We start from the raw sequence: 57,671 nt of genomic DNA on the forward strand, positions 1-57,671 counted from the left end.
TCTCGAATTCTTCCGCCAGCTCCTCGAGGGCCATCAGGTCCTGGACCTGACGGCCCAGGGTGATCTCCTGCTCGTGGCTGAGCAACGGCACCCGGCCGATGTCGCGCAGGTAGGAACGGACCAGATCTCCCTCGAGCGACGGGAGTTGGCGGGACGCCGGGGGGCGGGGGGCGGGACCGGCGGATGCGACGTTGGGCGCGGACGCTAGGGCGATGACCACAGCGATGCCTTGAAGTTGTGTAAAGCCTAACCTAAAGAACTGTGAAGGCTCTCTCAGGAAAGGTGGCGTCCCTGCCTGTTCTCCCCCGGGCCTGCCGGCTTCAACACTTCAGCCCAGCCTCTCCAGCAGCCAGGAAGCGGTGTGGAGGTAGATGAACACCCCGGCCACGTCGGTGGCGGTGGCGATGAACGGCGCCGACATCAGGGCCGGATCGAGACCGATGCGGTCAAACAGCAGCGGCAACGCCGCCCCGGCGGTGGCCGCCAAGGTGGTGATCGCCACCAGGCTGATCCCGGCCGCCCCAGCCACCACCCAACTGCCCGAAACGTGGGCCGACCAGGGCACCACCACCAGCACCATCAGCAACCCCAGCAGGGCTCCGGCCACCGCCTCACGCCAGATCGCCTTGCCCAGGCCCAGGCTCTGGATCCGCTGGGTGCTCAGGCCGCGGATCACCACGGTGGAACTCTGGGCGCCCACATTGCCGCCGGTGCCGATCAGCAGCGGAATGAAGGCCGCCAGCACCACCACCTTCTGCAACACATCCTGTTGGGAGGCGATCACCGCGGAGGTGCCCGTGTTGGCGACGAGCAAGACCAGCAGCCACACCACCCGCCGACGGGCCACGGTGAACAGGTTGCTCTGGAAGTAGTCGTCCTCATCGCCCGCCTGCACGGCACCGGCGGCGTAGAGGTCACGGGTGGCCTCCTGCTGGATCACATCGATGACGTCATCCACAGTGACGATCCCCACCAGCCGCTGCTCCCGGTCCACCACCGGCACGGCCAGAAAGTCGTAACGCTGGATCACCCGCGCCACCTCCTCCTGGTTGGTGTCGGTGGCAATGCTCACCACCTCCCGGGTCATCACATCGCCGACCCGGTCCTCGGGGTCAGCCACCACAAGATCCCTGAGCGAAAGGATGCCGGTGAGATGGCGTGAGGCGTCGGTGATGTAGAGGCTGTAGATCGTTTCGGTGTCGCGGGCACGGCGACGCACGATCGCCAGGGCTTGGGCGGCGCTGTGGAACTCCTTGAGGTCGATGAATTCGGTCGTCATCAGGCGGCCGGCAGTCTCCGCCTCGTAGCCCAGCAACTCAGCGGTGACCCGCCGTTCGGCAGGACTCAGCTCCGCCAGCAGCCGGCGCACCACCTTGGCGGGCAGTTCATCGAACAGGCGCACCCGGTCATCGGGTGACATCTCCTCCACCAGCTCCAGCACCTCACCGGAGCGCAGGCGCTCCAGGAGGGTCTGCTGCACCGCGGGCTCCAGATACTCGTAGACCTCAATCGCCTGATCCTTGGGCAGGAGACGGAAGGCCAGGGCCTGCATCGTGCGAGGCAGGGTGCCGATCGCCTCGGCCACATCCACCGGCTGCACAGGCTGCAACAGCAGCTTGACGCCGTCGTACTGGCCGGCCTCCAGCAGCCGTTGCAGCTGCTGGGCCACCAGTTCCGCCACATCGGCGCCGCCGGAACTGCGGCCTGAGCTGACGCCGGTTGCCTCGCTCATCGGCCAGAGGGTCAAGGCGGAGCAAGTTTATGGGGGAGGCCCGCCCTCAGGGCTGCAGCGCCGCGGCTAGCTTGCCGGGTACCCGCGAAGAGCCCATGGCGATCAATGTTTCGGATGTGGTGGTGAAGGCTGCCGATGGCAGCGAGCAGCGCCTTGGTGAGCGCGCCGGCAAGGTGCTGCTGATCGTCAACGTAGCCAGCCGCTGCGGCTTCACCAAGCAGTACGCCGGCCTGCAGAAACTCCAGGACACCTACGGCCCCCGGGGCCTGCAAGTGCTCGGCTTCCCCTGCAACGACTTCGGCGCCCAGGAGCCGGGCACCCTGCCGGAGATCCAGCAGTTCTGCTCCACCCGCTTTGGTGCCAGCTTCGAATTGTTCGAGAAGGTGCATGCTAAAGGCGATGCCACCGCCCCCTACGACACCCTCAACCAGGTCGAACCCGCGGGCGAGGTGGCCTGGAATTTCGAGAAGTTCCTGATCGGCAAGGACGGCAGCGTGCTCGGACGTTTCAAGAGCGCCGTGGACCCGGAGTCCGCGGAGCTCAGCGGCGCCATCGAGGCGGCCCTGGCGGCCTGATCCAGCTGCGGCTGGTGGCCTGCCCCAGGCCAGCGGCCAGCAAGCCCAGACCCAGGCTGGCCGCCACCAACAGCACAGCCGAGGGGCCATGGCCCTGCTGCTGCAGCCGCACCACATCCAGCATCCAGGAGCTGAAGGTGGTGAGGGAACCGCAGAAGCCGATTCCCAGCAGCAGCATCACGGCACTGGCTGGCTTCAGGGGCCCCACCAGGATTCCCAGCAGGAACGAACCGACCAGGTTCACCAGCAGATTGGCGCCGGCGCTGCCCCCCAGCACCGGCCCCAGCTGAACAACCGCCTGCCAGCGCAGCAGAGCTCCGGGCACCGCGCCCGCCCCCACCAGGGCCAGTTCCTTGAGATCGAAGCGCAGGGCGGCGTTCATGGCCCCCCCACGAGCAGGCCCAGTTCCAGGGCCAGCAGCCCCGCCAGCACCGACCCCAGCCCCAGGGCCAGCGCTTCGCGACGCTCGCCCCGCTGCAGGGCCTGCAACACCTCAACGATGAAGGTGGAGAAGGTGCTGAGGCTGCCGAGAAATCCCGTGGACAGGAGCAGCAGCAGGCGAGAGCTGCCGGGGCTGCGCTGATCGAGGGCCACCAGCAACCCCAGGGCAAAGCTGGCGCTCACGTTGACGGCGAAGGTGGCCCAGTGCTTGCGCGGGATCAGCGGCTGGAAGTGGTTGACCAGGCGAAAACGCAGCCAGGCCCCTGGGATCGCTCCAACGGCCACCAGCAAGGTGTCCCTCAAGGCAGCACCTGCCTCAACCCACCAGCCAGCCCCGCCGCGGGGTGCCAGGCGCGGAATCCGCCTGCACCTGGAGCCAGCGACGGCCGTTCGGGGCCACCCAGCTGCGCAGCAGCCGCAAAGGTTCGCCGGGCTGCAGGGCCACCAGGGCTGGGGCGTGGCGGCGGGGGGCGGAGCGCAGGGCGACGGAATCAGCCACCAGCAGCGGCTCGGCGGCCAGGCGCCGACGCACCGCCGGCTGACGACGCTCAGCCCCGCCAGCGGGCAGGGCCGCCGGTGCGATCAGGGCGAAACCCAGCACCCAGGCCCAGCGCCAATCCATCAGATGTCGAGTTGGGCGAAGTCCAGCTCGGCGCTGTGGGTCTCGATGAATTCCCGTCGGGGGGCCACCTTGTCGCCCATCAGGATCGTGAAGATTCGATCAGCTTCGGCCGCATCTTCAATTTCAACGCGTTTCATTGTGCGGGTCTCGGGATCCATGGTGGTTTCCCAGAGTTGCTTGGGCATCATTTCGCCAAGACCCTTGAAGCGCTGGATCGTGTAATTGGCTTTCTCGGGAAAAGCATCAAGGGTTTTCTTGAGATCCTGTTCGTTGTAGCAATAGGTGTGATTCTTGCCACGCTCGACCTTGTAGAGGGGCGGGCAGGCGATGTAGATGTAGCCGCCCTCCAACAGCATCCGCTGATAACGGAAAAAGAAGGTGAGAATCAGAGTGCGGATGTGGGCGCCGTCCACGTCCGCATCAGTCATGATCACGATCCGGTGGTAACGCAGGGCGGATTCATTGAAATCCTCGCCCTTGATGCCCAGACCCAGGCCCGTGATCAGAGCCTGAATCTCGGTGTTCTTGTAGATCTTGGCGTCATCGGTTTTCTCGATGTTGAGGATCTTGCCCCGCAGGGGCAGGATCGCCTGGAAGCGACGATCGCGACCCTGCTTGGCGGAGCCGCCGGCCGAGTCCCCTTCCACGATGTAGATTTCGGACTCCCGAGGGTCACGGGAGCTGCAGTCGGCCAGCTTGCCCGGCAGGGTGGAGCTCTCCAGCACCGACTTGCGGCGCACGAGTTCGCGGGCTCGGCGAGCCGCCTCGGCGGCGTTGAACGCCTGAATCGCCTTCTCCAGGATCAGATCGATCACCCCGGGGTTGAACTCCAGGTATTCGCTGAGGGCCTCGCCCACGAGGTTGTCGACGATGCCCCGCACCTCGGTGTTGCCGAGCTTGGTCTTGGTCTGACCTTCGAACTCGGGCTCGGGCACCTTGACCGAGAGCACGGCAGTGAGGCCTTCTCGGATGTTCTCGCCGGCGAGATTGCCTTCGGCCTCCTTGCGCTTGCCTCGCTTGCGGGCAAAGGTGTTGAGCGTGCGCGTGAGCACGGTTTTGAGACCCTCGATGTGGGTGCCACCATCGACGGTGCGGATGTTGTTGGCGAAACCAAGGATGCTGTCGGAGTAGGCATCGACACACCACTGCAGGGCCGCCTCCACCTGAACGCCGTCTTTCTCGGAATTCACATAGATGATGTCGGGATGCAGGGGATCCTTGTCTGTATTCATGTAGGCGACGTATTCCTTGATCCCGCCTTCGTACAGGTAGATCTCCTCATGGGCTTCCCCGCTTGGACTGCGGGCCGCCTCGCGCTCGTCGCGGAAGACGATCTTCACCCCGCCGTTGAGGTAGGCCAACTCCCGCAGCCTCCCGGAGAGAGTGTGGTAATCAAAGGCGATGCCGCCGCTGAAGATCTCGATGTCAGGCTTGAAGCTCACCGTGGTGCCGGTGCGGCCGCTGCTGTCGGGTTCTGAAACGAGGCTGCCGATCGGGACGCCGCGCTCGAAGCGCTGGTGGTGCACCTGCCCTTGGCGCCGGACCTCCACCTCCACCCATTCGCTCAGGGCGTTCACCACCGAAATCCCCACGCCGTGGAGGCCGCCGGAGACTTTGTAACCACCACTGCCGAACTTGCCCCCGGCATGGAGCACCGTCATCACCGTTTCCAGGGCCGACTTGCCGGTGCGGGAGTGCACATCAGTTGGGATGCCACGGCCGTTGTCGGAGACCGTCGCCGAGCCGTCTTCCCCCAGGTGGACAAGGATTTCGCTGCAGTGGCCCGCCAGGGCCTCATCCACGGAGTTGTCCACCACCTCATAAACGAGGTGGTGAAGACCCCGGGGCCCCGTGGTGCCGATGTACATGCCCGGCCGCTTGCGCACCGGCTCCAGGCCTTCCAGCACCTGGATCTGCTCGGCGCCGTAGGCGGCACTGACCTTGTTGGCTTCGCTCATTCCGTTGGATTGCGGCCAGGAAGGCGGTAGGAAGCGGAAAGACGCGACCTGGCAGGCTCAATCTACCACCGCCGCCCCAGAGCCCCGCCCAGGGGCCTCTCCGGCGCCGTTCAACCGGGGGTTCCAACCCCCCTTCTGCCCGCGCCCCTTGTCCGACCCCACGCTGCCCCTGGTGATCGCGCTGCTCGGGCCCACCGCCAGCGGCAAGACCGATCTGGCCATCGCACTGGCCGAACGGCTGGATCTGGCGGTGATCTCAGTGGATTCACGCCAGCTCTACACGGGCATGGACATCGGCACGGCCAAGCCCACCGAGGCCCAACGCCAGCAGGTGCCCCACCATCTCCTCGACCTGCGCCGACCCGATCAACCGATCAATCTCCAGGAATTCCGCGCCGAAGCCGAGGCGGTGATCGCCGCCGAGCACCGGCGCCGCGGAGTGGCGTTTCTGGTGGGCGGCAGCGGCCTCTACCTCAAGGCGATCAACCAGGGGCTCGTCCCCCCCGCGGTGCCGCCCCAGCCCCAGCTGAGGGCCCAGCTGGCGGCCCTGGGCCAGAGCCTCTGCCATCAATTGCTGCGCGCGGCCGATCCCGCCGCTGCCCAGCGCATCGCCCCCGCCGATGCGATCCGCACCCAGCGGGCCCTGGAGGTGATCTACGCCACTGGCCAGTCCCTCACGAGCCAACAGGGCCTGGTGCCGCCCCCCTGGCGGGTGCTGGAGCTCGGCCTGAACCCCGCTGATCTGATGGCGCGCATCGACCGGCGCAGCGCCCTGCTCTACGGGGGGGGCCTCGTGGCGGAAACGGCTGCGCTGCTGGAGTGCTACGGGACCGACTGCCCCCTCCTCGACACGATCGGCTACGGGGAAGCCAGGGCCCTACTGGCCGGGCGATTGGGGGAAGCCGAGGCGACCGCGCTCACCGCCCAACGCACCCGCCAGTTCGCCAAGCGCCAGCGCACCTGGTTTCGCCGCCAACACCAGCCGGTGTGGCTGACGACTCCCGATCTGCTCAACGAAGCGCTCAGAGCGATCGAGACCGTTCTAGGGTAAAACGTTCAAGGAACCCTCCAACCGTCCACTCGCCCTTCTGAATGCCACCTCGTCCCCGTTTTGACCGCCGGGCCCCTGTCCGGGAACTGCCCAACATCAACGACCGCATCAGCTATCCCCAACTGCGGGTGGTCGACGCCGACGGCAGCCAGCTCGGCGTGATCACCAGGGAAGCGGCCCTGGAGGTGGCTAAGGACCGGGAACTGGATCTGGTGCTGGTGAGCGAGAAGGCTGATCCACCGGTCTGCCGGATCATGGACTACGGCAAGTTCAAGTTCGAGCAGGAAAAGAAGGCCAAGGAGGCCAAGAAGAAGTCGCATCAGACCGAAGTCAAGGAGGTCAAGATGCGCTACAAGATCGACTCCCACGACTACCAGGTGCGCATCGGTCAGGCTGTCCGCTTCCTCAAGGACGGTGACAAGGTCAAGTGCACGGTGATCTTCCGGGGCCGTGAGATCCAGCACACGGCCTTGGCCGAGGTGTTGCTGTTCCGCATGGCCAAGGACCTCGAGGAGAACGCCGAGATCCAGCAGGAACCGAAGCGGGAGGGGCGCAACATGATCATGTTCCTCAGCCCCCGCAAAACCCCGCTCACGAAAGAGAAGGACGCCGCTGCCCTGGCCTCCAAAGCGGTGCGCACCCTCTGAGCAAGGCTCTGGCCCTCAGCCCTCGGCCGTGAGTTCGGAGGCGAACAGGTCCAGCATCCGTCGCCAGCCTTCAGTGGCGGCGGTGGGCTCATAGGCCCCTCTGGCGCTGCACATGTAGCCGTGGCCGGCACCAGGAGCGGTGATCAAGCGGTGGCGCTCCCCACTGGGATCCGCCGCTGCCAGGGCCGCCGCGATGGCGGCCCCATCGGCCGGGGGGATCAGGGGATCCTGATCGCCAAGAAAGCACCACAGGCGCCCCGCCACCTGATCAAGCAGCTCAAGGCTGGGGAGTCCACCGCCGGGCCGCCCCGAGGCCACTCCAGCGCCGTAGAAGTCGCAGGTGGCCGCCATACCTGGAAGGGTGGCGATCAGCAGGGCGGCGTGGCCGCCAAAGCAGAAACCCACACAGCCCAGGCCTGGCCAACCCTCAGCCGATCCAGGCGACCCAACCGTCACCAGCTGATTCTGCAGCCATTGAGCGGCGGCGGCCCCGTCGGCCAGCAACTGGGGAGTTGTGGTGAGGTCCTTGTGGCGACGCCCCTCCGCAAGGGAGGCCTCGCTGTAGTCCAGCTCCAAGTCTGGGGCCGTGCGGCCGAACAGGGGCAGAGCCAGGGCTCCATAGCCCTCCGATGCCAGGCGGCCCGCGACGCTGCGCACCCAGGGGTTGACCCCGAACACCTCCGGCAGCACCAAGACGCCGCCGCACAGAGGACCCTCCGCCGGCCGGGCCCACCAGCTGCGCAGGCGGGTGGCGGCCACCTGGGCAGCCTCCGCTACGGGGATCTCGATCCAGGAGCCGGCGACGGGACGGGAGGCGGGGATTTGGCTCATAAAACCGGGGCTGTGGAGAACGGAGGGGGGCGGTGACTGGCTCAACCGGCGCCCCTGGCACACCCTCGTATGCCAAAGGGGGAATTGTCACCAGCCCCAAAGCTCCGTAGGGTGGCCTGCGTCAGCCCTGGCCCACCCGGCGTGCGATTCCACATCCAGCAGGAAAGCGACATCCCGGCGTCAACCCAGCTGTACAACCAGATCTGCTTCGCGATCGCCGCCCGCCACTACCCGCCGGGGCACCGCCTGCCCAGCACGCGCCAGTTAGCGATGCAGACCGGCCTGCACCGCAACACGATCAGCAAGGTCTACCGGCAACTGGAAAACGACGGAGTCGTCGAAGCCATGGCCGGCTCAGGCATCTACGTGCGCGACCAGCAGAAGCCCCGGGAACTCAAGCCCCCCGCCGGGCTGCGCAGCAAGATCCGCCCTGACATCGACAAGGAGGTGCGCCAGTGCGTCGATGGCCTGCTGAACGCAGGCTGCACCCTGCAGCAGGCCCGGGAACTGCTCACACGCGAGATCGACTGGCGCCTGCGCTGCGGCGCCCGGGTGCTGGTGAGCACGCCGCGCGAGGACATCGGCGCCTCGATGCTGATCGCCGAGGAGCTCGCCCCCAACCTCGACGTGCCCGTGGAGGTGGTGCCGATGGAGGAGCTCGAGGCGGTGCTCGAGAGCTCCAACAACGGCACGGTGGTCACCAGCCGTTATTTCCTCCAGCCCGTGGAGGAGCTGGCCAAGCGCCACGGGGTGCGGGCCGTGGCGGTGGATCTCAATGACTTTCGCCAGGAGCTGGATCTGCTCAAGGAGCTGCGCTCGGGCAGCTGTGTGGGCCTGGTGAGCATCAGTCCCGGCATTCTGCGGGCGGCGGAGGTGATCCTGCACAGCATGCGCGGCAACGAGCTGCTGGTGATGACCGCCACGCCGGATGTGAACAGCCGCCTGCTGGCGCTGCTTCGGGCCGCCAGCCACGTGCTCTGCGATCGCCCCAGCCTCTCGCTGGTGGAGCAGACCCTGCGCCAGAACCGCTCCCAGCTGATGCGGCTGCCCCAACTGCACTGCGCCAAAAGCTATCTGGGCACGGCCACGATCGAGCTGCTACGCAAGGAGATCGGGCTCCAGGCCCCGTGAAGGAGCGCTTCCACAACCCTGGGTAGAATTATGATCGCTTCTACCCTCCACTGACGGGGGCGTAACATCAAGGTCTCAAGCTCCATGCCCTGGAGCTGGCCAGCCGCCGGTGCACCAACGTCACGAACACGGTGGGACAGGCCCTGGCGGCGGAACTGGAGCGGAGCAGTGAGCAGGATCCCTCGCGCCACCTGGCCACCCGCCTGGAGGCTGTCTGGCGCATCTGCGCTGACGCCCAGGCCGTGCCAATCAAGGATCCGCGGGGGCTGGGAGGCCCTCAACGCTGACCTCTACGACGAGCATGGGCTGCCGTGGTGATCGACACCTCAGTTCTGCTGGCCGTCCTGTTCCAGCAGCCCGGAGCCCCAGAACTGGAATGGACCCTGGTTGCGGCGGCACCCAAGCTCCTGATCTCAGCCGCCACTCGGCCGGAGGCCACCCTGGTGGCTGAAGGGCATCGCTTTGGCGCCAGCGGCGAGGCCATCGACAGCCTGATCGAGGCCTTGGCCATCGATGTGGTCCCCTTTGGAGACGACCAACTGGTGTGGGCGCTTCGGGGCTGGCGACAGTTCAGGAAGGGGCGACAACCTGCGGGGCTGAACCTGGGGGTCTGCTTCAGCTGCGGCCTGGCGATGGCACGGGACCTACCCCTGCTGTTCAAGGGCCATGATTTTGGCCAGACGGAAGTGAAGACAGCCGCACTGATCCTTTCCCCGGACCCCAGTGAGTCCTGACCCCACCGCAGGCCGCCTGCTGCAGGCCATCCGGGCCGATCTGGCCATTATCAAGGAACGGGATCCGGCCGCCCGCAGCAGGCTCGAAATCTTGCTCTGCTACCCAGGCTTCCATGCCTTGGTGATCCATCGCATCAGCCACCGGCTCTGGCGGATGGGGCTGCCGCTGCTGCCGCGGCTGGTGTCCCAGCTCGGGCGCACGCTCACGGGTGTGGAAATCCACCCCGGAGCTCGCATCGGCTCAGGGGTGTTCATCGACCACGGCATGGGCGTGGTAATCGGCGAAACCGCTGAGATCGGGAACCGCTGTCTGCTGTATCAGGGGGTGACCCTGGGGGGAACAGGAAAGGAACACGGAAAGCGCCACCCGACCCTGGCGGAGAACGTGGTGGTGGGCGCCGGCGCCAAGGTGCTCGGGGCCATCGAAGTGGGGCCCAACACCCGCATTGGTGCTGGCTCGGTGGTGTTGCGTGATGTGCCCGCCAACAGCACGGTGGTGGGGGTACCTGGACGAATCGTGCACCAGTCGGGAGTGCGCATCGACCCCCTGGCCCACTCCGCCCTACCCGACACTGAGGCCCAGGTGATCCGTAACCTGATGGAGCGGATCGATGCGCTTGAAGGTGAGCTGAACGAGCTGCGCAGCAGATCGAGCCTGGGCGAAGATCACCCGAAGGCCGGCAAGGCCCAGAACCTCAGGGATCGGGAAATTATGGAGTTCCTCGGGGATGAAGACTGTCCACCAGGTTGAACAGCTTCGTGGACGGGAATGGACAGAGCGTGTCGGGGGCCCTGCCGACCGGCAGTCTCCAGCTCAAGCCTCCACGGGCCGCGGGTCAAACATGAACATCGAATAGATCACGTTGCGCCGCATCCCGGTCATCATCTCGAGGAACATGTCGTAGCCCTCGTTCTTGTATTCGATCAAGGGGTCCTTCTGGCCATAGCCGCGCAGGCCCACCGATTCACGCAGAGCATCCATCGCCTGCAGGTGCTCCCGCCAAAGGGTGTCAATCTGCTGGAGGATGAAGAAGCGCTCCGCTTCGCGCATCAGCCCCGGCCGCCCCTGCTCAACCTGGGCTTCCTTGAGGTCATAAGCGTTTCGAAGTTGCTCCTGGAGGAAGGCTTTGAGCTCCTCCATCGAGAGCCCAAGGAGCTGCTCAGGTAGCAGATCCTCCAGCAGATAGACGAACTCCTTCACCTTGGCCACCAGCCGCTCAAGATCCCACTCCTCGGGCGGTAGATCGGGGTTCACATAAGCCTCAACGATGTCATCCATGGTGCGCTCGCCGTAGCCGATCACCTGCTTTTTGAGTTCACGTCCTTCCAAAACCCGCCGCCGCTCGGCATAAACGGCCTTGCGCTGATTGTTCATCACCTCGTCGTACTCGAACACCTGCTTACGAATGTCGTAGTAATACGTTTCGACCTTCTTCTGTGCCCCCTCCAAAGAGCGGGTGAGCATGTTCGATTCGATCGGCATGTCTTCTTCCACCCGGAAGGCATTCATCAGCCCCGCGACGCGCTCTCCACCGAAGATGCGCAACAGGTTGTCTTCCAGCGAGAGGAAGAAGCGTGTGCTGCCCGGGTCCCCCTGGCGACCGGCGCGACCCCGGAGCTGGTTGTCAACTCGGCGGGATTCGTGCCGCTCGGTGCCGATCACATGCAAGCCACCAGCGTCGCGCACGGTTGCCTCGTCACGCTTCACCACCGCGTCATACTCAGCCTTGACCACAGCGATCTGCTCGCGCAACTGCTGAATCTGGGGATCGTCAGTGGGGGCCTTCTCGGCCGCCTGGGCAATGCGGTCTTCGAGTTCAAGCACGCCGAGGGAGCGATCTCCCCAGGCCCCCACCAACCCACGGGCCAGAAGGCCCAGGTTTTGCTCGGTCCCCTCGCTGAGGGCGCAGGGGTAGAGGGTGCCAATCGCCCGGGCCTCACTCAGGGGTTTGGTGGTGACGGCCGTTCCGGGTGCAAAACCGGCGGCAGCTTCGCGCGGCAAAGGGATGGGGGGTCTGTGACCCTCCTCAGGCCGCACCAGGCGGGGCAGCAGAACCTCCCGGAGCTTGAGGCGGGCCATGTAGTCGGTGTTGCCCCCCAGGATGATGTCGGTGCCGCGGCCGGCCATGTTGGTGGCAATGGTCACGGCGCCGGCCCGGCCCGCCTGGGCAACGATCTCCGCCTCCCGCTCGACGTTCTCAGGCTTGGCGTTCAGCAGGTTGTGGGGGATCTCCTGCTCCATGAGCAGGGCGGACAGCACCTCGGATTTCTCGACACTGGTGGTGCCCACCAGCACAGGCCGACCGGCCCGGTGGTATTCGGCGGTCTCTGCCGCCACGGCCCGCCATTTGGCTGTCTCGTTCTTGTAGACCTGATCCACCAGATCGGTGCGCGAGCGCACGCGGTTGGTGGGCACCACCGTGACCTCGAGCTTGTAGGTCTTCTCAAACTCCACCTCCTCGGTCTTGGCGGTGCCGGTCATGCCAGCCAGGCGCGGATAGAGCAGGAAGAAGTTCTGATAGGTGATGCTGGCGAGGGTCTGGGTTTCGGGCTGGATCGGCAGGTCCTCCTTCGATTCGATCGCCTGATGCTGACCGTCGCTCCAACGGCGGCCCGGCATCACCCGTCCGGTGAACTCATCAACAATCACAGCGTCCTGATCGCGCACGATATAATTGACATCTCTGACGAACAGTTCTTTGGCCTTCAGCGCATTGGTGATGAAATGCGCCCAAGGGTCGGCGGGGTCGAACAGGTCAGTCACACCCAGGAGCTGCTCGGCCTTGGCATAGCCCTCATCGGTGAGGGTCACGTTGCGCTGCTTCTCATCGACCTCGTAGTCGCCCTCAGGGTCAATGCCGTCCTTGGTCATGCCCTCAGCACGCTCCAGCTGGGCGGCCACCTCCGTGGCCCGGCGGTACTTCTCCTGCGGCCGCTCCACCTGACCAGAAATGATCAGGGGCGTGCGCGCTTCATCGATCAGGATCGAATCGACCTCGTCAATGACGCAGTAGTGAAACTCCCGCTGTACCACCTCGGCGATGTCGTTCGCCATGTTGTCGCGGAGATAGTCGAAGCCAAGCTCGCTGTTGGTGGCGTAGGTGATGTCGCAGGCGTAGTTGCGCCGACGCTCCGCCGGGGCCATGTCCTGCTGGATCAGGCCCACCGAAAGCCCCAGGAAGCGATGCACCTGCCCCATCCACTCGGCATCCCGGCGGGCGAGGTAGTCGTTCACCGTGACCACATGCACCCCCTTGCCGGTGAGGGCGTTGAGGTAAGCGGGGAGGGTGGCCACCAGGGTCTTCCCTTCGCCGGTCTTCATCTCGGCGATCTGGCCCTCGTGCAGCACCATGCCGCCCAGCAGTTGCACGTCAAAGTGGCGCATGCCCAGCACGCGCTTGCCGGCCTCACGCACCACGGCAAAGGCTTCGGGGAGAAGTTCATCGAGCAACTGCCGCTGCCGCACGGGCGTTTCGGCCTTGGCCAGGGCGTCCCGGAAGGAGGCGGTTTTTGAGCGCAGCTCATCGTCCGAGAGTGGAGCGACGTCCTCCTCCAACAGGTTGATGTCGGAAACCAGGGGCTGGAAGCGCTTCAGCTTGCGGGCGTTGGGGTCCCCCAGCAGCAGCTTGAGCATGGAAAGTGGGCCAGCCGGATGGGTCACCCTATCACCGCAGGGGCAGGGGCCGAGGGGCAAAAGCAAGCTGTTGCAGGGGTTCTCAGCCAAGATGCAGCTCCAGATCCAGGAGCCTCCAGCCCCCTGAGCACCGGAGGCGAAGATTCTCCTGTCCGACTGATTGGCCAGCCCCTTGAGCTCGCCCAGCCCCACCGTTGAAGCCCCCAGGGGCGAGGTCTATCGGCTGATCAGCCACGGCCCCCTGGCCCTGCGGCTGCGCTGGCGTCTGGGGGCCCTCCAGGCCTTGCTGGATCAGCACAGCTTCTGGGCGTCCAGCCGCAGCCGGGGCGAACTGGCACGGATGCTGGGCCGTAGCCAGGCCACCGTAAGCGCCTGGCATGGCAGCACGCTGGTGGGTTTCGGACGCGCCACCAGCGACGGGGTGTTCCGCGCCGTGCTGTGGGACGTGGTGGTGGCCAGGGAGCAGCAGGGCGAAGGCCTGGGCCGAGGCATCGTCGAGGCGCTGCTGGACAGCCCAGCAGTGGCCAGGGCCGAGCGCGTCTACCTGATGACCACCAACAGTGCAGGCTTCTACAGCAGGCTTGGGTTCAGCCCCGACCACGGCCAGGAACTGCTGATGAGAGCCCGCGAGGGCCGTTGAAAAAAGCGGATGAAGAGATTCGAACTCTCGACCCTCTCCTTGGCAAGGAGATGCTCTACCACTGAGCTACATCCGCGCAGGACTTGGAAAGCTCCTGTCTGCCGTCCAGCGACGGCCGCTAGAGCATGGACCACGGGGGGGGCCTTCGTCAATTCGCTCCCAACGGATCAAGTCGGAGACCCTGGGAATCCTTGAGACAGCAGGGGCGAGACAGTCCTGGCCCAAGCCCCGGCGGTCGCCTGACCAGGCCTGCCCTCAGCGGGGGTCCCAGGGGACCAGCTTGAGAGGAGGGAGCCTGGCGGGGACCCCGCTCAAGACTCGCCCCCGTGGGAGAAGGACGACCCCTGAAGCCGGATCAGAAGACGTCCCCCGGCCATGGTTGGCGGAAAGAACAAACTAAGCCCGACAGGGAAGCGGCCCGAGCGCCGAGGCCACCTCTCACCCCCCGGGGAGGAGATCGCGAGGCGTCCCGCAGAACGGGCAGGCGTGGATCAAAGCCAAGCCGAATCCGAGCGAACTACGCTCCGTGGAAGCGATCTGGGCCCCATCTGCGAACGCGACGGCTCCGGTGCGCAAGGGTGCGAGGGACGCTAACGACAGCGAGGGTGCTGAGAGCTCCCCCAAAGACGACGTCCCGATATCTGCCTCGGAAGGACGACTCCGGCGGGAGTCTCGCGCGCAGCGGTGATGGAGGCTGCTCGTGTGATCGCAGGCGGGAGCGCTCGAAAAACCGCCACCTCGCGCCTCCGCTGCGGTCGACCAGGCATGCGGAAGTCCATGGCAGAAGTTCAGCCACCCTGGCGCTGCGCGTATTTGACAAGAACGCAGGCATCCAAACTGTTGACGCTCAGGGCCCTGCGGGACGCTGTCAGGCAAGCCATGGCTCAATGCTATCGTTCAAAAACTGTGTGCTACCAACCTGAAGTTTGAGCACGATCAAAAGCAGGCTCAGCCGACTTCTTCGCAGGTTCTCCCGCAAGGCAAGAGAATCTCTCAAGCTTTCGGATTCGCCATCTACAACATCAACGCCTCCTGCCCATGATGTCCGGCCCTATCTAAAACATCCTGATCCAGAATCTTGTCTCCGTGTGGCCACCAACACGATGGAGAAAATTTTCTATGGTCACAAGGGCCGGCAATCCCACAAGTGGCACCACTATCTTGAGGTCTACGATCTGCACCTGAAACGCTTTCGCAACACACCCGTTCGCATCTTGGAGATCGGCGTGCAGACGGGAGGCTCGCTCCAGTTGTGGCGTAAATACTTTGGCCCTACCGCAGTTGTGTTTGGCGTCGACATCGACCCCGCCTGTCAAACCTTTGATGATCAAGATGCCAAAGTCCGCATCGGCTCCCAGGCCGATGCCTCATTTCTTCGCTCCGTTGTAGCAGAGATGGGCGGCCTGGATATTGTTGTAGACGATGGCAGCCACGTAGCCTCTGATCAACAAATCAGCTTTGAAACCCTCTTCCCACAGCTGTCCAACGGAGGCGTCTATGTCTGCGAAGATCTACAAGCATCCTACTGGGACATCTTCCACAATGGAGGCTATAAACGACCAGGCACATTCATTGAGCTAGCCAAACAACTGGTGGATGACATTCATGAATGGTACCATGATACTCCGCCAGAAGTTGTCAACAATGCCGCCTCACTCATCCATGCCATCTGCTTCTACGAAGGCATGGCCGTAATCGAGAAACGCTCTCGTCCACGCAGCTATTACTGTGGCATGCCACCGGTGGTTTCTGCCACGTGAGCTCCGGGATGGCGTCAACGCTGGTTCAGTATCAACAACCATGGCCAGCATCTACCTCATCAAGTCAGCAAATGGCCAATTTACCCGTGAGTTTAAGCGAGTCAACAACCGGTAGCAAGCCGTTGCCAGTGGCACGGTCAACACCCGCCGCAGCAGCAGATACTGACTGCTCAGGGAGCAGCCGAATCTGTCAGTGCGCCTGAGCCATGTTGCGACACCACCCAAGATCACGACGGTGCTCTCCTCGGCGCGCGCTAACGGAATAAGATGCTCCATCCAACCGTTGGAACACCTCTGAGAACGCTAACCGTTATCAGCTACCTGCACCAGCGATGCCATGGATGAACTCAGCAACTACCAAGAAAATGTAACTTCGCAGAATGGCGAAGATGGAATACTACGCGAAATCTTTCGACGCATCGGTGTGCGATCCAAGTTGTGCATAGAGTTTGGTGCATGGGACGGCATTCATCTCAGCAACACCTGGGAGCTATGGCACCAGCAGGGCTGGAGTGCCTTGCTGATCGAAGGGGATCGAGGGCGCCACGAAGCCCTGGCCGCTTCACTGTCAGAGCACCCCAGGGCCAAGGCACTGCTGGCCTACGTCAACGATGCAGGCCCCAACAGCCTTGACAGCTTGCTGGCCCAATCGTGTCTTGCCGAGGCAGGCATTGATCTGCTCTCCATCGACATTGATGGCGATGACTATCACGTTTGGCAATCACTGAAGAACTACAGACCACGGGTGGTTGTGATTGAATACAATCCTTCCATTCCTCCAGAACTCGAACTGGTGCAGAAGAAGGGAGAATACTTCGGCGCTTCGGCAGGCGCCCTGCTGAAACTCGCCCACGAGAAAGAATACCTGTTAGCCGCCTGCACAGCAACCAACTGTCTTTTCATTTGCAAGGAAGACTTCGAGAAACTTCAGATCATAGAGCTTGTCATCCATCAGGCATTTGATCGAAGTCAACTCACCTACGCCATCAACGCATACGACGGGCAAATGTTTCTGACACGGTGCCCGATTTTTTCTCACTCTCTCCCAGAGGCCACGGCTACCCATTGGTGGCGACTCCTCCTCAATAACCTGCTGGGTCGAGAAGAAACCCCGTCATCTCCTGTCCAGGGAATTACTCCAGTCTCAGTAACAGCCAAAGCTCTTACTGCCAAGCATTCACTGCCGAGCCGAATCTCCAGTGCCCTGAAGATGCGTACCGGTAGGTTGATCACATCTTTACCACCGTACCGTGCCTATGAACGCTGTGCGGACCTGGTACGCACGCGAATGGAAGAAGAATCCGATATTCGTCACTGGCGACAGGCCGGAAAGCCACTACCACCTCCCCATGCCTTCAAGCAACGTCTTCTATCCAGCTACTCACGCAAACACAAACTCAGGTCCCTGGTTGAAACAGGAACGTATCTTGGAGACATGGTCCATGCCATGCGTCGGCACTTCCAAACCATCATCTCGGTTGAACTCAGCCCAGAACTCTGCGAAAAATCGAGACTACGTTTTGCAGCTTATCCACATATCACAATACTCCAAGGTGACAGTGGCAAAATTCTTCCGATTATTCTAAGCCAACTGCAGCACCCAACATTATTCTGGCTCGATGGTCATTACTCAGCAGGAATCACAGCTCGTGGCTCGGAAGAAACACCCGTATCCGCAGAGATAGGAGCCATCCTTGATCATGACATCAAGGGTCACGTCATCTTGATTGACGACGCTCGCAATTTTGACGGCACACATGATTATCCAACTTATGAATCACTAAGAAGTTCAATTCTTCTTCGCAAGCCAATGGCAATCATAAGTTGCAAAGAGGATATCATTCGAGTCGTTCTGTAGGCCGCAGCGTGACACTTCCTGCGGTTTCTGTCCTGCTTCCAGTATATAATTGTGAGCGGTATATAGGAGCCGCAATCGAGAGCATTCTCCAGCAGTCTTTCACAGACTTTGAATTCCTGATTGTGGATGACGGATCAATAGACAACACACCGGCCATCCTTGCCACCTACACCGATGATCGAATTCGTCTCTTCCGCCATGCCAATCGGGGGCTTGCAGCTACGCTCAATTTTGGCATCTCGCAATCCAGAGGCCGCTACGTTGCCCGTCAAGACCAAGACGATCTTTCCCTGCCGCATCGCCTTGAACGCCAAGTCGCCCACCTTGATGCACATTCGGAATGTGTACTGCTTGGCTCCTGGGCTCAGATCATCGAGATCGATCAACTCAGCAAACGTTTTCATCGCCACCCCACACACAATGCAGAGCTGAAGTACGGATTGTTGTTCAACAATCCCTTCGTCCACAGCTCGGTCATACTGCGCCGCTCTGCAGTGTTAGCCGCAGGTGGATATAGCACTGACCCACAGAGACAGCCCCCCGAGGATTATGAGCTTTGGTCTCGCTTGGCGCGAAGACATGAAATTGCCAATCTTGGAGAAGTGTTGCTGCACTACCGTGAGGTCCCCGGAAGCATGTCTCGCACAGGCATCTCACCCTTTCTCAGCAATGTGGTCAGCTTTAGTTCCGAAAACATCAGCGCCGCTTCAGGAGTGTCCGCCGACGACCAAGACCTGGTCGCAATTTCGAAACTAACGCACGGAATCCCTTTAAACCAAAAATACAAACCAAACTTTGAGCGTATGAAATCATTGCTCTTTCAAGCGATCGATTCATTTGCCCTAGGGGAGGAGAGAACTCCGTTAAAGCATGACGCCATCGAACGCATTAACTCGCTCAAAGCGACCTGGTCTCTGAGTAAAGTTGGCCTATGGCCCTTGCTGCGCCACCAGGGTTTCCTGCGCTCAGCCGCGAAGAGACTGTGGACTCTGCGCCCGCGATCGATTCGAATCAAATGAAGACAATCATCATAGGAGGTGCTGGTTTCATCGGCAGAAGTCTGTGTGACGTGCTGATCCAAATGGGTCGCGAGGTCACCGTGGTTGGCAGGCGGTCTGCAGACTCTCTATCAGATCCACCCGGCTGTACCTACATCAGCGCTGACATCGGCAACCGCTCGCAGCTGCGTTCGTTGCTCGAGCCCGGATGTGAGCTGATCGATCTGGCCTACGCCACGGTGCCGAAGACGAGTTACGGCGATCCCATCTTCGATCTGCTCTCCAATCTTCCCGCCAGTGTCGGGCTGTTGCAGGAGGCCATGACAGTGGGCATCAGGCGATTACTTCTGGTCTCGTCGGGTGGCACCGTCTATGGACCATGCAAAAGTCTTCCAATGACCGAGAGCCACCCTACGGCTCCTGTAAGCCCCTACGGCATCACCAAACTCACCATTGATCACTACGCGATGATGTTTCATCACACCATGGACCTGCCTGTGGTGATTGTTCGCCCTGGCAATGCCTACGGACCTCGCCAAAAGGCTGGTACAGGTCAAGGCTTCATTGCAGCAGCCATCGATTCATTGCTCGAGGGAAGAGCAATCGACCTCTACGGGGAAAAGGGTACCTTGCGTGACTACATCCACGTACATGACGTGGCAGTAGGAATGGCTGCCGCCCTCGACTCGGGCCACACTGGTGCCATCTACAACGTCGGCACGGGTGTGGGGAGCTCCAATTTGGATATCATCGATGCCATCCGTCCCCACGCCCTCAACAGCGGCATCTCCGTTGAGATTCGTGAGCTTGCATTTCGCCGCTTTGACGTAGCGGCCAACATTCTGGACAGCAGAAAACTGCAGCAAGATACGGGCTGGCAGCCCCAGGTCTCATTGGACAACGGCATAGCTGAGATGTGGCGATCCGCCTGCCACAATCGAAGGGCAGGCGGCCAGCACTCCTGAGTCCATTCGCAAGCCATGGATCGTCTAACTCGTATCGTCCATCTGCGGGGTGTCAGATCAGTGCATGAGAACGCCAACCGATCAACCGGAGAAGCGGTGGCATCCCCACAAGATCCCAGCTCCCAGCTCAGCGGAGGCACGAGTGAGGTGGATCCGACGGGACACCCAATGCGTTCACCATGGAGAAGCGCTGTGCGCTCTCCGCGGCTCATCCATTACTCCTGTAGGCAATGATGCAGTTAACAACGACCGTTGCTCACCGGGAACATACAGTCTTGTTCGACTGGGGATCCAGCAATGGCTAATCAGGAAGCAACCGCCTCATTGGAAACGACTGCACGATGGAGGCATTTCCAGGATCTGCTCCGCCGGCGATCTCCTGTTGATGTCGATCCGTTTAGCATCCCTGTGAACAGCATGGCTGGATGATGCAGTGCCAGACAATGCCAGTTGACTTCGAGGCAGCTTAACAATGACATCAGCATAGCCATCCAAAACGAAGAACAAACTGCAACTAGCTTAGCTTTTAGTGATTATGATTAGAGGCATGAGCGCACTTCATAGCAATTGTAGTGTAGTCTCTTCGTAGTCCCAAGCCAAGTATCCTTGCGAACATTGCTTTGTACCCGTCAGCGGAATCTGAGTACATCATTGGATCCTCCTGACGATTCAAACGCGGCTGGCAGCCACCCCCGATCGCACCACGTACGTCAGTGGGGGCTTGGATCGTTCCGGCTTGACCTTGGTCTCTTCCACTGCTGCAACGCAAACGTAAGCTGCGCAACCGGCCTCGATCCATGAAGATCCTGCATACGGTCGAGTCCTACCTGCCGTCACGCCATGGCATGTCGGAAGTGGTCAGACAGATCTCAGAACGACTGGTGGCACGCGGTCATCACGTCACCGTTGCCACTCGAAGCGATCCCGCGAGAACCTCCGATGTGATCGATGGCGTCCACGTCCGAGGCTTCAATGTCCACGGAAAAAGCGCTGTGGGGATGTGGGGTGACGTCTCGGGCTACCAGCGATTTCTACTGGGGTCCGATGCTGATGTGATCGTGAACTTTGCCGCACAACAGTGGGCAACCGATCTTGCACTGCCTTTGCTACCCAGACTCAGGGCACGCAAGGTATTCGTGCCAACAGGATTTTCTGCGCTTGGAGATCCAGCCTTTGCCTCCTACTTTTCCTCCATGGGAGAATGGATGCGCAACTACGATGCCTGCATCTTTCTTTCCGACGCCTACCGCGACATTGACTTCGCCCGTCGGGAAGGCGTGGTCAAGCTCGTGGTCATTCCCAATGGCGCGGCGGAGGAAGAATTCAACCGTTCACAAGAATCAAGCCTTCGCAAACGCCTAGGCATTCATGAAGATGAGGCGCTTATTATACATGTTTCAGGATACCTGTCGGTGGCGAAAGGTCAGGCAGAAGCTCTGCAGATCTTCTCAGCATCCAGATTGCGAAACGCCACTTTGCTGCTGATCAGCCCAGACTTTTCAAACTCGCTCCCAAGCCTTTTCACACCTCGTCAACTCATCCGTGCCCTGTACCACTTCTTACGTGGAAGGGGCATGCGAGCACTGGCATTCCCTGCTCAGCTACAGATCATGGGATGCCTCCAGCAACGGCGCAATCAACGGGCCAACCGACGGGTGATCGGCAGAGCACTCACGCGTGAGGACACCGTAAACGCCTTTCTGGCCGCCGACTTACTCCTGTTTCCCTCATGGATCGAGTGTTCGCCGTTGGTTCTCTTTGAAGCTGCCGCCTCACGAACACCGTTTCTGGTCACTGACGTGGGCAATGCGGCGGAGATCGTGCGCTGGACCGGTGGGGGGCGGATCCTGCCAGGCAAGCGCATGCTTGACCGTGAAGGCAGTGTCCATGCAGATGTCAAAGCCGGCGCATGCCTCCTGGACGCAATGTTCGAAGATCCAGCCATGCGTGCCCGAATGGCTGAGAGCGCGCATGCTGCCTGGCAAGCTCATTTCACCTGGTCTCGAATCGCGAACCACTACGAACAACTCTACGAATCCTTGCTGAGGGATGATGGAATCAAGGACCTTTTCTGTGTACCACACCTCAGCCAATGAGCCTACTCACTCTCATCTTCTCCAAAGACCGCGCCCTTCAGCTGGAGGCCACCCTCAATTCGTTTGCGTTGCATGCCCATGAAGCAGCGACTACACCGATCACGGTACTATTTCGCACCTCAAGCCCTGCCTTCAGACAAGGCTATCAACAGCTTGCCAAGGATTATACTGACAAACTCACCATTAACTGGGTTGAAGAAAATATGTTTCGAGACGATGTGCTCGCTCAGCTGCTTGGGCCTCGCCCATCCTCCCGTCGGGAACGATGGCTGCGTCGCCTTAGACTGCATCCTGCACCCCTTCAACACCAGCATCTTCTATTTCTGGTGGATGACAACATCTTTGTCAGGCCCTTTTCCCTCGATGCAATTGTTGACGCTCTGAACAATACGCCAACTTCCCTTGGCTTTTCACTTCGGCTCGGCCGCAACACAACAAATTGCTATTCGCTGCGGTGTACCCAGGCCCTCCCATCGTTTCAGCCAGGATTGCTTGGCCTTCGCTTTTCTTGGTCTGGCCAGACGGGCGACTTCGGATATCCGCTTGAAGTATCCTCCTCCGTATATCGCACGTGGGATCTGGCTCCGTTGCTGAGCCGACTTCCATTTAACAACCCCAATCGACTGGAGCAAGTTCTGGCCACCGCCAGCCCTTTACTGGCAGGGCGGCTTCCGGAACTTCTCTGCTTTGAGCAATCAGTGGCCTTCTGCGCTCCGGTCAACAAGGTGCAGACAGTTTTCGACAATCGCGCTGGTAGTAAGCAGGACAACTCCAGCGAAGCTCTCAATGAACTCTTCCTCAGGGGTACACGTGTGGACGTCGACTCCCTTGCAAACTTCAAGCCAGACGCTGCACATGTGGAACTTGATCTTCCACTTCATACAAGAAGTCTTCCATGAGCGAAAGAATTGCGACCTTGATCTGCATGAGGGGGAACACACCCCCAGCAATGGCCCTACGTGCGATCAGCAGCACAGCATCCAGTCTCACACGCCAGGACGTGATCTATCTGCGGGTCGATGGCGGCACATTGCCTCAGGCCCATGAGTTTCGCGCCGCCGCTGACCCTGTTCCGCTGATGCTGAGGGAGTCGCTTGAACACACTGGCCTTGCCGATGGACTCAATCAGCTGATCGATGAAGTGCTGCAAGATGCCTCGATCACATTGATTGCCCGCATGGATGCAGATGATGAATCGCTGCCCGGCCGCATGGAGGATCAGAGGCACTACCTTCAGGCCCACAACAAAGTGGACATTCTGGGAACTGCCTGTCGCGAGGTAGATGAACATGGCCAATACCTTCAGCTCAAACGCATGCCATCCCATCACAAAAACATCATCGCCGCTCTTCCTCGCAGGAATCCAATCAATCACCCAACCGTCATGATGCGAAGCCGAGTGTTCTCAGGCGGCCTTCGATATCGACTCGACGTACGTAGAACAGAGGATTACCACCTCTGGATCTCAGCGGCTCGAGCTGGATACGAGTTTGCCAACCTTGATCAACCCCTGCTCAATTTTCAAAGAGATTCCTCCTTCTTCCAGCGTCGTAGCGGCTGGAGACAGGCGATTGCAGACTTTCATGTGCGCTGGCGTGCCATCTGGGAGTTGCGTCAGATCACGCCGGCCAACCTTCTATGGGCCATGGCAGCTTTCGTGCTTCGCTTGCTACCTGCCAACATCCAGAGCTTCCTCTACAGACAAATACGATAAGCTAGGCCGTCTTGGAGAGGCGCCTGGCTAATGGCAGGGCCTACTGACCTGTTTCGCCGTTTCACCCCGCACCGACTCTCAGCAGGGTCGCAAAGCCTCCATCAACTTAACATGCGCTTAACAAACCGTTCCAGCCAGCGATCCACCTGCTGGCGCAAACCGAGGCCCAACGAGATCAAAACCCTGTTCAGGCGATTGCGAAGCAGAGAGGTCAGCATCACCCATCGCGTCCCCAGCCGAGCTGGCAATTGCGGAAATAGGAGTGATCCCAGAAGCAAGGAGAACGGCAAGGGCGACCATTCGACCACGAGTTGGTCGGCGTACTCTGGGCGTGCTAGCAATTCATACTTATCAAGCAAATACACACGTTCCCGCAAGCCAATTGATAGATCCTTGCCCACGGCATGGGTGATCTGGTTCTCAGATAAATAAGTGACATTGACCAAACGGTCTGACAAATACAAGACATCACCTCTTCCGATCTGACGGATATAAGCATCAACATCCACGAACCAGATCAAACGGGGATCGAAGTCCTGATAGCAGGATCTACGCATCAACGTTACACTCGGACAACCAATTCGATTCACTGACAACAATTCGTAAGGAAGAAGATCAGTAGTTTTCAGAAGCTTTTTATCGTCACCAAACGGTGCATAAGTAAACCCATACTCCTTGCCATTCTTGAATGCGTCACAACTGCAGAACAAGAAAGACACTGCAGTTTGATCAGCCTCAGAAGCAAAGAGAGAAAGACTCGCAGGGGCTGAGAACCAATCGTCGTGATGCATGATCTTGATCCAAGCTCCATGGGCTAGAGAGACACAGAAATTCCAATTCGCTGGTGAGCCAAGCCGCTGACGGTTGCGAACGTAGCGAAAACCTGGCAGGCCTTCATACGCAGCCACTAAAGCATCCAACTCATCGCTACAGGAATCATCACAAACAATGACCTCATAGTCGTTGAAATGTTGCTCACGAATCGAATGCAACAACCTCTGTAGACTTGCGCGATTCTTGTAGGCAGGGATGCAGATAGAAATGAACGGGCGCATGGCTAGCGGGGTTTCGCCCACCGACGCGCAAAGTATTCGCGCACGAGGTGGGTATTCAGAGCGATCCAGGATTCGCGTCGCACAACCTGAACACCCTCTTGTACCGGCACACAGACTGCAAGAAACTGATAGACAAATGAAAGCGGATCGCGCTTGATCCTTAAAAGTGACAATAGATCAAGATCATAATCCTGAATCTGCTTGTCCATCAGGAACGGACTGCGGCATAGGTAGACCAACTCGTCAACAACAAAGCCAGAAGAAGACAACAATTCGAGTAGATTCTGAAGATTAAAAAAACGCAAGTGAGTGCGCTCAAGGATTCCCCAATCGCTATAGCTCCATGATCCGCTCAGCAGCTCGGCACGAATGGAAGCAAAAGCAACATTAGGAACACTGAGCCAGATCTTACCTCCCTTTGTCAATCTTTCTTTAACCTGACTAAGCACAAGCGCAGGATCTTGCGTGTGCTCGATGACATCAGCAAGCACGATATTATCATAACCATTAGGGTTATCGCCTTGTGCGAATTGATCCAAATTGCCGTGGTGAAAGCATCGATAGTGAGCTGCGGCAAGCCTTGCCGCTATGGGCGAGGGCTCCACGCCATCGATCTCAACCTTCTTGGAACGCGCCGCCAGCAATTGAGCGAGGATGCCATTGCCCGCCCCTACATCGAGAACCGTACTGGCAGGAGCTATACCTGCACTGATCTGACAAAGCGGATTGGCTTGATCATCAAGGATACGACCAATGCCAGCAGGATCCAAAGCATAAGACTCTTCAGGGCGAGAAAACATGCTCACAGGCTGTCAGCACACCTATCACTAAGCTTTTGCCAGTAAACGCCTGTTCCATCGATCGGCATGATTTGGTCTTGAATGTGATGGCGCTCGCGAAAATCATGAACCGCCTTCGCACACGATGAGATGCAATAGTCGTCAACAATTACAAAACCACCAATACTGACCTTGCCATAGAGCGCGTCGAGGGCGACGATGGTTGACTCATACATATCTCCATCCAGACGCAGTACACTGATAGAATCGATCGACAATGTATGCAAGGTGTCCTTAAACCAGCCTTTGACAAACAGCACACGATCATCCAGCAGATCGTAACTGGCAAAGTTAGCGCGGACCTCATCGAGCCCCACTCGTAGAATATCAAGCTTGTAGTGTTCATCACCTGCGTCCTCTGGGTAGTCGACTGGGTTCGGTTTGGGCAAACCCTCAAAAGAGTCGGCCAACCAGACTCGCCGCTCCCCTTGACCATAGACATCGAATATGCCCTTCGCAAAGATACTGGCACCACCACGCCACACCCCCGTTTCAATAAAATCACCTGGAATATTTTCCTCAATAATCTTGCACAAGCAGTGGCGCAAGTTATCCATTCTTTGGACGCCAATCATGGTATGAGCGCTAGAAGGCCAATCAATGCCCCTATCACGCAACTCACTGTCATAATGGCGAACTGAAAACAGTTTTACATCACGACCCAGCAACAACCTGGAGAGCCTGGTTTTCCAGCGAGGCAGGGTTGCCTGCTCAATCACAGGATCCTTGTATATTGTATTCAAAAGCGCCTTCTTTAGGAGCTCAACATAGACTTCTCTCACGCTATTGAGCGGATGATCAGTGTTTTCCATCATACTCAAGTAGCTGCGAGGGTTGAATATTATACCCCACACAGGAAAAGCTCACAGCGCCCCAGCGTGGGTCCACGTCCTGAAAAGACAATCCTGCCTGAACTGGAATGCGAAAAGATGCACATCGCTGCAGAGAATCAATGGTTTCCCCACGGTTAATCAGCGACACGTCGAGAAAATAACGGCCGGGTATCAAAGGCAATCGCTCCAGCAAAAATCCGTAGCTAAAGTTTGCACCCCTGATACGAATCGCCTCGTCCATATCATTGGCGATGTACGTTCCAATGCGCTGTCCATTCTCTTGATTGATCCCGATAGCAAGCGTCAACTGAGCTGACTTATGCCTGAGTATGGGGGGTAACTCACCATGAATCTCAACTTTCACTGAGCCAGCATTCACAGGATTCATCTCCGGCGTCGGATGGGAAGCAGGCAGGAAGCGGCACTCAACCTGCTGAACCGCCATCGGATGGCTGCCACCTCGCTCAAGGAAGTCGAGAGTGGCTGACTTCCGAGAAGAGCAGAGCTCGTAATAGGCATTGGCAGCATCAGCAGGTTTGCCGTCAAAAGCAATCCGACCACGATCCAAAACGATCGCCCGTTCGCACAACGCGACAATAGAATCCATGCTGTGACTGACAAAGATGACCGTTCGCCCCTTGTCACCCAGTCTCTGCATACGGCCGAGGCATCTCTGCTGAAACAAAGCATCGCCTACAGACAGGACTTCATCAATAATCAAAATATCCGGTTCCAAGTGCGCAGCGACAGCAAAAGCCAACCGCACATACATGCCACTCGAATAGCGCTTGACTGGAGTATCGATGAATTGTTCAACCTCCGCAAAGGCTATAATATCATCTAAAATTACATCGATCTGACGTTTGCGCATCCCGAGAAGCGTTCCGTTCAGATAGATGTTTTCTCGACCAGTCAGTTCCGGGTGAAAACCTGTGCCAACCTCAAGCAGGGACCCGACCCTGCCTCTGATCTCAGCCACTCCAGTGGTTGGCTCGATGATTCGAGACAAGATCTTAAGAAATGTACTCTTGCCTGCTCCATTTCTACCAATGATGCCGAGGACTTGACCGCTTGGCACCTCGAAGCTGACATCTCTCAGAGCCCAGAAGGACTCGTGACTCAAGCGCTCCTTGGCGCGACCCAGCCGACGACGGATCAGCCCAGCAGGCCTGCCCGCTGCAGGGGAGCTGGGCTGAGACTCATCCAGCTGCTCAAGATGATCGATACGATAACATTTGCCTAGCGAATTAACTCGCACAGCAACATCACAACTTGAGCCGCTCTGATTGTTCATCTACACGTCAGCCAACGCCGTTGATTGCTCATATAATATCGGCAAAACCACGCTCTATATTCTGAAAAACCGCCATACCCACCGATAGAGACACCACCAAGCCCACGCCCATGCTGACCAGCATTTCCACACTCAAAGTTGTTCCCCCAAGCATGGACCAACGGAAGCCTTCAACCAGACCAACCGTTGGATTAAGTGCATAAAGAAATCTCCACTTCTCGGGGATAAGCTCCGTTGAATAGACCACAGGTGTGAGATAGATCCATGCCTGTAAAACAAACGGGACAGCAAATCCAAAATCTCGGAAGTAAACGTTTAACGAAGCCACCACAAGGGTGACGCCCAAGCCCATGGCAAGTGAGGCCAAAAGAAAGAGTGGCGCCGCCAAGACATGCCAACCGATTCCAACGGAAAACAAGAGCATCATCAACACCAATGCGAAAACGCTGACAAGGCTGTCGAGAACGACCGACCCTACAGAAGCGAGAGGAATGATCAGACGAGGAAAATAAATCTTGGAGAGCAAATTAGCGTTAGCTACAAGACTCCCGCCGGCACGCCCGATGGTATTGCTGAACAATCCCCAGGGGATCAAACCTGTGAAGACCATGAGAACATAGGGCTGGCCGTTGCTTGGCAAACGCCCGAAATTACCAAAAAGAACAGCAAAAATAATGGCCTGAGCCAATGGTTGCAACACCACCCAGGCCAGACCAAGACTTGTCTGCTTATAACGCAACTTGAGCTCGCGCAATGAAAGGAAGTAAAGAAGATCTCGGTACTCAAATAGTTCTTTCCATTCAAAGAATGAGAAGGCTTGTCTGGTTTGAATGCGGGTGATTTTCTTTGGCGAATCGGTTGCGACCATTTAACCCGGCAACCCCGCCATCAAGCTCCCCATCTCCAGGGCCTGCAGCCCATAGCTCCAGCCCAGGTTGCTCTTGATGCCTGCGCGTTCCAAGGCCTGCTGAAGGGTGTCGGTGGTCAGCACACCGAAGATCACGGGGATGCCTGTCTCCCGGGCGGCGGCTGCCACCCCCTTGCTGGCCTCGGCGACCACCACATCGAAATGGGGGGTATCGCCGCGGATCACGGCCCCGAGGGTGATCACCACCTGGTAGCGCCCACTGGCGGCCAGGCGCTGGGCCACCAGAGGGATCTCGAAGCTGCCAGGCACCCAGGCCACATCCAGCTGGCTGCTGCTCGCGGTCACATCAATGCCGTGCCGGCTCAGGCAATCCAGGCAACCACTCAGCAATCGGGTGGTGACGAGGTCATTGAAGCGGGCAACCACGACAGCGATCCGCAGGCCACTGGCCTCGGTGAACCGCCCTTCAAAGATGGCCAAGGGGTCAGATGACGAAGAAGCTCACGCCCCAGTTGAGCAGAACGAGGGCCACCCAAGCTGCTCCGCCCAGCAGGATCAAGCGGTTGGAGCGGCCGCTGTCCTCGTTGCTGGCGTAAAGCACGGGAATGGCCACGATCAGCGCGAAGGACAGCACCACCAGGGCCAGAACGGTGAGGGTGTTGAGGATCTGCATGGGTCCTTCGGGGGCCTTTGCGGGCTGGAAAAGGATTGTCCCACGGCGTTTCGGCTGATTCCGAGGGCGTCAGCCGATCCTTCACAACTTGTCGGGTGGGGCGTCGGGGTGAAGGGCCTGCAGGTGTTCGTCTGACGTTTCTGCATCGATGACCCTTGGGTGGTCGCGCCCCGACGACGGTTTCCCCAGGCTCCAGCTGGTGCTGCCCAAGGCCATGGGGCAGCACACAGCCTGGACCCGGCCAGGTGCTCCAGCTGATCTGCCTGCCCGATCGAATGGAGCTGCCGCCGCTGCCGCCGCCCAGGCCCCGCGCAGCGGCCTCAGGGGACCAACAGCTTTGAGCCAGCTGCTGGTGATGGCCTCCTCTGGCCGGATCAAGTTCAAGTTCTTCACGGAGGCCCCAACGCCGGCCCCTCGCCGAAGCGATCGAGCGACCTGTGCGGCTGTCGTGCCCAGCATCGGCCTGGTTGAGGTCCTCAGGAGGGTCCTGCGCGGGCATGGGGAAAGCCCGGCCCTGAGGGCGATCGCCTTGGGGCAGCGCGCTGAGAAGGTGGGATTGAGTCCCGAGATCGCCCTACGCGAGATCAAGCTGAGCCTGGAGCCCAAGCTGCCCTTGGCGGACTGCCCGATGTTTGCCACCGCACGGGCCTTTGTCGCCCGGTTGATCACTCAGGATTCGGGTCTCCAGGGGCTCGCCGGGGTGCGCTGGTGGCCGAACGCGATGGGCTGTGCCACCTACGATCACCGCCTTGGCAAGGGCGAAACGTGGCGGGGGAAGCCCAGGAACAGCTGTCGCTGCTGGCCTCCGCGGCGGTGCAGGGCAGCCTGTTTAGCCCTGCGGAGGCCTCACCCGAGGCCCCGGACGAGGCAGATCCAGGCAGCACCGAGCTGGACGATGAAGCGCTGATCGCCCAGGCCGCCGCCCGGCCCCGCAGGCGCCAGGCCCGGAGCGAACCAGAGGCCACCGACACGCACCTCGCAGGCAACTCCGGCGATGACGGCGCAGGCCCCAGGCCTGACGACGGAAACGCCGGCGGCTCCGACCTGCCCCGCTGGCACCACCACGGCCTGGTGGACCCCGAGGCGCTCCCGCCGATGCTGCGCCACTACGTGGAGCTCAAGGCCGCCCACCCCGATCGGGTGCTGCTCTACCGCCTCGGGGATTTCTTCGAATTCTTCTTCGAGGACGCCCTGCTGCTTTCCCGCCTGCTGGAGCTCACCCTCACCGGCAAGGAGGCGGGCAAACACCTCGGCCGGGTGCCGATGGCCGGAATCCCCCATCACGCCGTCGAGCGCTACTGCGCTGAGCTGGTGCGCCACGGCCTCAGCATCGCCCTCTGTGATCAGTTGGAGGCGGTGGCGGCCAAGGGCAGCCTGCTGAAGCGCGGCATCACCCGGGTGATCACCCCCGGCACCGTGCTGGAGGAGGGCCTGCTGGCGGCGCGGCGCAACAACTGGCTGGCGGCGGTGGTGCTGGAGGGGCCCCGCTGGGGCCTGGCGGTCACTGATGTGAGCACGGGGGAGTTCCGGGTCACCGAGCGGGAGGGCACCGACCGCCTGCACCAGGAACTGCTGCAGCTGGAGGCGGCCGAACTGCTCTGGCCCGGGGGGGAGACCGCCAGCGAAGACGCAAAGACCGACGCGATCGCCAGGCCCCCCTGGTGCCCCGAGGGCCTGCGGCTCACGCCCCTGCCCACCACCCCCTTCGCCACGGCCGAGGCCCGCCGCACCCTGCTGGAGCGCTTCGCCTTGGCCAGCCTCACTGGACTGGGGCTGGGGGAGACCCCCCTGGGGCTGCGGGCCGCCGGCGGCCTGGTGCGCTACCTCGATGACACCCAACCGGGCAGCTCGATCCCCCTGGAGCTGCCCCGCACCTGGTCCGCCGGCGATGAGCTGGTGCTCGATGCCCAGACCCGCCGCAACCTGGAGCTGACCCGCACCCAGATGGGCGGCGCCTTCCACGGCTCCCTGCTCTGGGTGCTCGATCGCACGCTCACGGCCATGGGCGGCCGGCGGCTGCGGCGCTGGCTGGAGGCCCCCCTGGTGGAGCTGACACGCATCCGCGCCCGCCAGGAGAGCGTCAGAGAACTGGTGGCCCAGCGCTCCCTGCGCCTGGCCCTGCGCCGGCTGCTGCGGCCCATGGGCGACCTGGAGCGCCTGGCGGGCCGGGCGGGGGCCGGCTCCGCCTCCGCCCGCGACCTGGTGGCGTTGGCCGATGGCCTCGAACGACTGCCGCGGCTGGCGGCCCTGCTGCAGGAGGCCTCCAGCGCCCCCCTGCGGGCCCTGAACGAGCCGCGGCCGGAGCTGGCGGCACTGGCCGCCCTGGTGCGCCACACCCTGCTCGATGCCCCCCCGATGGGCCTTACCGAAGGCGGCCTGATCCACGACGGCGTCGATGCCCGCCTCGATGGCCTGCGCAACCGCCTCGATGACCAGGACGCCTGGCTGGAGGCCCAGGAGCGCCAGGAACGGCGCCTGAGCGGCATCGCCAGCCTGCGGCTGCAATTCCACCGCAGCTTCGGCTACTTCCTCGCCGTCAGCCGGGCCAAGGCCCTGGCCGTGCCCGAGCACTGGATCCGCCGCCAGACCCTCGCCAACGAGGAGCGCTTCGTCACCCCCGATCTCAAGGCCCGCGAGGGGGCGATCCTGCAGCTCAAGGCCCGCGCCGCCCAGCGCGAATACGAGCTGTTCGCTGAGCTGCGCCAGCGGGTGGGCGCCCAGGCGGGTCCGATCCGCGCTGCCGCCCGCCGGGTGGCCGCCCTTGATGCCCTAGCCGCCCTGGCCGAGGTGGCCGCCACCGGCGGCTACTGCTGCCCGCAGCTCACGGACGGCCGCACCCTGCAGATCGAGGCCGGGCGCCATCCGGTGGTGGAGCAGCTGCTGGTGGAGGAGCCCTTCACCGCCAACGGCATCCATCTGGGCGAGGCGGGCCAGCCCGATCTGCTGGTGCTCACGGGCCCCAACGCCAGCGGCAAGAGCTGCTACCTGCGCCAGATCGGCCTGCTGCAGCTGCTGGCCCAGGTGGGCAGCTGGATTCCAGCCCGCTCCGCCCGCCTGGGGATCTGCGATCGGATCTTCACCCGCGTCGGCGCCGTCGATGACCTGGCCACGGGCCAGTCCACCTTCATGGTCGAGATGGCCGAGACCGCCAACATCCTTCACCACGCCACCGATCGCTCCCTGGTGCTGCTCGATGAGATCGGCCGGGGCACCGCCACCTTCGATGGCCTCTCGATCGCCTGGGCCGTGGCCGAGCACCTGGCCGAGGGAATCCGGGCGCGCTCGGTGTTCGCCACCCACTACCACGAGCTCAACGAGCTGGCCGCGCTGCTGCCCAACGTGGCCAACGTGCAGGTGCTGGTGGAAGAAACGGGCGAGCGGCTGAAGTTCCTGCACCAGGTGCGGCCCGGAGGCGCCAGCCGCAGCTACGGCATCGAGGCCGCCCGCCTGGCCGGGGTGCCGCCCTCGGTGGTGCTGCGGGCCCGGCAGGTGCTGAGCCGCATCGAAGCCAACAGCCATGTGGCGCTCAGCGCCCCAGCCAGGCTCGCCTGAGCAACGCATTCACCGTGGCCGCCGCCAGGGCCGCCCCCCCCTTGCTGCCCTCGAGCCGGATCTGGGCCAGGGGCGACTCGGCCAGGTGGCGCTTGCTCTCGGCCACCCCCACGAAGCCCACGGGCATGCCCACCACCAGGGCGGGGCGCACGGGTGAATCGGCCGCCGCGGCCAGCTCCAGCAGCCGCTCCAGGGCCGTGGGGGCACTGCCGATCAGCACCACCGCCCGCGGGTACTCCACCAGGGCCAGGGCCAGGCCTGTGGCCGCCCGGGTGCCCCCCTCGGGAGCCTGCGCCGGGGCCCAGTCCAGGGCGCTGCGCACCGGGTTGGCGAAGGTGCGCGCCGCCATCGGCGCCACCGCCGCCGCGGCCATGGCGGTATCGGTGAGGATCACCTCCCCGGCGGCCAGGGCCGAAAGGCCCGCCGCGCAGGCCCCGGGCCCGAAGCGCAGATCTGCGGCGATCGCCAGGTCGCCGCTGGTGTGCACCAGGCGCTCAAGCACCTCCTGCTGCAACGGATCAAGGCCCGTGTCGCCGAGCCAGTCGCGGATGCGCCGCACGCTTTCGGTGAAGATCGGGTGATCCATGGCGCGCCCATGCCGGTCCATCTCTACTGGGGCGACGACGAAGCCGCCCGCACCCGGGCCGTGGAGGCCCTGATCGCCCAGGTGATCGATCCCGCCTGGGCCAGCATCAACCTCTCCCGGCTCGATGGCAACGACCCCGCCCAGGCCGCCCAGGCCCTGGCGGAGGCGCGCACGCCCCCGCTCGGCGGCGGTGATCGGGTGGTGCTCCTGCAGCGCAGCCCCTTCTGCAGCGCCTGCCCCGCCGAGCTGGCCGCCCAGCTGGAGGCCGCCCTGGAGTTGATTCCCGCCAACGGGCACCTGCTGCTGGTGAGCCCCGGCAAGCCCGACGCCCGCCTGCGCACCACCAAGGCCCTCAAGGCCGTGGCCAACGAGAGAAGCTTCCCCCTGCCGGCGGTCTGGGATGGGGCCGGCCAGCTGGAGCTGGTGAAGGGCACCGCCGCCGCCCTGGGCCTCAAACTCACCGCCGGCGCCGCCGAAGCCCTGGCCGAAGCCGTGGGCAGCGACAGCGCCCGGTTGGCCAGCGAGCTGGAAAAACTGGGCCTGTACAAAGGCGACCAGCCGATCGACGCCGACGCTGTGGCCGCCCTGGTGGGGGCCCATGCCACCACCAGCCTGCAGGTGGGGGACGCCCTGCTGGCGGGCCGACTCGGCGACGCCATCGCCCTGCTCGACGCCCTGGTGGAGGCGAACGAGCCCGCCCTGCGCATCGTCGCCGCCCTCTGCAGTCAGATCCGGGGCTGGCTGTGGGTGAGCCTGCTGGAGCGGAGCGGCGAGCAGGACGTGGCCGTGATCGCCAAGGCTGCCGGCATCGGTAACCCCAAGCGCATCTACGTGATGCGCAAGCAGATCCGCGGCCGTCCGCCGGAGCGCTTTCTGACCCTGCTGTCTCAGCTGCTGGAGGTGGAGGCCGCCCTCAAGCGCGGCAGCGAACCCCGCGACGCCTTCCTGGACGGATTTCTGGCGGGCGCCGGCCCCGACGGATAATCACACCTCATTGCCCGCACCCGGAGCCATGGCCCTGCTGGTTCAGAAATTCGGCGGCACCTCCGTGGGCAGTGTCGAGCGCATCCAGGCGGTGGCCCGCCGGGTGGCTGACAGCCGTGAGCAGGGCCATGAACTGGTGATCGTGGTCTCGGCCATGGGCCACACCACCGATGAGCTCACCGCCCTGGCCCGCGCCATCAGCGATGACCCCCCCCAGCGGGAAATGGACATGCTCCTGGCCACGGGCGAACAGGTGTCGATCGCCCTGCTGGCCATGGCCCTGAACGCCCTCGGCGTGCCGGCGGTCTCGATGACGGGCCCCCAGGTGGGCATCGTCACCGAATCGGCCCATGGCCGCGCCCGCATCCTCGAAGTGCGCACCGACCGCCTGCGCCGGCGCCTCGATGAGGGCCAGGTGGTGGTGGTGGCCGGCTTCCAGGGCACCAGCAGCGGCAGCGGCGGCACCGCCGAGATCACCACCCTGGGCCGCGGGGGCTCCGACACCTCGGCCGTGGCCCTGGCAGCGGTGCTGGGGGCCGACGCTTGCGAGATCTACACCGATGTGCCCGGGGTGCTGACCACCGACCCGCGCAAGGTCAGCGATGCCCAGCTGATGGAGACAGTCACCTGCGACGAGATGCTGGAACTGGCCAGCCTCGGTGCCGCTGTGCTGCACCCGCGGGCGGTGGAGATCGCCCGCAACTACGGCGTGCCCCTGGTGGTGCGCTCCAGCTGGAGCGAGGCCCCCGGGACCCTGCTCACCAGTGGTGTGGGTCGTCGGATTGGCCACGAGGGCCTGGAGCTGGGCAAACCGGTGGACGGGGCCCAGCTGGAGGTGGACCAGGCGGTGATCGCCCTCTCCCTGGTGCCCGACGAACCGGGGGTGGCGGCGCGGCTGTTCGAGGCACTCTCGGCCGCGGGGCTCAACGTGGACCTGATCGTGCAGGCGACCCAGGAGGGGGCCACCAACGACATCGCCTTCACCCTCGCCGTGTCCCAGCTGGAGCGGGCCCGGGAGGTCTGCCAGGTGCTGCTGAACGCCACCGGGGCCGCAGATTGCGCCCTCAGCGCCCAAGGGGGCCTCGCCAAGCTGAGCATCTCCGGGGCGGGGATCCTTGGCCGCCCCGGGGTGGCCGCCCGGCTGTTCGACACCCTGGCCCGCAGCGGCATCAACCTGCGCATGATCGCCACCAGCGAGGTGAAGGTGAGCTGCCTGGTGGAGGGAGACCAGGCCACCAAGGCCCTGCGGGCGGCGGCGGCCGCCTTTGAGCTGGCCGATCACCAGCTCCAGCTCAACCCACCGCCCTGCGGCCTGGGGGATCCGGCGGTGCGGGGGGTGGCCCTCGACCGCGACCAGGCCCAGGTGGCCACGCGGCTGCTGCCCGACCGGCCCGGCACCGCGGCGCAGGTCTGCCGGGCCCTGGCCGATGCCGGCATCAGCCTCGATGCGATCGTGCAGTCGGAGCGCACCCGCGGCGATGGCGATGATCGCCGACGCGACATGAGCTTCACCCTGCGCCGCGACGATCTCGAGCGCGCCCGCCTTGCCCTGGCACCGGTGCTGGCCCAGTGGAGTGGCGCCCGCTTCGAGCAGGGTCAGGCGATCGCCCGGGTCAGTGCCGTGGGCGCAGGCATGCCCTGCACCCCCGGCACGGCGGCGCGCATGTTCCGCGCCCTGGCGGACGCAGGGATCAACATCGAGATGATCGCCACCAGCGAAATCCGCACCAGCTGTGTGGTCGCGGAGAAGGATGGGGAGGGGGCCCTGCGGGCGGTGCATGCCCGCTTCGGCCTGGGGGGAATCGCCATGCACCGGGCCGAGGGAACGGCCGCTCCGGTTTGAAAAGGGGCTCAGCTCCGATCAGCGCTTGCCCACCAACTTCTGACGCAGCTGCTTGATGCGGTCGCGCAGGCCCGCCGCCTCTTCGTACTCCAGGTTCTTGGCCGCGGCCTTCATCTTGTCCTCCAGCTGGGTAATGAGTTCCGGCAGGGCCTCCAGCGGCACCGTCTCATGGAGGGCCTCCTCGGTGGCCTGCTCCAACTGATCGTCGCTGAGGCGGCGCGAGAGCTCCAGCGAGGAAAGAATCGAATTACCGGCCCGCTTGCCTGCCGGCGTTGGGGTGATGCCATGCTTCAGGTTGTAGGCGTGCTGGATGGCTCGCCGCCGCTCGGTTTCGGAGATCGCCTTGGCCATCGAATCGGTGAGGTTCTCGGCATAGAGCAAGGCCTTGCCCTCCACGTGGCGAGCGGCCCGGCCGATGGTCTGGATCAAGGAGCGTTCAGCGCGCAGGAAGCCCTCCTTGTCGGCATCGAGGATCGCCACCAAAGACACCTCCGGCAGATCGAGGCCCTCCCGCAGCAGGTTCACCCCCACCAGGGCATCGAACACACCGTTGCGCAGGTCCTGGATGATCTCGATGCGCTCGATCGAGTGGATCTCCGAGTGCAGATAACGAACGCGCACGCCGTTCTCAGCCAGGTAATCGGTCAGGTCCTCGGCCATGCGCTTGGTGAGGGTGGTGATCAAGCAGCGCTCCCCCTTGTCGGCCCGCAGCCGAATCTCCCCGAGCAGGTCATCCACCTGGCCCTCGGTGGGGCGCACTTCCACGATGGGATCGAGCACCCCGGTGGGACGGATCACCTGCTCCACCACCTGTCCGACGCTGCGCTCCAGCTCCAGGGCCCCGGGGGTGGCAGAGACGAAGATCGTCTGGTGGGCCTTGGCCCAGAACTCCTCATCCTTGAGCGGCCGGTTGTCGGCGGCGCTGGGAAGCCGAAAGCCGTGCTCGATCAGCACCTGCTTGCGCGATTGGTCGCCGTTGTACATGGCCCGCAGCTGGGAGCAGGTGACGTGGCTCTCATCCACCACCAACAGCCAGTCGTCGGGGAAGTAATCGATCAGGCACTCGGGCGGGGTGCCCGCGTCGCGGCCGGCCAGATGGCGGGCGTAGTTCTCGACGCCATTGCAGTAGCCCACCTCCTTGAGCATCTCCAGGTCGTAGGTGGTGCGCTGCTCCAGCCGCTGGGCCTCCAGCAACTTGCCCACACCGTTGAGCTGATCCAGGCGCTGGTGGAGCTCCGCCCGGATCGCTGTGATTGCCCCCTCAAGCCGGTCCTTGGGGGTGACGAAGTGCTTGGCAGGGTAGATGTTCACCGCCTCCAGGCTCTGCAGAATCTCGCCGGTGGTGGGATCCACGTAGCGGATCGCCTCCACCTCGTCGCCGAACAGCTCGATGCGCACCAGCCGGTCTTCGTAGGCCGGGCCGATCTCGAGCACATCTCCCCGCACCCGGAAACGGCCGCGGGCCACCTCGGTGTCATTGCGGCTGTATTGATTGTTGACCAGTTCCCGCAGGGAGGTGCGCAGGTTGAGCGTTTCACCCACCTGGAATTTCACCGCCGCCTTGAGGTACTCCGAGGGAATCCCCAGACCGTAGATGCAACTGATCGAGGCCACCACGATCACGTCCTTGCGCTCGAACAGCGAACGGGTCGCCGAGTGGCGCAGCATGTCGATCTCCTCGTTGATCGAGGCGGTCTTGGCGATGTAGGTGTCCGAGACCGCCACGTAGGCCTCGGGCTGGTAATAGTCGTAGTAGGAGATGAAGTATTCGACGGCGTTACTCGGGAAGAACTCCCGCAGCTCGTTGCAGAGCTGGGCCGCCAGGGTCTTGTTGTGGGCCAGCACCAGGGTGGGCCGCCCTGTCTGGGCGATCACATTGGCGATTGAAAAGGTCTTGCCGGTGCCGGTGGCCCCCAGCAGGGTCTGGTAGCGCTCGCCATCATCGACCGCCCGCACCATCGCCTCGATGGCGGCCGGCTGGTCCCCTTTGGGGGTGTAAGGAGCCTGGAGCTGAAAACGGGCCATGCCCGGTGGGGCCAGGCACTGCCTGGTTGGCGGCCTCCAACTCTAGGAAACGCGGGCGGGGATCGAGCCTTTCCCCAGCGAAGCGGTCCTCAGGCGACGGGCCCACCAGCCACCACGGCCGCTGCCCGGGTGAAGCCCACCTCCAGACCCAGGCGTTGCAGGATCAGGCCACTGATCACGCTGTAGACCACGGCGCCAAGAATGGCACTCACCAGGCCGTTCTTGAGCCGGAAACCTGGGATCAGCCAGGCTGCCAGACCAAACAGCACCACCGTGATCACCCAGTTGTAAAGGGCGTTGATCGGGGTCACCAAGCCCCCGAGGCTGGTGAGGGCCCAGGGAAGGGCCAGCAGCAATTTCAGAGGCCAGAGCAGGAGAGTGCCGAGCAGGCCGATCACCACCGCCGAAAGGAAGGCGGTCCCGAAGTTCTCCAGCTCAACGCCCAGGGGCAACCAACCCACCAAGAGCAACACAGCGGCCCGGATCGGCCACTGCAAGAGCCACACGAAGGCACCCATGGTTCAGAACGCTTCTGGACTGAGACTAGGGAGAGCTAGCTGGAATCACCTGCCCACAGTCCTCAAGCTGTCACGAAGCGGCGGCGACCGACGCCGCGGCTTGGGTGCTGAGGGACTCCCGCAGGGCGCGCACCACGGCCACCATGGCCAGCTCATCGCCCAGCCGGTTGACGGCCGAACCCACCCCCACACCGGCGGCGCCAGCGGCGATGGCCAGCGGCAGGGTCACCGCAGAGAGGCCCGAGGCGCAGAGCACCGGCAGATCCACCACCCGGCTTAGGGCATGGGCGGCCGCCAGGGTGGGGGCGGCCTTTTCGATCAGGCCCAAGGCCCCGGGGCTGAAGGGCCGGGCACTGGTGCCGCCTTCGGTCTGGATCAGGTCGGCGCCGGCCGCCTCCAAGTCGATTGCCAGCTGCTCCTGGAGATCAAGGCTGAGCACATGGGGCACCGTCACCGACAGCACCACCTCCGGCAGCAGGGTGCGGGTGCGGCGGGTGAGCTCAAGCACCTCCCCGGCCCCAAACACGCGCCCCTGGGGATAAAAAGCATCGAAGTTGCCAATTTCCACCAGGGCAGCGCCCGCGGCCACGGCCGCCGGGAACAGCTCAGGATCCACCGCCGAGACACAAACCGGCAGGCCGGAGGCTTCGGCTGCGACGTGCACCAGCACGGGGTCACAGGCGATGTCCAGCAGGTCGGCGCCACCGGCGGCGGCGGCCCGGGCGATGCGTCGCACCGAAGCGGGGTCAAAATTGGTCAGGCCAGCGATCACCTTCAGCAGCTGTCGCGTCTCCAGCGCGCGCTGCAGGGCGGTGGGCAGGCTGGTGAGGCGGGACATCGGCAGCGCAGGCAGATGACAGCGATTCTCCCATCCGAACCCCCAGAAGCGCGGCCCTGGAGCCCCCTCCACGAGCGGCTGCACCGGGAGTTGCGGCGGCGACCCGCCCTGCTGCCGGCGGGGGAGCAGCTCCTGCTGGCGGTCTCCGGTGGCCAAGACTCCATGGCCCTCACCCAGCTGTTGCTCGACTTGCGGCGACTGCACGGCTGGACGTTGCTGCTCTGGCATGGGGACCATGGCTGGCGCAGCGGTTCAGCGGCCCAGGCAGAGGATCTGCACCATTGGGCCGTTGCAGCGGGGCTGGAGATGCGGATCGATCGGGCCGTCACCGGAGCCTGCTCCGAGGCCGAAGCACGCCGCTGGCGCTACGAGCGACTGGCCCATCAGGCCGCCGCCCTGGGCTGCCGCCGGGTCGTCACCGGCCACACGGCCGACGACCGAGCTGAAACCCTGCTGCTGCATTTAGCCCGTGGGGCCCACATCAGGGGCCTCTCCAGCCTGCGTCGCAGCCGCCCCCTGGTCTCAGCCGCCGGCCTGGTCCCCTGCGCAGCCCCTGATCTCCCGGCGACGGATTCCGGCTCGGCCATCCCAGATCCCCTGCTGCTGGTGCGGCCGCTGCTGGGGGTGAGCCGGGCCGAAACCGGCGCCTTCTGTGCCAACCGCCTCCTGCCGGTCTGGCTGGATCCCAGCAACGAAAGTCTCGACTTCAGCCGCAACCGTGTGCGTCACCAGGTGCTTCCAGTACTGGAGGAACTGCACCCCGGCGCCAGCCGACGCCTGGCCGCCCTGTCGGAGCGCCTGGAGGAGGAGGGACATCCCCTCGAGGAGCTGTTGCCCCTGGCCCTCGGGGCGCTCCAGTCCAAGACAGGGGCCCTTGGGCTGCAGCGCCAGGGCCTGATGGCCGTTTCTGCCGCCAGCCAGCGCCAGCTGCTGGCCGCCTGGCTCCGGCTCCAGGGCGGCCAAGCCCTGGCGGCCCTGGAGCTGGAAGATCTGCGGCAACGCTTGCAAGCGGGCGCCGGGCCCGGCAGCCTTGATCTGCCGCGGGGCTGGCGGTTGAGCTGGGACAGAATGGAGCTCCGCCTCCAGCCACCCCCGGCCGAACGGCGACCCGCATCGCGTCCCGAGCAATCCGAAGACTGATGGCGAAACCCTTCCAGGAGTCCTACATCGATGTGGAGCGGGCCTACAGCCAGGGGCAGTTCCAAGGGGCGCTCAGCCAGGCGGAAGCGCTGCTGAAGAACCGCCCCGACGACGCCGATGATCTGCAGTACTCGCGCCTGCAGCTGCTGACCGGCCACATCAACCTCTACGGGCTCAAGCGCTTCGACGCCGCCGCCACGTACTACCACCAGGTGGTGGAAAGCAGCCAGGAAACCACTTACCGCGACCTGGCCCGCCAGGGGCTCGAATCCTGCGCCAGTGAGAAGGCCAAGCCCGCCCCAGCCGCGAGCGATCTGCCCAGCAGCGAAGCGCCGTTCCAGACCGTCGCCACCGAAGGCCTGGGCACCGTTGCCCAGGGGACCGGGGCTCCGGCCATGCCGTGGCTGACAGGGGAGCCAGCCCCCGAGCCCCCGACCGAGCTCCAAGACTTTGCCGACCCATTCAAGGTTCAGGAGCTGCCATCCCCCCGAGAAGTGCCGCAGCTGACCCTGACGAAGCCCGAACCGGAACCGCCCCTCGGCGATGACGGCATCGTCGAAGCGCACGTGGTGGTCGAGGAGCCAGCCCCGAGCCCCAGCGTGACCCCGCCCACAACCCCCTCGTCGTTCAGCGCCGACGAACTCGCCCAGTTGGCAAAAGGGCGGCTGCGGGTGATCCTGCACTGACCATCCGGTCCTCCCTCCGTGGGAGCAAGACCACCACCCCGCCGCCGGCAGAGAGCCAAGCGGCGGTTGCCGAGCCGCTCAACCGGCGGCGGTGGAACGGCGGCGGCGGGTGCGGTTGGCAGGCATCTCCTGCTCCGGTTCCCTGGCCGGGGCGGCCACAACCATCGGTGCACTGATGGGTGGGGCCACCGGCGCGGCCGTGGGCGAGGACACCAGCGCTGCTGCCGAGGCCGGCGCGGCGGTCACCAATTGGCGCACGGGCGCTCCATGGACAGGCTGGGGACGGGGGGCGGAACCATCGCGGTCGCGGCCAGCGGAGCGGCCACCCCGGGGCGCCGGACGGCTGTCGGGTTCGGCATCGGTGCGACCTTTGTAGGCGGGGGTCCCGCCTGGGGCGGGCTGCACCAGGGCAATGATCAGCGGCTCCACCTGGAGCTCCCGGCGCAGGCGGCGCTGGAGGCCCACCTCAATCTCCCTTTGCACGCCCACCCAATCCACCTCGGGGGCTTTGCCGCCGGTGTTACGGGCCAGCTGGTTCCAGCGGTTCTCCAGCACCCAGGTGATCTCGCGCTCAGCCCAGAGCGAGAGCTTGCGGGCATCGGCGGTGGTGACCACCCCGCGCAGGTTGACCCGGGGCGGAGCCGCCATCACACCATCGGTGCTGATCACCGCCAGCAGGGTGATCACGCCATCTTCCGCCAATTGCTGGCGCTCCTTGAGCACCCGCGCATCGACGATGCCGTTGCGGGAGGCGTCGAGGAGCTCGATGCCCGCCTTGACCGGATCGCCCTTGCGAATCGAATCGGGGCTGAGCTCGACCACGTCGCCGTTGTCGATGATCAAGATGTTGTCGGCGGGTACGCCCATGGACTGGGCCGTCTTGGAGTGGGCCACGAGCATGCGGTGCTCACCATGCACGGGCACAAAGAATTTCGGCCGGCAGAGCGCCAGCATCAACTTGTGATCCTCCTGGCAACCGTGGCCGGACACGTGAATGCCTTCGCCCTTGCCGTAGACCACCTTCGCCCCCATCATCATCAGTCGGTCAATGGTGTTGACAACCGAGATGGTGTTGCCGGGGATCGGGCTGGCCGAGAAGATGATCGTGTCGGTGCTTTTCACCTGCACCTGGGGGTGCTCACCGCGGGAGATGCGGCTCAGGGCCGCCAGGGGTTCGCCCTGGCTGCCGGTCATGAGCAGCAGGGTTTCGCGATCGGGCAGATCACGGATCTGCTTGATAGGCACGAACAGCTCATCCGGGCAGCGGATGTAACCCAATTCGCGCGCCTTCGCGATCACGTTGAGCATCGAACGGCCCAAGAGACCCACCTTGCGGCCATGCTTGAGCGCCAGTTCCAGGATCATCGAAACCCGGTGGACGGAACTGGCGAAGGTGGTGACGATCACCCGGCCTTCAGCGGCGTTGATGTGACGCTCAAGGTTGGGGAACACCGCCCGCTCGGGGGGGGTGAACCCGGGGATTTCGGCGTTGGTGGAATCGCTGAACAGGCAGAGCACACCCTGCTCGCCGTAGTGGGCCATCCGCTGGATGTCGAAGTATTCGCCATCCACCGGGGTGTGGTCAAACTTGAAGTCCCCGGTGAAAATCACCACACCCGCTGGGGTGGTGATCGCCAGGGAAAAGCTGTCGGCAATCGAGTGAGTGTTGCGGATGAACTCCACCTTGAAATGCTGGCCCACCTGCACCACATCCCGTGGGCTCACGGTCTGGATGATGGTGCGATCGGTGACGGCCGCTTCTTCCATCTTCCCCTGCAGCATCGACATCGCCAGCCGCGGGCCGTAGATGACAGGGATGTTGAAATTCTTGAGGTGATGGGGGATGCCACCGATGTGATCTTCGTGGCCATGGGTCACGATCATGCCCCGGATGCGCTTCTGGTTCTCGCGCAGGTAGCTGGTGTCGGGAAGCACCACATTGACGCCGTGCATGCCATCGCTGGGGAAGGCCAGACCGGCATCCACCAGCATCAGGTCATCGCCATACTCGAACACGCAGGTGTTCTTGCCGATTTCATGGAGGCCGCCGAGGGGGATGACCCGCAGGCCGGGTTGCTTGGGGGAGCCTTGGGTCTTGCCGTTGCTGCTGACTGTCATGGGGGGAAAATCCGGAGGAGTCCGGGTGAAAAGTGAGGAGAACTCTGTGGCTGAAACGGGAACGGAAGCGATGAGCGCGTGAGGCGAAGCCTTGGCGTCAGGTAGGACGCAGGGCAGCCAGGGCGGTGGTCAATCGCGCGCGAACGTCGCTGTCGGCGGAAACAAGCGGAAGACGGGGGGCACCCACAGGCCAGCCCATCAGCTCAAGCGCCGCCTTCACCGGGATCGGATTGGTGGTGCTGAACAGGGCCCGGATCAGTGGCAGGAGTTCATCGTGCAAAGCCAGGGCGGTGCCGTGGTCGCCCGCCACGAAGGCGCTCACCAGCCGCTGGATCTTTGGGCCCACCAGATGGCTGGCCACGCTCACCACGCCCACCGCACCCACCGCGAGCATGGGCAGGGTGAGGGCGTCGTCGCCGCTGTAGATCGCCAGACGGCTGCCGCAGTGCTGGCGCAGCAGGCTCACCTCCTCGGTGCTCCCACTGGCGGCTTTGAAGCTGACCACGTTGGGCAGATCCAGGAGCCGGGCGGTGGTGTCGGGGGCCAGGCTGCAGCCTGTGCGGCCGGGGATGTTGTAAAGCATCAGCGGCAGCTGGGGGGCCGCTTCGGCGATCGCCCGGAAATGGGCCACCAGACCCTCCTGGGGGGGCTTGTTGTAATAGGGCACCACCACCAGGGCCCCATCCGCCCCCAGCTCGGCCGCCTGGGCGACCGCCACCACAGCCTCGGCGGTGCAGTTGCTGCCGGTGCCCGCCAGCACCTTGGCGCCGTCCGGGACCGCCCCCTTCACCGCCTTGTACAACTGATGCTGCTCCTCCCAGCTGAGGGTGGGTGATTCGCCCGTCGTACCGCCAACCACCAAGCCATCGGATCCGTTGGCGGTGAGGTGCTGGGCCAGACGAGCCGCCAGCTCAAGATCCACCGAGCCATCGGCAGCGAAGGGTGTCACCAGGGCCGTGAGCACGCGGCCGAAGGGCACGGGAGTGGCCGCCAACGCACTCAAGCGACACCCCCTGGGGCCACGGCTTCCGTGACCGTGGTGGCTGCGGGGGTACACAGCAGTTCGGCGATCTGAATGGCGTTCAGGGCCGCCCCCTTGCGGATCTGATCGCCGCAGAGCCACAACTCAAGGGCATGGGGGTCGCTGAGGTCCTGGCGGATGCGACCCACGGCCACCGGATCACGGCCGGTGACGTCAGTGGGCATCGGGAAGCGGTTGGTTTCGAAGTTTTCGATCAACTCGACCCCAGGAGCCACGGCCAGAAGGGCACGGGCCTCCTCCACGGGGAAAGGCTCACGGAACTGGATGTTGATCGCCTCGGAGTGGGCCCGCAGCACGGGCACCCGCACGCAGGTGGCCGACAGACGCAGGTCGGGCAGACCCATGATCTTGCGGGTCTCGTTGAGCATCTTGAGCTCCTCCTCGCAGTAGCCGTTGGCCTGCAGGGGGGAGTTGTGCAGGAAGAGGTTGAAGGCGAGCGAGTGGGGCAACACCTCGCTCACCGGGTCACCCCCCTCCAGCACCGTGAGGCTGAGCTGGCGCAGTTCTTCCATGGCCCGGGCCCCGGCACCGCTGGCGGACTGGTAGGTGCTGACCACCACCCGCTCGATCGGCCGGCGCGCCGCCAGGGGAGCCAGGGCCAGGGTGAGCAGGATCGTGGTGCAGTTGGGATTGGCGATGACGCCGCTGTGGGCATAGGCGGCCTCGGGGTTCACTTCCGGTACCACCAGGGGCACGGCTGGATCGAGGCGGAAGGCGCTGGAGTTGTCGATCACCAGAGCGCCGGCCGCCACCGCCACCGAAGCCCACTGCTTCGACACCGAGCCGCCGGCGGAGGCCAGCACCAGATCCACGCCCTCGAAGGCCGCCGCCGTGACCGGCTGCACGGTGAGGGTCTGGCCGTTCCACGCAAGCGTTTGGCCAGCGGAGCGGGGAGAGGCCAGCAGGATCAGTTCCGCCACGGGGAAGTGGCGCTCGCTCAAGAGGGCAAGTAACTCGTGGCCCACGGCACCGGTGGCGCCGAGGATGGCCACCCTCAGCGGGCGATCAGGCAGGGATCGGGACAGAACGGAAGCGGACAACGGGACGAATCAACGACATCAACAGGGGAACTCCCGAGGCACCAGCGATCAGGGCTAGGGAAACAACGGGAGTGGGGCGAGCTTGGTTCGGATCGGGGGTGGCGGGGGAACGGGAGGTTGGGGAAAGCTGGGGGCCAGTGAAGGGCGCTGAGGGAGATGCCGACTCAGCAGGCGCTTCAGGGGTGTTGGCGTGAACAATACGCGGCCGAGCGCCCCTTGGCGAGAAGGCCACTTTCTAGGATCAGGGGCTGCACCGCCGAACCGGTCCATCCATGAGCACCGCCTTGAAGGTCAAAACCAGCCCCAGGCCCGCCAGCCGGGTGGCGCTGGAGGTGGCCATCCCCGCCGGCCGCAGCCAGGCCAGCTACGACGCGGCGGTGGACAAGCTCAGCCGCACGGTGCGTTTGCCGGGCTTCCGCAAGGGCAAAGTGCCCCGCCAGGTGCTGTTGCAACAGATCGGCCCCCTGCGCGTGCGCGCCACCGCCCTCGAAGACCTGGTGGACAGCGTCTGGCGCGATGCCCTGGCCCAGGAAAAGATCGAGGCCCTGGGCGCTCCGGAGCTGAGCGAGGGCTTCGACACCCTGCTGGAGCGCTTCAACCCCGGCGAGGAGCTCACGCTCACCCTCGAACTCGATGTGGAGCCCACCCCGAGCCTGCGCGCCACCAAGGGACTGGCGGCCGAGGCCGAAGCCGTGGCCTACGACCCGGCCCGGGTGGATGAACTGATCGAGCAGTCCCGCAAGCAACTGGCCACCCTGGTGCCGGTGGAGGGCCGTGCCGCCGCTGACGGTGACGTGGCGGTGGTCAGCTTCGCCGGCAGCTTCACCGACAGCGGCGAGCCGATCAGCGGCGGCAGCGGTGAGGCCCTGGAGGTCGAACTCGAAGCGGGCCGCATGATCCCCGGCTTCGTCGAGGGAATCCTCGGCCAGGCCGTCGGCGAGACCCGCACGGTCACCTGCACCTTCCCCGAGGAGTACGCCCAGGAGGAGGCCCGCGGCCGCGGGGCCTCCTTCGTGATCACGCTCACCGAACTCAAGGGGCGCGAGCTGCCCGCCCTCGACGACGCCTTCGCCCAGCAGGCCAGTGACAAGGGCAGCCTGGCCGAGCTGCGCGAGGACCTGGAAACCCGGCTGAGGGAAGACGCCGAGCGCCGCGCCAGGAGCAACCGCCATGACGCTCTGCTCAGAGCTCTGGTGGCCGAGCTGGAGGTGGAGCTGCCGGAGACCCTGATCCAGCGGGAAATCCGCTCCCTGCTGGAGCAGACCGCCAACCAGATCACCCAGCAAGGAATGGACATCAAAAAGCTGTTCACCCCCGAACTGGTGCGCAGCCTGCAGGAAACCTCCCGGCCCGAGGCCGAAGAGCGCCTGCGCCGCAGCCTGGCGCTCAAGGCCCTGGCCACCGCCGAATCGATCGTCCTGGAAGCCGGGGAGATCGACGCCAAAATGAAGGAATTGAGCCGCAGCTTGAGCGACAGCGCCACCATCGACCCCGTCCGGCTCAGGGAAGCGGTCAGCGAAGACCTGCTGCGGGACAAGTTGCTGGAATGGCTGGAGGGCCACAGCACGATCACCGAGACAGCCGCCGCCAGCGAGGGCGACGGTGCGGCCAGCGGGGCTGGTGACAAGTCCGCCAAGGCCAGGACCAATGCCAAGGGCGCCTCCGACAAAGGCGACAAGGCCGGGGAGGCCGACGGCTGAGTCGGCTGTCCGGCTCACCCATCCCAAAGCAGCGCAATAGATTGCGTCCACTCCCCTTCCCGCCGTCGGCGCCCGCGTGATCCAGGCTTTTCAATCCCACCCGATCCAAAACCGCTGGTCAGGGTCTCGGCCGGTGGCCGCCCCGGGGATCCTGCCCACGGTGGTCGAGCAATCCGGGCGAGGTGATCGCTCCTTTGACATCTATTCCCGGCTGTTGCGGGAGCGGATCATCTTCCTGGGCACCGAGATCAACGACGGGGTCGCCGACTCCTTGGTGGCCCAACTCCTCTACTTGGAGGCTGAGGATCCAGAGAAGGACATCCAGATCTATATCAACTCCCCCGGGGGCTCGGTGACCTCCGGGCTGGCGATCTACGACACCATGCAGCAGGTGGCACCGGACGTGGTGACCATCTGTTACGGCCTGGCCGCCAGCATGGGGGCGTTCCTGCTATCAGGGGGCGCCAAGGGCAAGCGTCTGGCCCTGCCGAACGCACGAATCATGATTCACCAGCCCCTGGGCGGAGCCCAGGGCCAGGCCGTCGACATCGAGATCCAGGCCAAGGAAATCCTCTTCCTCAAGGAGACCCTCAACGGCCTGATGGCCGAGCACACCGGTCAACCGATCGACAAGATCACCGAAGACACGGACCGGGACTACTTTCTTTCGCCGCCGGAAGCGGTTGAATACGGCCTCATTGATCGCGTGATGGCGGAGGCCCATTCCGTCTGAATCCTTCATGAACCGGGACGCTTCGCCATCGGCGCACGATCCTGACTCCAAGGGCCTCTCCCCTCCCCTCTGAACGCAACGCCCCGCGCGATGGCCAAGTTCGACGCCCACCTCAAGTGCTCGTTCTGTGGCAAATCCCAGGAACAGGTGCGCAAGCTGATTGCCGGCCCTGGGGTCTACATCTGTGACGAGTGCATTGATCTCTGCAACGAGATCCTCGACGAAGAGCTGGTGGAGACCCACGGCAGCTCCTCCCGCTCCCCCTTGGAAGGTTCGCGCAAGGCCCCGGCCAAAAAGAGCGGCAAGCCGGCCCCCACCCTCGCCACCATCCCCAAGCCCCAGGAGATCCGTGCGTTCCTCGACCAGCAGGTGGTGGGTCAGGAGGAAGCCAAGAAGGTGCTGTCGGTGGCGGTCTACAACCACTACAAGCGCCTGGCCTGGCAGGGGGATGGCCAGGGGGAGGCCGACCGCAGCGCCACCCGCCTGCACAAGTCGAACATCCTGCTGATCGGCCCCACCGGATGCGGCAAGACCCTCCTCGCGCAGACTCTGGCCGAACTGCTCGACGTGCCCTTCGCAGTGGCGGATGCCACCACCCTCACCGAAGCCGGCTACGTCGGTGAAGACGTGGAAAACATCTTGCTGCGGCTGCTGCAGAAGGCCGATCTGGACGTGGAGCAGGCCCAGCGGGGCATCATCTACATCGACGAGATCGACAAGATCGCCCGCAAGAGCGAAAACCCTTCGATCACCCGTGATGTGTCAGGGGAGGGGGTTCAGCAGGCCCTGCTCAAACTGCTGGAGGGCACGGTCGCCAACGTGCCGCCCCAGGGGGGCCGCAAGCACCCCTACCAGGACTGCATCCAGATCGACACCAGCCAGATCCTGTTCATCTGCGGCGGTGCTTTCGTCGGCCTCGAAGATGTGGTGCAGAAGCGCCTGGGTCGGAATGCGATCGGCTTTCTACCCTCCGATGGCCGCGGCCGCTCCCGCAGCAGCCGCGAGCACCTGGCGGCCCACGCCCTGCGCCACCTGGAGCCCGATGACCTGGTGCGCTACGGCCTGATTCCGGAATTCATCGGCCGCCTGCCGGTGGCCGCCGTGCTCGAACCCCTCGACACCCGTGCCCTCAAGGCGATCCTCACCGAACCACGGGATGCCCTGATCAAGCAATTCCAGACCTTGCTCAGCATGGACAATGTGGAGCTCGCCTTCGAACCGGAGGCTGTGGAGGCCATCGCCAAGGAGGCCCACCGGCGACGCACCGGCGCCCGCGCCCTGCGCGGCATCGTCGAGGAACTGATGCTTGATCTGATGTACGACCTGCCCTCCAACCAGGACATCAAAAGCTTCACGATCACCCGGGACCTGGTGGAGCAACGCACCAAGGCCAAGGTGCTCCCCCTCGCCCCGGGCGACCGCGACGCCCAGGCCTCGGCCTGACCCCCAGGACCGGCAATCCCCACCCCGGCGGGCCTGGGTTCAGCCGCCGTCGGAGCGAGGGTGAGTTGACTCACGCCCCGAAGACGCCTTGGCCGCCGCCGACCACCTGCAGGCCCCCCGTCAGCACGGTCTGTTCAACCACCACGGCATCGACCTGGGGGACGGCACCGTGGCCCATTACCTGGAGGGGCGCCAGATCCTGCGCAGCCCCACCGAGGACTTCAGTCGCGGCCAACCCCTGACCGTGGTGTCCTATGCCGAGGCCTCGCCCGCGGGGCTGACCCTGCGGCGGGCGATGGGACGGCTCGGAGAACAGCGCTACAACCTTCTTTTCAACAATTGCGAGCACTTCGCGATCTGGTGCAAAACCGGCCGGCACCGCAGTGCCCAGGTCGAAAACTGGCTCCACACCGGCAGCCTCGGCGCCCTGGCCATCGGTCAGTTCATGCCCGCTGCTCTGATCGCCGGGGTGCGCCTGCTGCTGCGCCAGGGGCTCAGCCTCGATGGCGAGCAGCTGGAACGCGGGAAGGAACTGGCGCTTCGAAGTCTTGAGCAGCTCGAAGCCCTGCGCTTGAAGCTTCAGGCGCGGTTGGAGCAGGAACTCGCCCAGGCGGAGGACTGGTGGGCAGGGGGTCCATCAGCGGGCAACGAACGGCTCCTGGAGGCGGCCCGCAGCCTGGCCGACCAACTCAGCAACGTGGAGGAGCTGGAGGGCAAGCTCACTCGCCTGCTGGAGCCCAGCACGCCTGAGTAATCTCAAACCCATGGCCACCCCCGGGACAGACCCATGACCCAGGCCAGCCCCTACCAACCCCTGCACCACAAGTACAGGCCCCAGCGCTTCGACCAGCTGGTGGGGCAGGAGGCGATCGCGGCCACCCTGACCCAGGCGCTGCAGCAGAACCGGATCGCGCCGGCCTACCTGTTCAGCGGACCCCGCGGCACCGGCAAGACCTCCAGCGCCCGCATCCTGGCCCGCTCACTCAACTGCCAGGCCAGCGAGGGGCCCACGGCGGAGCCCTGCGGGCGCTGTGCGCTCTGCATCGGCATTGCCGCCGGCAGCGCCCTCGATGTGATCGAAATCGACGCCGCCTCCAACACCGGCGTCGACAACATCCGCGAACTGATCGAGCGCTCCCGCTTCGCTCCTGTACAGGCCCGCTGGAAGGTCTACGTGGTGGATGAGTGCCACATGCTCTCCACCGCCGCCTTCAACGCCCTGCTGAAAACCCTGGAGGAGCCTCCCCCGCGGGTGGTGTTCGTGCTCGCCACCACTGACCCCCAAAGGGTGCTGCCCACGATCCTCTCGCGCTGTCAGCGCTTCGATTTTCGCCGCATTCCCCTGGAGGACCTGGAGGGCCACCTGCGCTTCATCGCAGGGGCCGAAGCGATTGGCATCACCCCCGAGGCCCTGCACGTGGTGGCCCAACGGGCCCAGGGGGGTCTGCGCGATGCTGAAAGCCTGCTGGATCAACTGAGCCTGCTGCCGGCTCCGATCGAAGCTGGAGCCGTATGGGATCTGCTGGGGGCCGTGCCCGAGCAGGAACTGCTGGAGCTGGCGGAGTCGATGGTGGCGGGGGACCCCTTGGGGGTGATCGAAGCCAGCCGGCGGCTGCTGGAGCGGGGCCGGGAGCCCGGCGCCGTGCTCCAGGGCCTGACGGGTTTGCTCCGGGATCTGGTGCTGGCACGGGTAGCCCCCGAGCGCCAGGAACTGAGCAGCTTTTCACCGCCGTTCAGGCCGCGCCTGGTCGAGCTGGCGTGCGCGATCCCTCCAGAGCAACTGCTGCATTGGCAAAGCCAACTCAAGGGCAGCGAGCAGCAACTGCGCCACAGCGTGCAACCCCGCCTATGGCTTGAGGTGCTGCTGCTGGGCCTCCTGGCGGAACCGGTGAAGGCGAGCCGATCGGCCCCAGCCAGGGCGGAGCCACCTGGGCGGAACCCCGCTCACCTGACCCAAACACCGATCAAGGCCCCAACGCCGGCGCACACCGGCGAGCGCCCAGCCCCGACCTTGGTGGCAGCGGAGGCTCAGGCCCCAGCGGCGGCCTCCGCCGATGCCCCAGCGCCAGTCATCACCGCTGCATCGGCCTCTCCCGTCGCCGGGGCCGGCCCCAGGCCACCGGCCCACGGAGAGATCCCCCTCGGTGAGCTTTGGCAACAGGTGCTGAGCGCTTTGGAGCTGCCCTCCACGCGCATGTTGCTCTCCCAGCAGGCCGAGTTGGTGCGGCTCGATGGCCAACGGGCCGTGGTGCAGGTGGCGTCCACCTGGATGGCGATGGTGCAAAGCCGCCTGCCGCTGCTGGAAAAAGCCGTGGCCACCACCCTGGGGAGCCCCCGCCAGGTGGTGCTCGAGGGGTCCAATCCGGCGACCATGGCAGCCGCCCCTGCACCCGCCTCTCCTCCGTCCCCAGCTCAGGCCGGCCCAACGGGCCCACCGCGCCCCCGTGCCGACGCCCCCGCTGGGGCAACCCCTGCCGCTGCCGACACCCTTCGCCCCCCCCCCACCGATCCAGCTCCCACGGCGGCCCCCACCAGCTCAGGCTCCGGTGCCATGCCAGGGGCAAGTGGCCTGGGAGGAGCCACCAGGCGTGATCAACTGGATGAAAACGCCCGCCGCTTGGCAGAATTCTTCAACGGCGAAGTGGTGGAACTGGATGGCCCCCTGGAGGATGGGGAAGCGGCCTGATGGAAGCTCAGGACCAGAAGCTTTCAAGATCGAGTTCATCAATCTGCTGTTTCGCTTCGCGAAAATAGGTGCTACTGGTGAGCCGCTCCACGTCCTTCTCCTTCTTGCCCTGATCGATCTCGATCTTGAGCTCCCGCAACTGGCGCTCAAGCGCTTCCTCTCGCAACGTTCGATCCGTCACATCGCGGGCAATGCCTTCAAGGTAGAGGATCCTCCCAGCCGCATCCTTCACCAACCGAGCATCGAGCTCAAGCCAGATGCTGCTCCCATCCGTGCGGTTGGTCTGATACACGAAATCGGTCACCGTGCCATCGCGTTCAAGCAATTGCTGAAGGTTGGCGACCACCTGTGGCTGCTGGAAGAATTGGGCATTGACATCCTGGACAGACTCCAGCATGGCCTCAGCCGAGTGATAGCCGTAGATCGAAGCCAAAGCCGGGTTGGCCCGCAGCAGTTGACCCTCGGTACTGGACAGGAAAATACCATCCTGGGCATTCTCGAAGATGCTACGAAAGTTCTCCTCCGCAAGGGTGAGATCGAGGTTTGATTGCTCAAGCGCCGCAAACGACGTCTGCAGCTGCTGCGTCATGTCGTTGAAGGAACGCGCCAGCTGATTGATTTCAATGATCTGACTGGAATCGACAGTCTGATTGAGGTCACCTCCAGCCAGTCTCCTGGCCGCTAATGATATCTTCTCGATGGGATTGGTGACCCACTGAGATGAGGCCACACCTAGAAAAACCGCAAACACGAGCGATCCGATACACAACAAGACGGTGGTCCTGGAATTGGCTTCGATCTGGCCCATAAAATCAGCTTCAGGAGTCACCACCAACAGCAGCCAGCGCAATCCCTTGCCATCTTCAAGTGGTGAAACACGCATCATTTCCCTCTTGCCATCGAGCGAGAACTCGTACTGATGACTCATATCAAGATGACTGTATTCTCCTAAGTTTGTCGCCAGCACATTCATGGCGCCCTTGAGCATCGGATCCTTGGATTCACTCGCGAAGACCCTCTGAAGCTGATCACCTTTGCCAGTGATCAAGGGCTGATTAGCCGTGGAAGAGGCAATCAATTCACCACTCCGTTCAAAGATATAAACCTTGCTGTTTCGACTGACCTTCAATGAGCGGAGAAATTCACTGATCTGATCGAGACTGATCTGGGTATTAAACACCCCCAAAAGCTTGCCCCCAGGTCCGAAGTATGGCGCTACAGCATTTAGTTGCAGATTGTCGTAGCCGAAGTTGACCGTTACCGGCCCCCACGTTGGACGGCGGGCAGCCACTGCGGCCTTGAACAAGGGGGAATTAATGGCAGAAAAATTAGAACGGACTTTCTCCACCCCCGCAGGATTACCAGAGCGCTCCAGCCCGTAGTAAACGAGATCTCCCTCACCTGGCTTGAGTTGAATCGCCAACTGAGGTTCCTCTGCAGAGGCGAAGCGGTTGGTAGCCCAACCAATACGAAGGAAACGACCCTCACGATCCACCAGACCCGAGTAGCCAATATCAGTGAATGAATTCACCTGCTTCCAGAGAAAGGGGCGTGCGGCCTGGATGTTGTCAAAACTGATCAACCCCAGACTGGCAGCATTCGCATTTAACGCGTTGACGCGGTGGGGCGTATTGAGAAAATTGCTGACCCGTACCGAAACCTGTTTCGCGATCGCGTCCTGGAGTTGCGCTGCCAACTCATTGACCGCCCGCTGGCTATGTCGAAACGATAAAAAAGCCACCAGCCCCACGGTGGCCACCGTCTGGAGCACGAAGGGAACCACCAAGTAGGTGCGGAGGTTCAGGCGAATGGACCGCACGCTCCATGACTGACGCCATCGTCTCCGGGTCTGTCGATGGTTACGAAGGATCATGGTGGTGTAAGTAGCAGTCTAGAGGAGATCGCTTTGTCATCCTCTTTGCCGCCTGAAGACCAGGAAGGAAGGCTAAAGAAAGGTGAAGACCTCAACATCCGTCCGAATGAGTACGGGCGGGTCAAGGGGACATCAGGCAGGAAAAAGTAGCGGGCCAGAGTCTGCGGGGTTCTGGGGGGATCTACCAGCCCAGGGAATGATCGTCGCCATTCATCCAACTGGTGAGGTCGTGTTTGGGAGTGGCCGTGTTGAACATATGCAGACCAAAATCACGCGAGAGTTCCTCGCAGACTTTAATCCCCCGAGTGCTATTGCCCTTGGCATCGAGGGGAGGCGAAAAAATTCCAATACCAAGCTTTCCGGAGGCAACGGCTGTGATCCCCCCAGCGACGCCACTCTTGGCGGGAATGCCCACCCGGTAAGCCCATTCGCCCGAGGCGTCGTACATGCCGCAGGTGAGCATCAGACTGATCACATCCTGTACATAACGTTCATCGATCGCTCGTACACCCGTGACTGGATTCACACCACCATTGGCCAACGTGGCTGACATCATGGCCAGATCCTTGGCATTGACCAACATCGAGCATTGCTGAAAATACAGATCCAGTGTTTCATCTATTTTTTCGCCAACCATGCCAAAGTTCAACATCAGAAAAGCCATTGCCCTGTTTCGATGACCCGTCTGCTTTTCAGAAAGAAACACGGGAACATTAATGTCGTGAGCCCTTCCTGTGTAGCGCTCAAACATCTCAAGAATGCGCTTGAGGCGCTCCGTGCCGTTACGCCCCTTGATCAAATCCGTGGTGGCAATCGCACCTGAATTGACCATGGGATTATAGGGCCGATTAGTAGCCTCATCCAGGATGATTGAGTTAAAAGCTTCTCCAGTGGGCTCCATACCCACCTTGCTATTCACATACTTTCGGCCGTGATCTTCTAAGGCAAGCCCAAACACAAAGGCTTTTGAAATGGATTGAATAGTGAAGGTTTGCTCGCAGTCGCCCACTTCAAAGGCCTGGCCATCGGTGCTGACAACGCAAATTCCAAAAGACTCCGGGCTTGCAAGCGCCAACTCAGGAATGTAATCAGCAACCTTTCCCTTTTTGAGAACGCGATGCTTGTTGTAGAGATCATTAAGGTAGCCCCTGAAGGGAGAAGCCACGGCATTGATCGTGCTCGCCAGCGATCCAAAACTCCCTAAATCAGCCATCGATCAATCACCCTCCATGATCGCTTTTGCCACCCGCTGAAACTCCTTTGTCAACGGGTGAGCTGGGTACTTCACGCAGAACACTCCTTCGCTGGCCAAGCGAGCAAAGTCTTCTGAAAGCGGAAAAATTCCAGCCACTGATTCCTTGTAGGTTTCGCTCACTTTCGCTTGCAATGCATCCAAATTAAGTTCACTATGAGCTTTGTTAATAGCAAGGAGCATCCGCCGAACCTTGAGCTGTCGGGCCACATCGATGGTGACCGCCGTGCCCTGGTAATCCTGCTTATCCGGGCGCAATATCAACAGCAGCACATGGGAAATAGCAATCGACAGGAACGTTTCCTTGGAAAGGCCCGGATGCGTATCGATGAAAAGGAAATCCAGCTTGAGCTGGCGAACGAGACTCCTGAAACCATCGTTCATCTTGCCCACGTCGTAGCCCACCTGAAGGATGCGCGCAATGTCATCGGGCTTCACACTGGAGGGCACCAAAAAAATCTGGCCAGGGAGTTCGACCCCCACCTTGGCACTGACGTCATAGGCGGCTTCATCGATAGAGGCTTCGCCCCACAGATAATCATTGAGGGTTTTATCGACCTCCTCTTGTTCGAGGCAAAACAAATTGTGAATACCCGGTGAAGGCACATCCGTGTCAATCACACCAACTCGAAAGCCTTGAGCCGCAATGGTGGTGGAAAGATTTGCCGTAAAATTAGATTTACCGGTGCCCCCTCGATAGGAATGTACGGAGACAACCTTCGGCATTTTTGACCTTGAATCGTTCAACACATAAGCTAAGACACTTGCAGCTGCGGTAACAGGGGCTACCGAGTTCGTCTTCCCTGCCCATGGTGGACCCCGCCCGTTTTCCCGTGGGCGGCCCCCGTCGATTCGCGGGCCGCCAGTCGTCGGGATTGTCGCAACCATGACACCCGCCCAGGTGCTCCGCCTGCGATGACTGGATGCAGGCCGACCCTCCAGCGCATCCATGGATCCTTCCCGTGCCTTTGCAGCGGTCGCCCTGGCCGCCGTCGCCTGGGATGGGGTGATGAGTCGCGCCGGTGCCCGGGCCCTGCGCCACGCCCTGGACTACCGCCCCCCTTACAACGAGCACAGCGACCAGCAGATGCTCGCTTTGTTGAACGAGCTGCTGGAGAGCCTCAAGCACAAAGGCGCTGAAGCGCTGTTGCTTGAGGCCTGCGGCGCCCTGGATGGGCGCCAACGCTTGACAGCCTTCGCCATGACGGCAGAAATCATGCGCTCGGATGGTCCCTTGCTGGAAGAAGAGCGCCGGATCCTCGATCACCTCTCGCTCGTACTTGAACTATCCGCCGACGAGAGCGAACAGATTCTGCAGGTGATGGACATCCTGCATGCAGGCCTCCTGGAGGCTGGGCTCAGCTGAGGCGGGCCGGTGACCGGTGCAATCAGGAGGCCTGGGTGCTCAGATCGCTTTCGGGCAAGGAACCCAGGTGAAGGGTCTTGGCCCAGATCAGCCGTTTGGGCAGCAGGGCCATGCGCACGCTGACCCAGGGAATGACCACGAACCAATGGATCAGGTATCCAATCCCGAGGGCGAGGGTGATCGGGTTGGCCTCCGGCAGGGCTGGTCCTTCGCTGGGTCGCCGGCAGCCTTGAAGCATCGCCACCCCAGAAAGCCCCAGGGCCACCAGGGACAGGGGCCAGATCACCGGCCAGGTGCGGGTCAGGACCGAGGTGGCCAAATCGGCCACCGCCACCACAGGCAGCCCGTACTGCAACAGGAAGAAACTACTGAGATCGAGCTTCCGAGGCAGGCTGACGCGCTCGGAAAGCAGCCCCGGCCAGTAATCAAAGAAACGCTGCAGGCCCCCCTCGGCCCAGCGCTGGCGCTGGCGCCAAAGCGCCCCAAAGCTGAGCACAGCCTCCTCCTGCACCGGCGGATCCCAGAGCACGCCGATGGAGCGTCCCGCGAGCAAGAGCCTGAAACTGAGGTCAAGATCGTCGGTGACGGTGGCCTCATTGAATCCCCCGCATGCCTGAATCTCAGCCCGTAACAAGAGTTGGCCGTTGCCCCGCAGCTCGGCGATGCCTCCGCCGTCGAGGCGGCCCTGCTGAATCACCGCATCAAGGGCCATCTCCATCGCCTGGGCCTGGGTGAGCAGGTTGACCTCGGCGTTGACCACCGCCTTGCGCAACTGGACCGCTGACCAACCTCCCTGCTCAGCGAAGGGGATCAGCCGCTCGAGAACATCGCTCTGAAGCTGGGCATCGGCATCGAGCACCAACATCCAGCGGCCCTCCAACTGTGAAAGAACGGTGTTGAGGGCGCCGGATTTACCGCCTCCCGCCTCACGGCTGCGACGCACCAGGCGCAGGAAGGGGTGCTGGAGCCTGAGCCCGTCGAGCAGTTCGGGAGTGCGATCACTGCTGCCGTCATCAACAATCCACAGCAGCAACTGGCCGGCGGGATAACGAAGCTGAGCGATACGCTCCACCAGGCGGCCGATGACCGCCTCCTCATCCCTGGCCGCCACCACCACATCCACCAAAGGCACGGCCACCTCGACGTCGGGGTTGGTCGTTGCCGGGGCGCCATCGGTCTCAGCGCGACGACGCAGAGCGGCGAGCACCAGGGTGCGCAGGCTGTGGAGCCCGAGCAGCAGGGTCAAACTGAGGGCCGGCACAAGGCTGCGCCAGCCCTCGAGACCATGGGGAGCGAT

At 63.1% G+C, this 57,671-nt stretch carries 51 protein-coding genes and 1 tRNA gene (1 of these 52 running past the window's edge); 25 read left to right on the top strand and 27 right to left on the bottom strand.

The window, feature by feature from the left end; translation table 11 throughout:
• Together KBY88_RS10455 and mgtE are read right to left on the bottom strand one after the other, a co-directional pair.
• Positions 1–226, bottom strand: a 226-nt coding sequence (locus tag KBY88_RS10455) for a sigma-70 factor domain-containing protein (RefSeq protein ID WP_396103002.1), incomplete at its 3' end; no start/stop codon positions are given.
• Between the two features lie 102 nt (positions 227–328).
• A complete protein-coding gene (gene mgtE / locus KBY88_RS10460; RefSeq protein ID WP_254939880.1) occupies positions 329–1,732 on the bottom strand; it encodes a magnesium transporter in 1,404 nt (467 codons plus the stop codon).
• Between the two features lie 95 nt (positions 1,733–1,827).
• Between mgtE and KBY88_RS10465 the strand changes: the two genes are divergently transcribed.
• Positions 1,828–2,307, top strand: coding sequence for a glutathione peroxidase (locus KBY88_RS10465; protein ID WP_254939881.1), 480 nt, complete (start codon positions 1,828–1,830; stop codon positions 2,305–2,307).
• On the opposite strand, the gene KBY88_RS10470 is transcribed toward KBY88_RS10465, so the two are convergent.
• The 4 genes from KBY88_RS10470 to gyrB are packed head-to-tail and all read right to left on the bottom strand — an operon-like array spanning position 2,273 to position 5,328.
• Positions 2,273–2,689, bottom strand: a complete 417-nt coding sequence (locus KBY88_RS10470) for a FluC/FEX family fluoride channel (RefSeq protein ID WP_254939882.1) — start codon at positions 2,687–2,689, stop codon at positions 2,273–2,275. The two genes, KBY88_RS10465 and KBY88_RS10470, sit on opposite strands and share 35 nt — an antisense overlap.
• Positions 2,686–3,051 (bottom strand): FluC/FEX family fluoride channel, encoded by a 366-nt coding sequence (locus KBY88_RS10475; RefSeq protein ID WP_254939883.1) that lies wholly within the window; start codon positions 3,049–3,051, stop codon positions 2,686–2,688. Before KBY88_RS10475 ends, KBY88_RS10470 begins: the two co-directional genes overlap by 4 nt.
• A gap of 13 nt (positions 3,052–3,064) precedes the next feature.
• The gene (locus KBY88_RS10480) at positions 3,065–3,370 is read right to left on the bottom strand and encodes an SH3 domain-containing protein (RefSeq protein WP_254939884.1); all 306 of its coding nucleotides are present in this window, start codon (positions 3,368–3,370) and stop codon (positions 3,065–3,067) included.
• A complete protein-coding gene (gyrB, locus tag KBY88_RS10485) occupies positions 3,370–5,328 on the bottom strand; it encodes a DNA topoisomerase (ATP-hydrolyzing) subunit B (protein ID WP_254939885.1) in 1,959 nt (652 codons plus the stop codon). The genes KBY88_RS10480 and gyrB overlap by 1 nt, the downstream gene beginning before the upstream one ends.
• Before the next feature lie 148 nt (positions 5,329–5,476).
• On the opposite strand from gyrB, the gene miaA reads away from it, so the two are divergent.
• Positions 5,477–6,379 (top strand): tRNA (adenosine(37)-N6)-dimethylallyltransferase MiaA, encoded by a 903-nt coding sequence (miaA, locus tag KBY88_RS10490; protein WP_254939886.1) that lies wholly within the window; start codon positions 5,477–5,479, stop codon positions 6,377–6,379.
• Positions 6,380–6,420: 41 nt separating this feature from the next.
• Positions 6,421–7,026, top strand: a complete 606-nt coding sequence (gene infC / locus KBY88_RS10495; RefSeq protein WP_254939887.1) for a translation initiation factor IF-3 — start codon at positions 6,421–6,423, stop codon at positions 7,024–7,026.
• Positions 7,027–7,041: 15 nt separating this feature from the next.
• On the opposite strand, the gene KBY88_RS10500 is transcribed toward infC, so the two are convergent.
• Positions 7,042–7,857, bottom strand: a complete 816-nt coding sequence (locus KBY88_RS10500) for a dienelactone hydrolase family protein (RefSeq protein WP_254939888.1) — start codon at positions 7,855–7,857, stop codon at positions 7,042–7,044.
• Positions 7,858–7,998: 141 nt separating this feature from the next.
• Between KBY88_RS10500 and plmA the strand changes: the two genes are divergently transcribed.
• The 3 genes from plmA to cysE all read left to right on the top strand — a co-directional run bounded on the left by plmA (position 7,999) and on the right by cysE (position 10,473).
• Complete coding sequence (gene plmA / locus KBY88_RS10505; protein WP_254939889.1) at positions 7,999–8,988, top strand: transcriptional regulator PlmA; 990 nt, start codon at positions 7,999–8,001, stop codon at positions 8,986–8,988.
• Positions 8,989–9,302: 314 nt separating this feature from the next.
• Entirely contained in the window at positions 9,303–9,722 is a 420-nt protein-coding gene (locus KBY88_RS10510; RefSeq protein WP_254939890.1) for a type II toxin-antitoxin system VapC family toxin, read from the top strand.
• Between the two features lie 16 nt (positions 9,723–9,738).
• Entirely contained in the window at positions 9,739–10,473 is a 735-nt protein-coding gene (gene cysE / locus KBY88_RS10515; protein WP_254940002.1) for a serine O-acetyltransferase, read from the top strand.
• Positions 10,474–10,536: 63 nt separating this feature from the next.
• On the opposite strand, the gene secA is transcribed toward cysE, so the two are convergent.
• Positions 10,537–13,356: a preprotein translocase subunit SecA gene (gene secA / locus KBY88_RS10520; RefSeq protein WP_254939891.1), complete on the bottom strand. Its 2,820-nt coding sequence runs from the start codon at positions 13,354–13,356 to the stop codon at positions 10,537–10,539.
• A 172-nt stretch (positions 13,357–13,528) separates the two neighbouring features.
• Between secA and KBY88_RS10525 the strand changes: the two genes are divergently transcribed.
• Positions 13,529–13,996, top strand: coding sequence for a GNAT family N-acetyltransferase (locus KBY88_RS10525; RefSeq protein WP_254939892.1), 468 nt, complete (start codon positions 13,529–13,531; stop codon positions 13,994–13,996).
• Between the two features lie 4 nt (positions 13,997–14,000).
• Here KBY88_RS10525 and KBY88_RS10530 read toward each other — a convergent pair.
• Positions 14,001–14,072: transfer RNA gene (locus KBY88_RS10530), tRNA-Gly, on the bottom strand.
• 1,012 nt (positions 14,073–15,084) lie between these two features.
• On the opposite strand from KBY88_RS10530, the gene KBY88_RS10535 reads away from it, so the two are divergent.
• The 7 genes from KBY88_RS10535 to KBY88_RS10565 all read left to right on the top strand — a co-directional run bounded on the left by KBY88_RS10535 (position 15,085) and on the right by KBY88_RS10565 (position 23,387).
• On the top strand, positions 15,085–15,756 hold the full coding sequence (locus KBY88_RS10535) for a class I SAM-dependent methyltransferase (protein WP_254939893.1): 672 nt from the start codon (positions 15,085–15,087) through the stop codon (positions 15,754–15,756).
• A gap of 337 nt (positions 15,757–16,093) precedes the next feature.
• Positions 16,094–17,614, top strand: a complete 1,521-nt coding sequence (locus KBY88_RS10540; RefSeq protein WP_254939894.1) for a class I SAM-dependent methyltransferase — start codon at positions 16,094–16,096, stop codon at positions 17,612–17,614.
• Between the two features lie 8 nt (positions 17,615–17,622).
• Positions 17,623–18,633 (top strand): glycosyltransferase family 2 protein, encoded by a 1,011-nt coding sequence (locus KBY88_RS10545; protein WP_254939895.1) that lies wholly within the window; start codon positions 17,623–17,625, stop codon positions 18,631–18,633.
• Positions 18,630–19,577: an NAD-dependent epimerase/dehydratase family protein gene (locus tag KBY88_RS10550; protein WP_254939896.1), complete on the top strand. Its 948-nt coding sequence runs from the start codon at positions 18,630–18,632 to the stop codon at positions 19,575–19,577. Before KBY88_RS10545 ends, KBY88_RS10550 begins: the two co-directional genes overlap by 4 nt.
• A 797-nt stretch (positions 19,578–20,374) precedes the next feature.
• Positions 20,375–21,673: a glycosyltransferase family 4 protein gene (locus KBY88_RS10555; RefSeq protein WP_254939897.1), complete on the top strand. Its 1,299-nt coding sequence runs from the start codon at positions 20,375–20,377 to the stop codon at positions 21,671–21,673.
• A complete protein-coding gene (locus KBY88_RS10560; RefSeq protein WP_254939898.1) occupies positions 21,670–22,572 on the top strand; it encodes a hypothetical protein in 903 nt (300 codons plus the stop codon). The genes KBY88_RS10555 and KBY88_RS10560 overlap by 4 nt, the downstream gene beginning before the upstream one ends.
• Positions 22,573–22,673: 101 nt before the next feature.
• A complete protein-coding gene (locus tag KBY88_RS10565) occupies positions 22,674–23,387 on the top strand; it encodes a glycosyltransferase (protein ID WP_254939899.1) in 714 nt (237 codons plus the stop codon).
• Between the two features lie 101 nt (positions 23,388–23,488).
• On the opposite strand, the gene KBY88_RS10570 is transcribed toward KBY88_RS10565, so the two are convergent.
• The 7 genes from KBY88_RS10570 to psbZ are packed head-to-tail and all read right to left on the bottom strand — an operon-like array spanning position 23,489 to position 28,949.
• The gene (locus tag KBY88_RS10570) at positions 23,489–24,463 is read right to left on the bottom strand and encodes a glycosyltransferase family 2 protein (RefSeq protein WP_254939900.1); all 975 of its coding nucleotides are present in this window, start codon (positions 24,461–24,463) and stop codon (positions 23,489–23,491) included.
• The gene (locus KBY88_RS10575; protein WP_254939901.1) at positions 24,445–25,242 is read right to left on the bottom strand and encodes a class I SAM-dependent methyltransferase; all 798 of its coding nucleotides are present in this window, start codon (positions 25,240–25,242) and stop codon (positions 24,445–24,447) included. The genes KBY88_RS10570 and KBY88_RS10575 overlap by 19 nt, the downstream gene beginning before the upstream one ends.
• A gap of 2 nt (positions 25,243–25,244) precedes the next feature.
• Entirely contained in the window at positions 25,245–26,093 is an 849-nt protein-coding gene (locus KBY88_RS10580) for a TylF/MycF/NovP-related O-methyltransferase (protein ID WP_254939902.1), read from the bottom strand.
• Positions 26,080–27,408, bottom strand: coding sequence for an ABC transporter ATP-binding protein (locus tag KBY88_RS10585; protein WP_254939903.1), 1,329 nt, complete (start codon positions 27,406–27,408; stop codon positions 26,080–26,082). The genes KBY88_RS10580 and KBY88_RS10585 overlap by 14 nt, the downstream gene beginning before the upstream one ends.
• 28 nt (positions 27,409–27,436) lie before the next feature.
• Positions 27,437–28,276 (bottom strand): ABC transporter permease, encoded by an 840-nt coding sequence (locus KBY88_RS10590; RefSeq protein WP_254939904.1) that lies wholly within the window; start codon positions 28,274–28,276, stop codon positions 27,437–27,439.
• Positions 28,277–28,756 carry a 6,7-dimethyl-8-ribityllumazine synthase gene (ribH, locus tag KBY88_RS10595; RefSeq protein WP_254939905.1) on the bottom strand — a complete coding sequence of 160 codons (480 nt, stop codon included), beginning with the start codon at positions 28,754–28,756 and terminating at the stop codon, positions 28,277–28,279. It lies immediately after the preceding gene.
• A gap of 4 nt (positions 28,757–28,760) precedes the next feature.
• Entirely contained in the window at positions 28,761–28,949 is a 189-nt protein-coding gene (psbZ, locus tag KBY88_RS10600) for a photosystem II reaction center protein PsbZ (RefSeq protein WP_254939906.1), read from the bottom strand.
• 765 nt (positions 28,950–29,714) lie between these two features.
• Here psbZ and mutS point away from each other — a divergent pair.
• Positions 29,715–32,501 carry a DNA mismatch repair protein MutS gene (gene mutS, locus KBY88_RS10605; RefSeq protein ID WP_254939907.1) on the top strand — a complete coding sequence of 929 codons (2,787 nt, stop codon included), beginning with the start codon at positions 29,715–29,717 and terminating at the stop codon, positions 32,499–32,501.
• Here the strand turns inward: mutS and KBY88_RS10610 are convergent.
• Complete coding sequence (locus KBY88_RS10610; protein WP_254939908.1) at positions 32,476–33,087, bottom strand: precorrin-8X methylmutase; 612 nt, start codon at positions 33,085–33,087, stop codon at positions 32,476–32,478. The two genes, mutS and KBY88_RS10610, sit on opposite strands and share 26 nt — an antisense overlap.
• 9 nt (positions 33,088–33,096) lie before the next feature.
• Between KBY88_RS10610 and holA the strand changes: the two genes are divergently transcribed.
• The gene (gene holA / locus KBY88_RS10615; protein ID WP_254939909.1) at positions 33,097–34,071 is read left to right on the top strand and encodes a DNA polymerase III subunit delta; all 975 of its coding nucleotides are present in this window, start codon (positions 33,097–33,099) and stop codon (positions 34,069–34,071) included.
• Between the two features lie 28 nt (positions 34,072–34,099).
• Positions 34,100–35,914: an aspartate kinase gene (locus tag KBY88_RS10620; RefSeq protein ID WP_254939910.1), complete on the top strand. Its 1,815-nt coding sequence runs from the start codon at positions 34,100–34,102 to the stop codon at positions 35,912–35,914.
• A gap of 18 nt (positions 35,915–35,932) precedes the next feature.
• On the opposite strand, the gene uvrB is transcribed toward KBY88_RS10620, so the two are convergent.
• The 3 genes from uvrB to KBY88_RS10635 form a co-directional block, all read right to left on the bottom strand.
• Complete coding sequence (gene uvrB, locus KBY88_RS10625) at positions 35,933–37,939, bottom strand: excinuclease ABC subunit UvrB (RefSeq protein WP_254939911.1); 2,007 nt, start codon at positions 37,937–37,939, stop codon at positions 35,933–35,935.
• A gap of 89 nt (positions 37,940–38,028) precedes the next feature.
• Positions 38,029–38,457, bottom strand: coding sequence for a phage holin family protein (locus tag KBY88_RS10630; RefSeq protein WP_254939912.1), 429 nt, complete (start codon positions 38,455–38,457; stop codon positions 38,029–38,031).
• A gap of 70 nt (positions 38,458–38,527) precedes the next feature.
• The gene (locus KBY88_RS10635; protein WP_254939913.1) at positions 38,528–39,295 is read right to left on the bottom strand and encodes a DUF561 domain-containing protein; all 768 of its coding nucleotides are present in this window, start codon (positions 39,293–39,295) and stop codon (positions 38,528–38,530) included.
• Between the two features lie 15 nt (positions 39,296–39,310).
• Here KBY88_RS10635 and tilS point away from each other — a divergent pair, with 15 nt between their 5' ends.
• Positions 39,311–40,435 (top strand): tRNA lysidine(34) synthetase TilS, encoded by a 1,125-nt coding sequence (gene tilS, locus KBY88_RS10640; RefSeq protein WP_254939914.1) that lies wholly within the window; start codon positions 39,311–39,313, stop codon positions 40,433–40,435.
• Positions 40,435–41,121, top strand: a complete 687-nt coding sequence (locus KBY88_RS10645) for a tetratricopeptide repeat protein (RefSeq protein ID WP_254939915.1) — start codon at positions 40,435–40,437, stop codon at positions 41,119–41,121. The genes tilS and KBY88_RS10645 overlap by 1 nt, the downstream gene beginning before the upstream one ends.
• Positions 41,122–41,199: 78 nt before the next feature.
• Here the strand turns inward: KBY88_RS10645 and KBY88_RS10650 are convergent, their stop codons facing one another.
• From KBY88_RS10650 to KBY88_RS10660, 3 genes are all read right to left on the bottom strand, one after another.
• A complete protein-coding gene (locus KBY88_RS10650) occupies positions 41,200–43,239 on the bottom strand; it encodes a ribonuclease J (protein WP_254939916.1) in 2,040 nt (679 codons plus the stop codon).
• A 97-nt stretch (positions 43,240–43,336) separates the two neighbouring features.
• Positions 43,337–44,242 (bottom strand): 4-hydroxy-tetrahydrodipicolinate synthase, encoded by a 906-nt coding sequence (gene dapA, locus KBY88_RS10655; protein ID WP_254939917.1) that lies wholly within the window; start codon positions 44,240–44,242, stop codon positions 43,337–43,339.
• Positions 44,239–45,306 (bottom strand): aspartate-semialdehyde dehydrogenase, encoded by a 1,068-nt coding sequence (locus KBY88_RS10660; protein ID WP_396103005.1) that lies wholly within the window; start codon positions 45,304–45,306, stop codon positions 44,239–44,241. The genes dapA and KBY88_RS10660 overlap by 4 nt, the downstream gene beginning before the upstream one ends.
• 287 nt (positions 45,307–45,593) lie before the next feature.
• Here KBY88_RS10660 and tig point away from each other — a divergent pair, with 287 nt between their 5' ends.
• The 5 genes from tig (at position 45,594) to KBY88_RS10685 (ending at position 51,883) form a co-directional block, all read left to right on the top strand.
• Positions 45,594–47,021 carry a trigger factor gene (tig, locus tag KBY88_RS10665; RefSeq protein ID WP_254939919.1) on the top strand — a complete coding sequence of 476 codons (1,428 nt, stop codon included), beginning with the start codon at positions 45,594–45,596 and terminating at the stop codon, positions 47,019–47,021.
• A gap of 76 nt (positions 47,022–47,097) precedes the next feature.
• Entirely contained in the window at positions 47,098–47,754 is a 657-nt protein-coding gene (clpP, locus tag KBY88_RS10670; protein ID WP_315858122.1) for an ATP-dependent Clp endopeptidase proteolytic subunit ClpP, read from the top strand.
• A gap of 90 nt (positions 47,755–47,844) precedes the next feature.
• A complete protein-coding gene (gene clpX / locus KBY88_RS10675) occupies positions 47,845–49,197 on the top strand; it encodes an ATP-dependent protease ATP-binding subunit ClpX (RefSeq protein WP_254939920.1) in 1,353 nt (450 codons plus the stop codon).
• A gap of 88 nt (positions 49,198–49,285) precedes the next feature.
• Positions 49,286–49,951, top strand: a complete 666-nt coding sequence (locus KBY88_RS10680) for a lecithin retinol acyltransferase family protein (protein ID WP_254939921.1) — start codon at positions 49,286–49,288, stop codon at positions 49,949–49,951.
• Positions 49,952–49,984: 33 nt separating this feature from the next.
• Complete coding sequence (locus KBY88_RS10685) at positions 49,985–51,883, top strand: DNA polymerase III subunit gamma/tau (protein ID WP_254939922.1); 1,899 nt, start codon at positions 49,985–49,987, stop codon at positions 51,881–51,883.
• 7 nt (positions 51,884–51,890) lie between these two features.
• On the opposite strand, the gene KBY88_RS10690 is transcribed toward KBY88_RS10685, so the two are convergent.
• The 3 genes from KBY88_RS10690 to KBY88_RS10700 all read right to left on the bottom strand — a co-directional run bounded on the left by KBY88_RS10690 (position 51,891) and on the right by KBY88_RS10700 (position 55,734).
• Entirely contained in the window at positions 51,891–53,666 is a 1,776-nt protein-coding gene (locus KBY88_RS10690) for a PAS domain S-box protein (RefSeq protein WP_254939923.1), read from the bottom strand.
• A gap of 271 nt (positions 53,667–53,937) precedes the next feature.
• Positions 53,938–54,969 (bottom strand): glutaminase A, encoded by a 1,032-nt coding sequence (gene glsA / locus KBY88_RS10695; protein ID WP_254939924.1) that lies wholly within the window; start codon positions 54,967–54,969, stop codon positions 53,938–53,940.
• A 3-nt stretch (positions 54,970–54,972) separates the two neighbouring features.
• A complete protein-coding gene (locus KBY88_RS10700; RefSeq protein WP_254939925.1) occupies positions 54,973–55,734 on the bottom strand; it encodes a MinD/ParA family ATP-binding protein in 762 nt (253 codons plus the stop codon).
• Between the two features lie 223 nt (positions 55,735–55,957).
• On the opposite strand from KBY88_RS10700, the gene KBY88_RS10705 reads away from it, so the two are divergent.
• The gene (locus KBY88_RS10705; protein ID WP_254939926.1) at positions 55,958–56,374 is read left to right on the top strand and encodes a tellurite resistance TerB family protein; all 417 of its coding nucleotides are present in this window, start codon (positions 55,958–55,960) and stop codon (positions 56,372–56,374) included.
• Positions 56,375–56,396: 22 nt separating this feature from the next.
• On the opposite strand, the gene KBY88_RS10710 is transcribed toward KBY88_RS10705, so the two are convergent.
• On the bottom strand, positions 56,397–57,671 hold the 3' portion of the coding sequence (locus KBY88_RS10710; RefSeq protein WP_254939927.1) for a glycosyltransferase family 2 protein. The gene runs 81 nt beyond the window's last position; only the last 1,275 of its 1,356 coding nucleotides appear in the window; the start codon falls outside the window, past its right edge; its stop codon occupies positions 56,397–56,399.

The sequence above is a fragment of the Cyanobium sp. Morenito 9A2 genome (assembly GCF_024345575.1).
In the GTDB taxonomy this organism is placed as follows: Bacteria; Cyanobacteriota; Cyanobacteriia; order PCC-6307; family Cyanobiaceae; genus ATX-6F1.

Bases quoted from the DNA above. Each gene is read 5' to 3' on its own strand.
- KBY88_RS10685 (WP_254939922.1), top strand. From the start codon at position 49,985: ATGACCCAGGCCAGCCCCTACCAACCCCTGCACCACAAGTACAGGCCC.
- KBY88_RS10620 (WP_254939910.1), top strand. From the start codon at position 34,100: ATGGCCCTGCTGGTTCAGAAATTCGGCGGCACCTCCGTGGGCAGTGTC.
- KBY88_RS10635 (WP_254939913.1), bottom strand. From the start codon at position 39,295: ATGTCCCGCCTCACCAGCCTGCCCACCGCCCTGCAGCGCGCGCTGGAG.
- uvrB (WP_254939911.1), bottom strand. From the start codon at position 37,939: ATGGCCCGTTTTCAGCTCCAGGCTCCTTACACCCCCAAAGGGGACCAG.
- KBY88_RS10500 (WP_254939888.1), bottom strand. From the start codon at position 7,857: ATGAGCCAAATCCCCGCCTCCCGTCCCGTCGCCGGCTCCTGGATCGAG.
- KBY88_RS10590 (WP_254939904.1), bottom strand. From the start codon at position 28,276: ATGGTCGCAACCGATTCGCCAAAGAAAATCACCCGCATTCAAACCAGA.
- KBY88_RS10550 (WP_254939896.1), top strand. From the start codon at position 18,630: ATGAAGACAATCATCATAGGAGGTGCTGGTTTCATCGGCAGAAGTCTG.
- KBY88_RS10480 (WP_254939884.1), bottom strand. From the start codon at position 3,370: ATGGATTGGCGCTGGGCCTGGGTGCTGGGTTTCGCCCTGATCGCACCG.
- psbZ (WP_254939906.1), bottom strand. From the start codon at position 28,949: ATGCAGATCCTCAACACCCTCACCGTTCTGGCCCTGGTGGTGCTGTCC.
- KBY88_RS10470 (WP_254939882.1), bottom strand. From the start codon at position 2,689: ATGAACGCCGCCCTGCGCTTCGATCTCAAGGAACTGGCCCTGGTGGGG.
- secA (WP_254939891.1), bottom strand. From the start codon at position 13,356: ATGCTCAAGCTGCTGCTGGGGGACCCCAACGCCCGCAAGCTGAAGCGC.
- tilS (WP_254939914.1), top strand. From the start codon at position 39,311: ATGACAGCGATTCTCCCATCCGAACCCCCAGAAGCGCGGCCCTGGAGC.
- tig (WP_254939919.1), top strand. From the start codon at position 45,594: ATGAGCACCGCCTTGAAGGTCAAAACCAGCCCCAGGCCCGCCAGCCGG.
- KBY88_RS10700 (WP_254939925.1), bottom strand. From the start codon at position 55,734: ATGCCGAAGGTTGTCTCCGTACATTCCTATCGAGGGGGCACCGGTAAA.
- KBY88_RS10650 (WP_254939916.1), bottom strand. From the start codon at position 43,239: ATGACAGTCAGCAGCAACGGCAAGACCCAAGGCTCCCCCAAGCAACCC.
- infC (WP_254939887.1), top strand. From the start codon at position 6,421: ATGCCACCTCGTCCCCGTTTTGACCGCCGGGCCCCTGTCCGGGAACTG.
- KBY88_RS10465 (WP_254939881.1), top strand. From the start codon at position 1,828: ATGGCGATCAATGTTTCGGATGTGGTGGTGAAGGCTGCCGATGGCAGC.
- KBY88_RS10585 (WP_254939903.1), bottom strand. From the start codon at position 27,408: ATGAACAATCAGAGCGGCTCAAGTTGTGATGTTGCTGTGCGAGTTAAT.
- KBY88_RS10705 (WP_254939926.1), top strand. From the start codon at position 55,958: ATGGATCCTTCCCGTGCCTTTGCAGCGGTCGCCCTGGCCGCCGTCGCC.
- KBY88_RS10560 (WP_254939898.1), top strand. From the start codon at position 21,670: ATGAGCCTACTCACTCTCATCTTCTCCAAAGACCGCGCCCTTCAGCTG.
- glsA (WP_254939924.1), bottom strand. From the start codon at position 54,969: ATGGCTGATTTAGGGAGTTTTGGATCGCTGGCGAGCACGATCAATGCC.
- KBY88_RS10645 (WP_254939915.1), top strand. From the start codon at position 40,435: ATGGCGAAACCCTTCCAGGAGTCCTACATCGATGTGGAGCGGGCCTAC.
- KBY88_RS10630 (WP_254939912.1), bottom strand. From the start codon at position 38,457: ATGGGTGCCTTCGTGTGGCTCTTGCAGTGGCCGATCCGGGCCGCTGTG.
- KBY88_RS10540 (WP_254939894.1), top strand. From the start codon at position 16,094: ATGGATGAACTCAGCAACTACCAAGAAAATGTAACTTCGCAGAATGGC.
- gyrB (WP_254939885.1), bottom strand. From the start codon at position 5,328: ATGAGCGAAGCCAACAAGGTCAGTGCCGCCTACGGCGCCGAGCAGATC.
- holA (WP_254939909.1), top strand. From the start codon at position 33,097: ATGCCGGTCCATCTCTACTGGGGCGACGACGAAGCCGCCCGCACCCGG.
- KBY88_RS10575 (WP_254939901.1), bottom strand. From the start codon at position 25,242: ATGTTTTCTCGCCCTGAAGAGTCTTATGCTTTGGATCCTGCTGGCATT.
- KBY88_RS10555 (WP_254939897.1), top strand. From the start codon at position 20,375: ATGAAGATCCTGCATACGGTCGAGTCCTACCTGCCGTCACGCCATGGC.
- clpX (WP_254939920.1), top strand. From the start codon at position 47,845: ATGGCCAAGTTCGACGCCCACCTCAAGTGCTCGTTCTGTGGCAAATCC.
- mgtE (WP_254939880.1), bottom strand. From the start codon at position 1,732: ATGAGCGAGGCAACCGGCGTCAGCTCAGGCCGCAGTTCCGGCGGCGCC.
- KBY88_RS10580 (WP_254939902.1), bottom strand. From the start codon at position 26,093: ATGGAAAACACTGATCATCCGCTCAATAGCGTGAGAGAAGTCTATGTT.
- KBY88_RS10610 (WP_254939908.1), bottom strand. From the start codon at position 33,087: ATGGATCACCCGATCTTCACCGAAAGCGTGCGGCGCATCCGCGACTGG.